This is a genomic window from Pectobacterium sp. IFB5596, from assembly GCF_021432585.1.
Taxonomy (GTDB): Bacteria; Pseudomonadota; Gammaproteobacteria; order Enterobacterales; family Enterobacteriaceae; genus Pectobacterium; species Pectobacterium punjabense.
Genome location: NZ_LXFY01000008.1, coordinates 1 through 57481, shown reverse-complemented (window position 1 = coordinate 57481; position 57481 = coordinate 1). Strand labels below are relative to the sequence as shown.

Here is a 57481-nt window from a genome sequence, read left to right as displayed (position 1 = left end):
GTATTCAGGGCAAAGGTGGGTGCTTTGTCCGGTCGCTTAACGGAAGCTATTACGCGGTGGTTGGACTACCGTTGGTAGAAACTCACGAACTATTCAGTAATTTTGCTGCGTTGCGGAGTGCAAGAGGAAAACATGACTGCTGAGTTACTGGTAAACGTTACACCGTCAGAAACGCGCGTTGCCTATATCGACGGCGGCATTCTGCAAGAAATTCACATTGAGCGTGATGCGAAACGCGGCATTGTCGGTAACATTTATAAAGGCCGCGTGAGCCGCGTTCTGCCAGGCATGCAGGCAGCGTTTGTGGATATCGGTCTGGATAAAGCGGCATTCCTGCACGCGTCCGATATTATGCCGCACACCGAATGCGTTGCTGGTGACGAACAGAAGAATTTTCACGTCCGTGATATCGCCGAACTGGTGCGTCAGGGACAGGATCTTATGGTTCAGGTGGTTAAAGATCCGCTGGGAACCAAAGGTGCGCGTCTGACGACCGATATCACGCTGCCATCGCGCTATCTGGTGTTTATGCCCGGAGCCTCGCACGTTGGTGTTTCACAGCGTATTGAGAGCGAAGCGGAACGCGAGCGCTTAAAGAAAACGGTCGCTGAGTATTGTGATGATGACGGCGGTTTTATCATTCGCACCGCTGCGGAAGGGATCGGTGAAGAAGAACTTTCGCAGGATGCCGCGTTCCTGAAGCGTCTGTGGGGCAAGGTCATGGAGCGCAAAAAACGCAACCAGACCAAATGTAAACTCTACGGCGAAGTGGCGCTCGCGCAGCGAATTTTGCGTGATTTCGCCGGTGCGGCGTTGGATCGTATTCGGATTGACTCCCGACTGACGTATGAAGCGCTGCTGGAATTTACTTCCGAATATATCCCGGAGATGACCCGCAAACTTGAACATTATGCGGGCAAACAGCCGATTTTTGACCTGTTTGATGTGGAAAATGAGATTCAGCGTTCACTGGACAGAAAGGTTGAATTGAAGTCCGGTGGCTACTTGATCATCGACCAGACAGAAGCGATGACGACCGTTGACATCAACACGGGAGCATTCGTTGGTCACCGCAATCTGGATGAAACCATTTTCAATACCAATACGGAAGCGACGCAGGCGATTGCACGACAACTGCGACTGCGTAACCTCGGCGGCATCATCATTATCGATTTCATCGATATGAATAACGAAGATCATCGTCGGCGGGTGCTGCATTCACTGGAGCAGGCGCTGAGTAAAGATCGGGTCAAAACCAGTATTAACGGCTTCTCTCAACTAGGATTAGTTGAGATGACGCGCAAACGCACGCGTGAGAGTATCGAACACGTGTTGTGTCACGAATGCCCGACCTGTCATGGTCGTGGTACGGTGAAGACGGTAGAAAGCGTCTGCTATGAAATCATGCGTGAAATCGTGCGCGTCCACCACGCTTATGACACCGACCGTTTCCTCGTCTATGCCTCACCCGCTGTCGGGGAGGCGCTAAGAAGTGAAGAATCGCACGCGTTAGCTGAGGTTGAAATTTTCGTCGGCAAACAGGTTAAAGTACAAATCGAACCCCTGTATAGCCAGGAGCAGTTTGACGTCGTAATGATGTAAATTCGTGCGCTCGTCGTCGGCGACGAAAGAAGGAGAAATTAGTGAGGCGACTGCCCGGAATACTCGTCATCACGGGTGCCACGCTTGTCGTGATGGTTGCGCTGTTAGTCAGCGGCTTAAGACTAGTGCTGCCACAGCTCGATCATTTTCGGCCACAGCTGGTGACCTGGGCGCAGTCTGCTGCTGGCGTCCCGCTCGAAATCGGCTCAATGACGGGGCGTTGGGAATCCTTCGGCCCCACGTTGGAAATTGAAAAATTTCGCACGTCGCTGCCGGAATCAGACTGGCGGGTTGAGCGCATTACGCTGGCACTGGATGTGTGGCAGTCACTGTTGCACGGGCGCTGGCAGTTTCGCGATCTCACGTTTCATCAGTTAAAGCTCGATCTTAATAGCCAATTTAACGGGCAAAAGCAGGATAGCAAACTGATGGAGTCAGGGAAGGTCAGCGATCTTTTCCTGCGCCAGTTTGACCACTTTGACCTGCGCGATAGCCAGATTACCTTTCTTACCCCTTCCGGTTCCCGAGCGGAGCTGAGTATTCCTCAACTGACCTGGTTGAACTCCGACAAACGGCATCGTGCAGAAGGTTTGATCAGCCTGTCGAGTTTTAACGGCCAGCACGGCGTGGTGCAGATGCGCATGGATTTGCACGATGAACGGGGGTTGCTTGGCAACGGCACGTTCTATCTGCAAGCGGACAATATCGATATGAAGCCGTGGCTCAGCCGCTGGATGAAAAGCAATACCGGGCTGGAAAGTGCTGATTTTAGTCTGGCGGCGTGGCTCAATGTCCGTGATGGTGGTATCCACAGTGGTGATGTGCTCCTCAATCAGGGGACGGCAAGCTGGGGCGAAGGTAGCGATGCACATCGCCTGAATGTCGATGACATGACGCTGCATGTTAGTCGTCAGGAAAACGGCTGGCAGGTGGAGGTTCCTGAGTTGAATCTGGCAACGGATGGCATCGCCTGGCCGAAAGGCCGGCTCTCCGCACTCTGGCTGCCAAAAAATGAACACATGCTGGGGCCCGATCGGCAGGAAGAGCTACGCATTCGAGCCAGTAATCTGGCGCTGGAGCGGGTAAGCACGCTGCTTCCACTGTTGTCCGGTACGACGCCAGCTTTGAAAGCGCACTGGGATGAACTGCAACCGAAGGGCACATTGAATGCCGTTGCCGTCGATATCCCTCTGCAACAGCCAGAGAGAAGCCGCTTTCACGCCAATTGGCAGGATGTAAGCTGGAAGCAGTGGAAACTGCTGCCAGGAGTCGATCACTTTTCCGGTTCTGCGCGCGGTAGCGCCGAACGTGGTCAGGTTAGCATCGCGTTAAAACAGAGCACGTTGCCCTATGTGGATATGTTCCGCGCGCCGCTCGAAATCAAGCAGGCCAGCGGCACGATAGACTGGCGTGACGACGAGCAGGGGCTGGCGCTCTGGAGCCATGGTCTGGATGTGCAGGCGAAATCACTGTGGGCTAACGGTGATTTCCGCTATGAACAGCCTACCAAGCAAGAACCGAAGCTGGATATTCTGGCTGGCATCCGGCTGACCGATGCGGCGGATGCCTGGCGCTATTATCCCGAGCTGTTTATGGGCACCGAACTGGTGGATTATCTGAGTGGTGCGCTGAAGGGGGGTCGTGTCGATAACGCGACGCTAATTTTTGCCGGTAATCCGCAGCATTTCCCGTTTATGCACAACGAAGGCCAGTTTGAAGTCTGGGTGCCGGTGAAAGAGGCCACCTTTGAGTTTCAGCCTGGCTGGCCTGCGCTGACGCCGCTGGATATCAATCTGGATTTTGCCAACAACGGTCTGTGGATGTTTGCGCCGCAAACCTGGCTAGGTAAGGTGGCAGGCAAAAATATTAGTGCAGTCATTCCCGATTATGAAAAAGAGATGCTGCTTATTGATGGTGAACTGGATGGTTCAGGGCCTGAAGTGGGCAACTATTTTCATCAGACGCCGCTGAAATCCTCGCTGGGTACGGCACTGGATGAGCTGAAAATTGGCGGGCCGGTAAAAGGCACACTGCATCTGGATATTCCGCTTGTTGGTGATGATGTCCGCGCCAGTGGCGACATTACGCTAAACAATAACAGTCTGTACATCAAACCGTTGGATACCACGATTAAGAATCTCACGGGTAAGTTCCGCTATGAAAACGGCAATTTACGCAGTGAAACGCTACAGGCAAATTGGCTGAATCAGCCGATGGCAGTCAACTTCACAACAGAAGAGCAAGCGAAGGCTTTTTTGGTGAATGTAGGATTGCAGGGTGAGTGGCAACCCGCGCTATTGCCCGGTTTACCGGCATCGGCAAGCAAAGCGCTGTCCGGCACGGCAGGCTGGAAGAGTACGGTTGCTGTCAACCTGCCGCACTCGGGTAAAACCACCTACGATGTTGATGTACAGGCTGATTTAAACAAAGTAAGCAGTCACTTACCTAACCCGCTAACTAAGACAACTGGCGAGAGTTTGCCTCTAGAGGTAAAAGCCAGCGGTGACTTAAATGGTTTTACTATGCAGGGACGGCTGGGTAAGGACAACCACTTCAATAGCCAATGGCTGTTGAAAGGCGATAACGTGACGCTGGCACGGGCAAGCTGGCAAAATGCGGCAACGGCAGCGCCTGCATTGCCAGCAGATGCCGCGCTGGTGCTCGATCTTCCGCCATTGGATGCTGAAAGCTGGCTGGGGCTTTTGCCATCTCTGCGTACCTCGGCGTCAGTGGAAGGGAAAAAAGCGCGGAGTTCTTTTCGTTTCCCTGAAGTGGTGACGCTGCGGACGTCCGAGCTGCAACTGTTGGGACAGCAGTGGCACGATCTGGAAATTACGCGCAAAAATACGCTTGGCGGCAGTGAAGTGCAGGCGAAAGGACGCGAAATTGACGGAACGGTGGCGATACCTAATCGTGGGATGTGGCGCAGCGACATCAATTATCTCTACTACAATCCTCAATGGAAAGGGAATGAAGCGACCAATCCGGTGGCTCTGGCGGAGAAAAAATCGCCGCTGAACGATCCGAGCATCAGCTTTGAAGACTGGCCGTCGCTGGCAGTGAACTGCCGCCAGTGCTGGATTATCGGGCAGAATATGGGGCGTATTCAGGGAACGCTACTACCAGAAAAGGAAAAACTAACGCTGACGGACGGCCTCATTGATACAGGTAAGGCTCGCCTGACGGTCAACGGTACCTGGCAGGAAAACGCAGAAGGCGTACGGACCGCGCTAAAAGGCCGTCTGACGGGGGAGAGTCTGGAGCAGAATGCTAACTGGTTTGGTGTCGATTCACCGCTGAAGGCCGGTTCTTTCGATGTGGATTACGATCTGTATTGGCGTGGTACACCTTGGGCGCCGGATATTGCTAGCCTGAGTGGGATATTGCACACACGCATTGGCAAAGGTGAAATTGCCGAAGTGGGCGCCGGTCAGGCAGGGCAACTGCTGCGTTTATTGAGCTTCGATGCGCTGATGCGTAAGCTGCGGTTTGATTTTAGCGATACGTTTGGTCGGGGGTTCTATTTCGACTCGATTCGCAGTACTGCATGGATTAAAGACGGCGTGCTGCATACTGATGATATGCTGATCGACGGGCTGGAGGCGGATATCGCGATGAAAGGCGATCTCGACCTCGCTAAGCGACAGGTCAATATGGAAGCAGTTATCGCCCCGGAAATTTCTGCGACGGTGGGTGTGGCGACCGCATTTGCTGTCAATCCGGTTATAGGGGCCGCGGTGTTTGCTGCCAGCAAAGTGCTGGCACCGCTATGGAACAAGATTTCGCTGATTCGCTACCAGATTTCCGGTAGCCTCGATCAGCCAAAGATTCAGGAAGTGTTGCGTGAGCCGAACAAGAAGAAAGGCGAATAATGCCGTTAGGGCAGCGCAGTATACTCAGCCGATTATCTGATAAAGAGTGAAAAACTATGAGCCTTTCGTTTGTCAGTGAGCAGTTACTCACCGCCAATAAATTGAATCTTGACGATCTCGCCGCTGTGCTGGGGTCGCTTAATGAGCGTCGTCTGGACTATGCCGATCTCTATTTCCAGTCCAGCTACCATGAATCCTGGGTACTGGAAGATCGCATCATTAAAGACGGGTCTTACAATATCGATCAGGGCGTGGGTATCCGGGCGATTGACGGTGAAAAGACCGGGTTTGCGTATGCCGATCAGATCACGTTGAATGCATTACATCAGAGTGCGCAGGCAGCACGCAGTATTGTACGGGAACAGGGTACTGGAACGGCGCATACGTTGGGTGAAGTGTCACATCGTGCGCTCTATCCAACGTTGAATCCGCTGGATAGTCTGACGCGTGAGGATAAAATTGCACTGTTGCAACGTGCGGATACAGTTGCTCGTGCTGCGGATACGCGGGTGCAGGAAGTGTCAGCGAGCCTGACTGGCGTGTATGAACTGGTGCTGGTGGCTGCGACCGATGGCACGCTGGCGGCGGATGTGCGTCCACTGGTGCGTCTGTCAATCAGCGTGCTGGTTGAAGCTGAAGGTAAACGTGAGCGCGGTAGCAGCGGCGGCGGCACGCGTGGCGGCTATGCGTATTTCTGGGAAGTGACGGACGGCGAACCGCGCGTCGATGCGTGGGCGAAAGAAGCTGTGCGCATGGCGCTGGTTAACCTGTCGGCGGTGGCCGCACCCGCAGGGCCGATGCCTGTAGTGCTAGGCGCAGGTTGGCCGGGCGTGTTGCTGCATGAAGCGGTGGGTCACGGCTTGGAAGGTGATTTTAACCGTCGCGGTACGTCAGTGTTCAGCGGGCAGATGGGTAAACTCGTCGCGTCAGAGCTGTGTACGGTGGTGGATGATGGCACGTTGAGCGGACGTCGCGGCTCTCTCTCAATGGACGATGAAGGCGTTCCAGGGCAGTACAATGTCCTGATTGAAAACGGTATTCTTAAAGGCTACATGCAAGATAAGCTGAATGCTCGCCTGATGGGCGTTGCGCCGACGGGCAATGGTCGCCGCGAATCTTATGCGCATCTGCCGATGCCGCGTATGACCAACACCTATATGCTGGCTGGCAAATCCACGCCGGAGGAGATTATCTCCAGCGTCGAATACGGTCTGTATGCGCCAAACTTTGGCGGGGGTCAGGTGGATATCACTTCTGGCAAGTTCGTCTTCTCGACGTCCGAAGCGTACCTGATCGAAAAAGGTCGTATCACCACGCCAGTCAAAGGTGCGACGCTGATTGGCTCTGGCATTGAAGCGATGCAACAGATCTCTATGGTCGGCAACGATCTGGCGTTGGATAAAGGCGTCGGTGTGTGTGGTAAAGAAGGGCAAAGCCTGCCAGTCGGCGTGGGTCAGCCTACGCTGAAGCTGGAAAGCCTGACCGTTGGCGGCACGGCGTAGTTTGCTCTGATCCTCCTTTAAAACCGCGCTTTATGAGCGCGGTTTTTTTCTTGGGTTGTGAGGTAATGGAGTAAAAAATCAGGAAACCGCGGCAATAATCGACTTGAGCTGCTGGATGTGTATTTCATCTCGCTGTACCAAGACGTCTTCCTTAATTTTGAGAACAATGCCTTTTAACAGGTCTGTTGTGCTGGAGATGTTTGTCGCGGCTTTTAGTTCGTCGATGTCTGCCGCGACATGTCTGCCTTTAAGAGAAAGACGTTTCTCGGATTTTCCTTTTGCCAAATCACTTTGCAGAAAACGCGGGATATCTTGTGCTGCTATGCGGTCGGCCGCTAGTGTATGAAGATAGTATTTCATCAGAGTGGGAATAAAATCGGGCTCGCCACCTAATTCGCAACTTGCCAGATTCAGGATGTCTATCATGTGCGCAGGGACTCTGCTTTCCAGCGCCTTACGCTGTACATCCAGCGCTTTCTTAATCATGGGCGTAGACTGATGGGGAATGGTGGCAACATTCCCGCAGCGATTGCAAACGCCAACCAAAACCTGTCTCACCACGCCACTGTTGTCGCTGAATGGGACGTCTTTAAGCTGAAATGTCGCAGTTTCAAGTGACTGGCATGTGTTACAGATAATGGACTGTGTATCGCCGACTTTGAAAATTTTCATGTCATCGCCTCAATGGTGGACGCTAATAAAGACACAATCCGGCTCGGTAAAGTACCATTTGATATACCACGGTATTCCCCGATGGCGGCAACGGATGATATGAACATCAATATGCGCTGCAAAATGATGGGGTGAAGACGCGTAGGATGTCCCCGCAGATTGATAAATAATATCAATGAGTTCTGTTATTGATGCTTGCCCAGTTGCCAGCAAGTTCTTCGTACTGATGTTCCCTCTGGCTTCATGTAGCACATTCCCCGACTGCAAACAGATGATAAGTTGCTTTTTGGCATCCTTAAATCCCATCCCTTCACCCATATTGTACGAATTTATTCGTACGTCATCCATGTGATTTTTACTTTCTTGAACGAAAGAAAGAGGTATAACGCACGAATGGTGGTATGGGGATGTGTTTTGTATGAAAGAGGGAAACGCCTCGCATTTTCCTCTTTGCACAACCTATTTTTTTTCCTCTCCATGGTCTTGCCGATAGCCTTGATACGTCAGGGCGACGTTTTTGAAGTATTCCGTCATGTAGTTAATGCAGACCTGTACTTTTAGCGGCAGGTTGTCTTTGCGAGTGTAGAGCGCGTAGACCGGGCGCGGGTCGGAGTGGTAGCGATTGAACAGAATCTCGATTTCGCCGCGCTTGATCTCGTCCACGATCCACATCAGCGGAACGTACGCGATGCCCGCTCCGGCCTTGAGCCAGCGTACCAGCGTTTGTGGGTCGTTAGTAACAAAACGCCCTTGTGGCGTGACGCGGGTCGAAATGCCTTCCGGTGCGATTAGTTCAAATTCGCTGTCGGGCCGTACGCTGTATTCCAACCAGGAAAAGTTCACCATATCTGCCGGCTTATCCGGTGTGCCGTGCTGCGCCAGATAGCTTTTCGCGGCGCAAACTACCATCGGCATCGAACCTAAGCGTTTCGAAAACAGGCTGGAATCCTGTAGCGCACCGACGCGAATGACGATATCCAATCCGTCGGCAATCAGGTCGGGAGCGGGAATCCCGGTGACCAGATTGACGGACAAACCGGGATATTCCTTCAACATCTCCGCAGTCATAGTGGACAACACATTCTGTGCCATGGTGGACGAGCTACCAATGCGCAGCGTGCCGATCGGCGTGTTGTTGAAGGCATAAAGCTGTTCATGAACCTCATGTGCTTCATGCAGCATGCGACGGCAGCCGTGATAGTAAATCTTTCCCGCCTCCGTCAGCCCAATACTGCGCGTACTGCGGTTAAGCAGCTTAATTTGTAGTTCATCTTCAAGCTTGGTGACGGTCTGGCTGACGGCGGATACGCTCATCTGCAACTGGCGAGCGGCGGCGGTAAAAGAACCAAATTCCACCACGCGGGCAAATACCGACATACTCTTTAGTCTTTCCATTATTCACTCTGGCTTAAAAGTGATTTAGATCACACTATGTAGATAAGGTGATAATAAGCAGCCATAATATAGCCTATCCGGTGGTGCCGGGTGGAACATTGTCTGCTCAGGGTCCTCAATGATTATAATTATTTACTCAATATAAGTAATACGCTGATTTCCCATCGTTAGTCATCGCTACTCATCAGTTTAACGCTATCTCATTCGCTGGCAGCCAGCCTGCGGGATGAAGCGCTTTTGTCTATGCTGAACGTCAGTATCAGACAACATAATTTACCATCCGGTAGCGAACCTGCGCGCTACCGCTACCTAATAGAAAAAAGGAAAAGAGGATGAGTTCACTCCCGGTTATGGTGCTGTTCGGGCTGTCATTTCCCCCCGTATTTTTTGTGTTGCTGGTGTCATTGACCCTATTTTTTGTCGTGAACCGCTTGCTGCAACCAACGGGGATCTATGACTTTGTCTGGCATCCGGCGCTGTTTAACAGCGCGCTGTTCTGCTGCTTGTTCTATTTACTGTTCCGTTACGGCCTGTGAGGCATCTGTGAAAAATTTCTTTTTAACCTTGTTTAGGCAGCAGGCCGTGCTGATAAAAAAACTGAGCCGTGTTGTCATCACGCTGGTGGTTGTGCTGTGTGCGATTGTGGCCATTTTCCGTGTTTGGGCGTTTTATACCGAATCGCCCTGGACGCGTGACGCCAAATTTACTGCGAATGTGGTGGCAATCGCGCCGGATGTCAGCGGCTTATTGAGCGATGTTCGCGTGACGGACAATCAACTGGTGAACCAAGGCGATGTGCTGTTTGTCATCGATCAGCCGCGTTACCACCAGGCTGTTGCGCAGGCGGAAGCCGATGTTGCTTACTATCAGGCGCTGGTAACCGAAAAACGTCGGGAGTCAGGACGTCGTGCGCGGCTGGGCGTCAGCGCGATGTCACAGGAAAATATCGATCAGTCCAGCAATGCGCTAGAAACCGCAACACACCAGCTTGCTAAAGCGCAGGCGGTATTGTCGCTGGCGAAACTGGAGTTGGAGCGCACCGTGGTACGCGCCCCTGCCGACGGTTGGGTGACCAACCTGCATGTGCAGAGCGGTGAATTTATCGAACGTGGTAATACGGCAGTGGCGCTGGTGAAGAAGGATTCGTTTTACCTGCTGGCGTATATGGAAGAGACCAAACTTGAAGGTGTCCGCCGCGGCTATCGTGCGGAAATCACGCCGCTGGGTAGCGAAAAAATATTTTACGGTACGGTCGATAGCGTGGCGGCTGGGGTAAATAACAGCAGCAATAGTGCGAATACGAAAGGCCTGGCTAACGTAGATTCCAATCTGGAGTGGGTGCGTTTGGCACAGCGCGTGCCGGTAAAAATTCGTCTCGATCGGCAAATGGGTGACCTCTATCCGGCTGGCACCACGGCGACCGTGGTGATTACCGGCGAGCAGGTCAACAATGATAAAAAACCGTCACCGCTCATTCGCCTGCTTTATCGCCTGCGTGAGTTTGGCTAAGTGAGGCGATGATGAAAACTGCGTCGTTGACCCGCCCCATGTTCTTTACGACACCGAAATTTGCACGCCTTCGCTTCGCTTTCAAACTGAGTTTTGCGATTGTGTTGTCCCTGTTTCTGGGGTTCCATCTCCAGTTAGAAACCCCACGTTGGTCGGTGCTGACGGCGGCAATTGTCGCTGCTGGCCCGGCATTTGCCGCAGGCGGTGAACCGTTCTCCGGTGCGATTCGCCATCGTGGCATGCTGCGTATTGTTGGGACTTTTATCGGCTGTATTGGCGCACTTGTCATCATTATTGCCACCGTTCGTGCTCCTGTGGTAATGCTGATGCTGTGCTGTATTTGGGCTGGCTTCTGCACCTGGGTATCCTCGCTGGTTAAAGTCGAAAACGCCTATGTGTTCGGGCTGGCAGGCTATACCGCACTGATTATTATTGTGTCGACGCAGGGGGCGCCGCTGTTGACGCCGCAGTTCGCTGTGGAGCGCTGTAGCGAGATTGTGCTGGGCATCGTCTGCGCCATTCTGGCTGATTTACTGTTCTCTCCCCGTTCGATCAAGCAGGATGTTGACCGCAGTATCGGCGAATTATTAGTGGATCAGTATCGGTTACTGCAACTCAGCATGAGCGAGACGGAGAAAGAAGCGATAGATGCGGCATGGCACGCGCTGGTGCGCAAAACGACTGCGCTAAACGGCATGCACAGCAGCCTGATGCTGGAGTCTTCGCGCTGGCAGAATAGCAATCGCCGCTTAACGTCGCTGCATACGCAATCGCTCACGATGATTACACAGGCGTGTGAGACCTACCTGATTTTGCAGGACGTACCGACTCCCGTAAAAAGTAGCCTGAAACGGGTGTTAGATCAGCCCGTTGAGTCATTCCGTGATGTGCATTGCCGTGTGAAAGCCTTGCGCCATCTGATCGCGCTTGACAGCCGTGACGTGCCGCCTACGCTGGTCAGTTGGGTAGGGGCTGCAACGCGCTATCTGCTATTGGCGAAAGGGGTGCAGACCAACGGGCGTATCACGGCGATTGAAGCTGACGTGCTGAACAGCGATGTTGAAGTTAAAGCGCCATCAGCCGAAACCCATCATGCCATGATCAACGGCTTACGTACCGGCGTGGCGACGGCGCTGGGTTGCCTGTTTTGGCTCAGTACCGGCTGGACCTCGGGTAGCGTGTGTATGGTGATGATTGCGGTGGTGACGTCGCTTGCCATGCGGTTGCCGAATCCACAGATGATGGCGAAAGATTTTCTGTTTGGGACGATCTACGCGCTGCCGCTGGGTGCGCTGATGTTTATGTTTATCATGCCATCAACGCAGCAAAGTATGCTGCTGCTGTGCCTAAGCTTGGGGGCGATGGCTTTCTTTCTTGGTCTTGAAGTACAAAAGCGTCGGCTGGGCTCGCTGGGGGCATTGGCCAGTACAATCAATATTCTGGTACTGGATAACCCGATGACATTCAACATTAGTCAGTTTCTGGACAGCGCGATCGGCCAGATCATCGGTTGTTTTCTGGCGTTGATGGTGATCCTGCTGATCCGGGATAACACCAAAGCACACACGGGGAGAACACTACTGAACCGCTTTGTGTATGGCGCGGTTTCGGCGCTGACGACTAACACGACGCGGCGTAAGGAAAATCACTTGCCAGCGCTATACCAGCAGCTGTTCCTACTGCTGAGCCGCTTCCCTGATGACATTGCCAAGTATCGCCTCGCGCTGTGGCTGATCATCATGCACCAGCGTCTGAGAACGCTGGATATTCCGCAAAATACAGCACTGTCTGCCTTTCATCGTCAAATTCGTGCGACGGCGGAGCAGGTGATTTCAGCCCGACGCGATAGCACACGTAGTCGCTATTTCACGCAGCTGTTGGATGAGCTTGAACGCTATCAGCAGATGCTGACAGAACAACAGCTTCCCACGAGTGTGACTGCGCCAGTAGGGCGATTAACTGGGATTTTACGTGATTATCAGCATGCGCTAAGTAACTAACATTGGGGGAGACGGTACGATCAGGGCGCTATTTATGTGATGAGTTTCATTCAATAGTGAATGTTATTTATTGAATTAAAAGCCTTTTGAATAGATGAGTCCTGAAGTCCCTTCTGGTGTTGATAAACAGATGAATCAGAACGATGTTGTCGTCAAATTCGTACACCACTCTTGTTTGTCTGACCAGTATGTATTTGACATTTGTGACGCCAAGTTCTTTCAGCTCGTCAATATCGCTGCCACTTTGAGGTGTTTGCTTAATGCGCTGGATGGCCACTTTGTATTCTGCATTGATCGTGTTCCATACAGAATCGCCAAATTTTGCTCTGACATATTGCTTAATGTCTTTGAGTTCTTCCTTGGCACTGTCAAGAATGACAATGTTTCTCATCGCTATCAGTCGTCCATTTCATCCAAAAAAGATTCAGCATCGGAATATTTACCTTCCATAAACGCTTTTCGCCCCAATGCTAACAGCTTCAGCAAAGCAAATGTTTCTTGTTGTTTTTCATATTCCGTGATGTCCATCACCACCATTTTAGCTTCACCATTTTGGGTGATAATAATGGGCTCAGGGTTGACCGCGAATTCCTTGACGATCTCCGCCGCATTGGATTTTAGGTAGGTGATAGGTTTGATTTGCTCTGCAAGGGACATGATAATTCCTTGGTTTCTTTTTGTACATAATACGACTTTTGGACAGAATACGAACCGAATTCTACCCTGTCAAGAAATTACCCGATGGTGCAAGAAAGCCGAAATATCTCTCATAGCGAGTATTGATAAAGCGTGGGATGAGTGAGCCATGCTCTCATCCCGCGATTGTCGTTAGTCTTTGGTTTCAGCCAGTTCACGCAGATATTGGAAGATCTGACGGGCGGATTTCGGCGGCTTGTTTGCCGCTTTCTCTTTCTGCGCATTGCGCACCAGAGAACGCAACTGCTGACGGTCAGCATGTGGGTACAGTGCCAGGATCTCTGGAACCACATCGTCCCCTTCGGTAATCAGGCGGTCGCGCAGCTGTTCCAGTTTGTGGAACAAGGCTACCTGCTGATTGTGACGATTATTTAGCTTATCCAGCGCGGTTTGGATCGGTTCTGGATCGCGGGCGCGTAGTAGCTTACCAATGAGCTGTAGCTGACGACGACGGCCTTCTCTCTTGATCCGCTGTGCCAATTCCACCGCTGCACGCAGATCGTCGTCCAACGGAATCTTCTCCAGGGCGTTTTTTCCCAGCTCAACCAGCTCCGCGCCGAGATCTTTCAGTGCTTCAGCATCGCGCTTTATTTCGCTTTTGCTGACCCAGATAATTTCATCATCTTCGTCGTCTTCTTGATTATCCGGGACGTCATTCAGCCAGTCTTCGGGTTTTTGTTTCATGGTTGGCTCCTAAAAAGTGTCCAGGAGCAATGCTTAACGCGATGCGTAGCGGCTCCGGGATGGTGAACAGCGCGCCCACCAGAAAAAAAGAGGCTGATACTAACAGGTTTGGGCTTTGTGCGAAATTGTCCGTAGATCCTGTTAGACTAGAAAGCATTATGCTACACCATTTTATGCTCGTCATACTTCACGTTGCCTATGCGTTGGCTGCGCGAAGTATAGAGAGTATACGCCCCTTTTGTGCTCGTTGCGGGGATGATGATGGTGAGCTTTCTTCCACTCATTATGGCAGAACAATGACGATAACTACTCAGGTTGCAGGGCAGCGTAAAGCGCTGGAACTCGCGGTTGCTCAGGCACTGGAACTGGCGCGTGCCGGTTCTGATGCGGCAGAGGTCGCGGTGTCAAAAACGACGGGCATTAGCGTCAGTACCCGTTATGGTGACGTTGAAAATGTTGAATTCAACAGCGATGGTGCGTTGGGCATTACGGTTTATCACCAACAGCGTAAAGGCAGCGCATCGTCTACCGATCTTAGCCCGGATGCGATAGCCCGTACTGTGCAGGCCGCGCTGGATATCGCGCGTTATACCTCAGTCGATCCTTTCGCTGGCTCTGCGGATCGCGATCTTCTGGCGTTTGATGCGCCAGATCTGGATCTGTTCCATCCAACTGAGTTGGATGCGGATCGCGGCATTGAATTAGCCGCTCGTGCGGAGCAGGCTGCATTACAGGCTGACAAGCGTATCACTAACACTGAAGGCGGCAGCTTTAACAGTCACTACGGCGTTAAGGTGTTTGGCAATAGCCATGGCTTGCTAAAAAGCTACTGCTCCAGCCGTCATTCCATGTCCAGCTGCGTGATTGCCGAAGTGAATGGTGATATGGAGCGGGATTATGCCTATACCGTTGGCCGTGCGCTGGATGATTTGCTGAGCCCTGAATGGGTGGGCGAAGAATGCGCACGCCGGACGTTATCCCGTCTGTCACCGCGTAAACTGCCGACCATGCAGGCACCAGTGATGTTTTCTGCGGAAGTGGCGACAGGTTTGTTTGGTCACCTAGTCGGTGCCATCAGCGGCGGCAGCGTTTATCGTAAATCTACCTTCCTGCTGGATAAACTGGGTCAGCAGATTCTGCCGGAGTGGCTGACGATTGAGGAACTGCCGCACTTGCTAAAAGGGCTGGCTTCTACGCCATTCGACAGCGAAGGTGTGCGGACGCAGGCGCGTGAAATTGTGAAAGCAGGCGTGTTGCAGACGTGGCTGATGACGAGCTACTCCGCACGTAAGTTGGGGATGCAGAGCACCGGCCATGCGGGCGGCATCCACAATTGGCGGATTGCCGGACAAGGTTTAGATTTCAACGGCATGTTGAAACAGATGGGTAAAGGCCTACTGGTGACCGAACTGATGGGGCAAGGTGTGAGCGGTGTGACGGGAGATTATTCTCGTGGGGCATCTGGCTTCTGGGTCGAAAACGGTGAAATTCAGTATCCGGTCAGCGAGATTACGATTGCGGGCAACCTGAAAGATATGTTGCGCAATATTGTGACGGTGGGGAACGATATCGAAACCCGGAGCAACATCCAGTGTGGTTCCGTGTTGCTGCCTGAAATGAAGATCGCAGGGGAATAAGCTTACTCTGCGCGAGTAACCGTCGCCGTCGGCAGTGTCCGACGGCTGTTACTCTATGCCTTTATCAGCATGCATTTATGGCAGAGTAGCACCTTGCTGATTTAGCGGTGGTACTCGCCTGCGGCTTCTGGCTGATAGAGTAGTTCTACTACTTCAATTCGCGTTTCTTCACCGTTTGGCAATTTCCAGGCGATCGTGTTTCCCACATGCATTCCCAATAGTGCTGCGCCCAGCGGAGCCATCACCGACAGCGGTTCTTGACTGTCCTTCACCGCGGCTGGATACACCAGTGTGCGGATATGCTCTTCATTGGTATTCAGATCGCGGAAACGCACCCGACTATTCATGGTGACGACATGTGAGGGAATCGATGCTGAAGGCAAAATTTCTGCCCGATCCAGTTCCTCATTCAACGCCTGTGCGATATCGCTGTCCGCAAAGGCGGGCTGCTCCAATAACTTATCCAGACGTTCTGCATCCAATTCACTGATTGTCAGGTTAGGTTTCGTCATACTCCTCTCCAGTTGGTATTTTCAGATGATATAAAAATAACCCCCCGCGCCCAGAGGAGCAGGGGGTATAAGAAAATATTATGATTTATAGAGGTAGATAGTAGGAGGTTCTGAGAGGAAAGTGAAGCACTAAGGCTGGCAGATACCCGTCATACTTCAAGCTGCTTGTGCGTTGGCAATACTCGGCTCAGTTCTGAGCCTCGCCCTGAAGGGCCGCCGCAAGCGGCGTTCAAATCGGCTAAGCCGATTTGTCCTTACTCACCCCAGTCACTTACTTGTGTAAGCTCCTGGGGATTCGCGCGATTGCCGCGTTACAAGGCCATAAATTGGCCTTGCCCTAAAGGGTCAACGCATAGCGTTGTTCAAAACGCTCACGTTTTGTCACGCAACTCGAATTATTTAGGGTATAGCCAGCTAAGGGAATCGCTAGTCTTCGTCGAACCCAGCTTCAAATAGCTTGATGACGGCAGCAAGCGCCTGTTCTTCATCTGGGCCAGTCGCTTCTACCTCAATGAGACGCCCTTTCGCCGAGTCCAGCATCAACATGGCAATCACGCTGCTGGCTTCGGCTTCGGTGCCGCTGTCATTACGTAGTATCACTTCCGCATCAAAGCTCTGCACCAATTCGAACAACTTCATCGCTGGACGAGCGTGCATACCGAGCTTGTTTTTGATTTCAACCGTTTGCCGGACTGTCATGGGTTACCTGGCTGTACTGGTTTGCCGACTATCACGAGGGTTTACGTTTTTCCAGCGTACGGTGGCGTGACTGTACGTTTTTACCGCGTGAGCGGAAATAGTCTGCCAACTGTTCAGCGACGTAAACTGAACGGTGCTTACCGCCAGTACAGCCAATGGCGACGGTCAGGTAGCTACGGTTATTGGTTTCCAGCATCGGCAGCCACAGTTCGAGATAGCTACGAGTCTGGTAGATAAAGTTGTGCACTTCGGTATGTCGGTCGAGGAAGGACGCAACGGGCTTGTCCAGACCGGTCATCGGACGCAGTTTCGGGTCCCAGTGCGGGTTCGGCAGGAAACGTACGTCAAAGACGTAATCCGCATCGATAGGAATACCGTGCTTAAAGCCGAACGATTCGAACACCATCGTAAGCTCGCGTTCCCGCTTGCCGAGCAGCCGTGTACGCAGCATTTCGGCCAGTTCGTGCACCGACATCTCTGAGGTGTCGATAATCAGATCGGCGCGCGAACGCAGCGGTTCCAGCAGGTCGCTTTCTTCATCAATCGCGCTTTCCAACGACAGATTCTTGCTGGACAGTGGGTGCAGGCGGCGGGTATCGCTATAGCGACGGATCAGCGTGTTTCGATCGGCGTCCAGAAACAGCAACTGAGGCGAGAAGCTTGATGGCAGTTGCTCCATGGCATGCTCGAAGATCTCTGGAGATTCCGGCATATTGCGCACGTCAATGCTGACTGCGGCAGAAATATTACGAGCCGCAAGCGTATTTGCCAGTTCTGGCAGCAGAACCACTGGTAGATTATCTACGCAGTAGAACCCCATATCTTCCAATGCGCGCAGGGCGACAGATTTTCCTGAACCTGAGCGACCGCTGACAATCATCAGTACCATCTGACGACTCCCCTCTGGCAACGTGATGGCGAATTTTCATTGCCATGATTTTTATGATGTATCGCTAAAAAATGACGGCTTAGCGCACGGATTGCAAGCATTCTCTCGTTCTACTGCGAATAGCCCGTCATCGTGAGTATGACGATCGTCTGGTTTAACCCGCTTCCGTCATAATCTGGTACAGCTCTTCATCGCTTTGCGCCGCGCGTAGGCGTCGGCAAACCGTTTTATCCGCCAGTCGTTTGGCAACAAGCGACAGGGTATGCAAATGGGTTTTACATTGTTCCGCTGGAACCAGCAAGGCAAAAAGCAGATCAACAGCCTGATTATCAATAGCATCGAAAGCGATCGGTTGCTCTAACTGGATGAAAACACCGATGGCACCCAGCGCATTATCGTCTTCCAGCTTACCGTGAGGAATGGCAATGCCGCCGCCGATTCCCGTGCTGCCCATCCGCTCCCGGGTCAGGATGGCATCAAAGATAATCTGCGAGGGAATGTTAAGCTGCCTGGCGGCCAGCTCGCTGATAATTTCCAATGCCCGTTTTTTACTCTGGCAGTGGACGGTGCTTCGGGTGCACTCAGGACGTAAGACGGTGCTGAGTTGCAATACGGGATCGTGGCTCATTTTATTTTCACTTAACGACGCTTTCACTTCTGGTGATCCCACGCCATCCGTCGGATAGCGTGGGTTTGTTCCTTTACCAAATGGCAAAGGAGAAAATTAGTGCTGCTTGAGCTTATCTTTATGCTTATTGAGCTGTCTTGCCAGCTTATCAATCAATAAATCTATCGCGGCGTACATATCTGCCGCCTCGGAGGTTGCATGCAGCTCCCCACCATTAACATGGAGCGTGGCCTCGGCAATTTGCTGAACTTTTTCCACTCTCAATACCACATTGACCTGATTAATCCGGTCAAAATACTGCTCTAATTTGGCAAATTTGCCATTTACAAAATCACGCAGTGGTTCAGTGATCTCGATGTGGTGTCCGGTAATGTTGAGCTGCATAGTGTCTTCCTTCTCTGTTGAGATCAAATCAGTTGTTTACGCTGATTCGATGGTGGGATAGATAAAGACTCTCGGTATTTTGCGACGGTACGGCGTGCCACGATGATGCCCTGATCGGAGAGCAGTGTGGTGAGCTTGCTGTCGCTCAATGGCTTCGCAGGGTTTTCCGCCGCAATAAGCTTTTTCACTAGCGCGCGGATTGCCGTTGACGAGGCTTCTCCGCCGCTATCGGTATTAACGTGGCTGGAGAAGAAATATTTTAGCTCAAAAATGCCGCGCGGGCTGTGCAGGAACTTCTGTGTCGTCACGCGTGAGATAGTGGATTCATGCATATCCACCGCTTGGGCGATGTCTGCCAGTACCATAGGCTTCATGAATTCTTCGCCCTGCTCGAAGAAATCCTGCTGCTGTTCGACGATGCAGCGGGTCACTTTCAGCAGCGTGTCATTGCGGCTTTCCAGACTTTTGATGAGCCAGCGCGCTTCTTGCAGGTTACTGCGAATAAATTGCCCGTCGCTGTCGTTGCGCGCGCTGTTCCCCAGCGCCGCATATTGCTGATTAATCTGCAAACGGGGAACGCTGTCGGTGTTGAGTTCGACGGCCCAGATCCCCTGAACTTTACGTACCAGCACGTCAGGAATCACGTATTCAGATTCACCGGTGTTGATCGATTGTCCCGGACGGGGATCGAGCGATTGGATCAGCGCCAGCGCTTCTTTCAGCACCTCTTCTTTTAGACGAGTCACGCGGATCAGGCTGCGGAAATCATGGTTGGCTAACAGATCGAGATGATCGCTGACGATCAGGCGAGCTTCGAGCAAGCGCGGCGTGCTGTTGTCAAATTGGGAAAGTTGTACCAGCAGACAATCGCGCAGGTCTCGAGCAGCAACGCCTACAGGATCGAAGCGTTGCACGCGCTTAAGTACGGCTTCGACTTCTTCCAGCGTCACGTCGTCGTCACCGATGCTGTCAAGGATGTCTTCCAGCGGCACCGTCAGGTAGCCCGTGTTGTCCACGGCATCGACAATCGAGGTCGCGATGGCGGCATCGGTATCTGAAAACGGCGTCAGCTCAACCTGCCACATCAGGTAATCCTGAAGCGTTTGCGTGGTTTCACCTTGATAAATTGGCAGTTCTTCGTCGCGATAATCGGTGCCAGTGCCCGACGGCGTGCCCGCGGAATAAATCTCATCCCAGGTGGCATCGAGCGGTAATTCTTCCGGCATGTCCCGTTGCTCGAGGGCTTCACCGGTATCCAGTGAATCGCTGTCTGCCTTTTCGAATGACTCGATTTCGTCGTGCTGATCCGTTTGTTCAAGCAACGGATTGCTTTCCAGCGCCAGTTGAATCTCCTGTTGCAATTCAAGCGTGGACAGTTGCAACAGCCGAATTGCCTGTTGGAGCTGTGGAGTCATGGCCAGTTGCTGGCTAAGCCTGAGTTGCAAACCTTGCTTCATAAATCGCGCTAACGTCCCATAAGTACTGCAAAAAGAAAATATTACCCTATCAGAGTCGGAAGCCTTCGCCCAGATAGACGCGTTTTACCTGTTCATCGGCCAGAATATCGGTCGGTGAACCGTGGGCGATCAGGTTGCCCTGACTCACGATGTAGGCTCGTTCACAGACATCCAGCGTCTCGCGGACGTTATGATCGGTAATCAACACGCCCAGTCCGCTGTCACGCAGATGCTCAATAATTTTTTTAATATCCAGTACGGAGATCGGGTCTACGCCCGCAAACGGTTCATCCAGCAGGATAAATTTTGGGTTTGCCGCTAGCGCACGCGCAATCTCCACGCGGCGTCTTTCCCCACCCGACAGAGATTGTCCCAGACTATCGCTCAAATGAGTAATATTGAATTCTTCCATCAGCTCGTTGGCACGATCTTCCTGCTGCTCGGTCGTCAAATCTTTACGGATCTGTAACACCGCCATCAGGTTGTCGTAGACGCTTAAGCGACGAAAAATCGAGGCTTCCTGCGGCAGGTAGCCGATGCCGCGTAAGGCGCGCTCGTGCAGAGGAAGCAGGCTGATGTCGTCGTCGTCAATGGCGATGCGTCCTTCATCACGTGGGACGATACCCACGACCATGTAGAATGTTGTGGTCTTTCCAGCACCGTTCGGCCCGAGCAGGCCGACGATTTCACCGGAGTTGACGGTGAGGCTGACGTTCTCCACGACCTTACGGCCTTTGTACGCCTTAGCCAGATTTTCTGCGGTTAATGTTGCCATAACTTATTCAGTGACCCGTGGTTGCGGTTGTTGAGAACGAGAAGGCTGGCTTTTGTTCTCTTTCTCCTGAAGCTGAGAGGGGACTAACACCGTCGTCACGCGTTTTCCTTTATCGCTGGTCGCTTCCATCTGCTGTTGTTTCACCAAATAGGTGATGCGATCGCCTTTGACATTGCTGTCCTGCTGTTCCAGATAGGCATTGCCTGTCAGTACCAGCAGGTCTTTGGCCAGCTCATAGCGGATTTTTTGCGCGTGGCCTTTTACCGGCTTGCCGTTATCCTGCATCTGGTAGAACGTCACGGGGTTACCGTAACCTTCCACCACTTCGCTGCCTTGTGCACCCTGTGGACGTGTCACAACGACCTTATCGGCCTTCACTTCAATCGTTCCTTGTTTCACGACAACATTGCCGGTGAACGTCACGGTGTTGCCCTGCATGTCCAGAGATTGCTGGGCTGAATCGATGTGAATAGGCTGGTTGCTATCGCCAGTCACGGCAAAGGCGGAAACGCTGACGGCGAACAGCGAGCTGGCGATCAGGGTGTTACGCATCAGGTTATTGGTTTTGGATTTCATAAGAGGTTTTTACCTTTTCGATCAACTCGGCCGTTTTATTACGCAGATTTCCGCGCATTTTCATTCCGCTTGAGGTAAAGCTGGCGCCGTACAGGGTGACTTCATCATCGGAAGCGACGTCCTGCGTGACCAGGTTCACCTGGGCATTATTCGTTGTGATGCGCTGAAGCTGAGTGTCCTTTGTCAGGCTATTCACCTCGACGTGGCCATACAGATAGAGCATCTTGTCTTTTGTCAGCTTGGCGCGATCGGCGCGTACTGACCAGGTTGCAATGCCTTGTTCATTGAACAGCGTGGCAACGGGGGTCGTAAACCAACTCAACTGCTCATCGTTGAAATACTCCGCTTTTTCCGAAATCAGTCTGTAGCTTAGTTTACCCGCAGGGCTGTATACCTGAGTGTTGGTCTTTTCGCTGGTGTAGACTGGCACAGTAGGGTCATTTGCATCCGGTGTCGATACGGTGTCGTCATCCGCAATATTCCAGCCGATGAGGATCAATACCAACAGGGCGAGAAAAGCGGTCAGCCAACGCTTGGTTTTACTCATATCGACAACCCTTTGGCATGCTCCAGCTTGTCCTGCGAGAACAGAATCAAATCACACAGCTCACGAACTGCGCCACGGCCACCCGCAATACGGGTGACATAATCCGCGCGCGGTAACAGCAGCGGGTGGGCGTCCGCTACGGCAACGCTCAGACCAACCTGTGCCATCACTGGCCAGTCGATCATGTCGTCGCCGATATAGGCCACTTGATTTGCTGTGACCGACAGTTTATCCAACAGATCGTTGAAGGCCAAAACCTTATCCGATTGCCCTTGATAAAGGTGGTTAATGCCCAGTGTTTTACAGCGATCTTCCAGCAATTTTGCGGAACGCCCGGTAATGATGGCAACCTCAAGGCCAGACGTCAGCAAGCAGCGAATACCATAGCCATCACGGACGTTAAACGCTTTCAGCTCTTCGCCGTGGTTACCCATGTAAATCAGACCATCGGACATCACGCCGTCAACGTCGCAGATTAACAGGCGAACTTCACGGGCTTTATCCAGTACCTGTTGATCGACAGGCCCATAACAGGTATCGGTTTGCGCCCTGGTTTCACTCATTCACAATTATCCTTTCTTTTTAAACCACGCCAGCCCGCAGCATATCGTGCATATGGACAATGCCGACCAGGCGATCGTTCTCTGCCACCAGCACTGAGGTAATGTGGCGCGACTGCATCAGATTAAGTGCGTCCACCGCCAGCGTTTGCGGTGCAACTCGGATGCCGCCCGCGGTCATCACATCAGCAATGCGCGCGCTGTTCAAGTCAATATTCATGTCGAAGATACGGCGCAGGTCACCATCGGTAAAGATACCCTGAATTTTCATATCCGCTTCGCAGATTACCGTCATACCCAGATTTTTGCGCGTAATTTCCACCAGTGCATCACGCAGCGAGGCATCGTGTGGGACATGGGGAATCTCGTCGCCAGAATGCATGATATCGCTGATACGCAGTAAAAGTTTGCGGCCAAGTGCGCCACCGGGGTGAGAGAGGGCGAAATCTTCGGCAGTAAAACCGCGCGCCTGTAGCAACGCCACGGCGAGCGCATCGCCCATCACCAGCGTCGCAGTCGTGCTGGTGGTAGGAGCCAAACCGAGCGGGCAGGCTTCCTGAGGAACGTGGACGCACAGGTGTATATCCGCCGCTTTACCCATCGTACTTTCTGGTGCGCTGGTCATGCAGATCAGGAACACTTTCTGTCGTTTCAGAACAGGGATCAGCGACAGGATTTCATGGGATTCGCCAGAGTTGGAAATTGCGATCACGATATCGTGCGGCGTTACCATGCCAAGGTCGCCGTGGCTGGCTTCGCCTGGATGGACAAAAAAAGCGGGCGTACCGGTGCTGGCGAAGGTTGCGGCAATCTTACAGCCGATGTGGCCGGACTTGCCCATTCCCATCACTACTACTTTGCCCTGACAGTGAAAGATCTTTTTACAGGCGAGCGTAAAATTGTCGTCAATATACTGATCTAATTGCGCAAGCCCATCGCGCTCGATGCTCAGTACCTGCTTGCCTGCCTGCTGGAAATCGAAGTTTGCTGGCAGTTCAGGCCCCTTCTGTTGCGTATGATCGGATTGTCGTTCGTGATCGGCTTGTGTTGCATGATCGGATAGTGCACGGTCAGACTGCTGTTTTAGATGAGCATCGTGTTCAAACTGTGACATACCAATAGTCCTGATTATGGTGAAAAACGGAACCGCGTAGTTACGAAAACAGGTTCTTATGAAAAACAGAACAACACCGTAAGGTAGGCGATAAACGCGCAGCATAATAATGCGCCTGCGCCCTGTCCTATATGGCGTTTTTTGCTGAGACATAGTGCGGTTAACAACACGCTCGCCGCCAGCATGACCCAATAGTCGCGCTGAAAAACCTGAGGATTCAGTGCGCCTGGCGAGAGTAGTGCGGGCACGCCCAGCACAATCGCAATATTAAAGATGTTCGAGCCAATCAGGTTACCCAGTGCAATATCATCTTCTTTCTTCAACGTCCCGACGATGGCCGTAGCAAGCTCAGGCAGGCTGGTGCCGATCGCCAATATGGTCAGCCCGATGGTCAATTCGCTGACATCGAAGTAACGCGCAATGACGGTCGCGTTATCCACCACCATCCGGGCGGCCATGGGTAAAATAATCATACCGAGAATCAGCCACAGCACGGCAGCCATCTGATTGCTGTCGTCCTGCGGCAGTTCTGCCAACTGTTCACGAGTCAGGCTGTCGCCGCCTTCCCGCTGTGCCTGTTGTGCCATACGCAGTATCAAGACCAGACACAGACTGGCGGCGAAGAGCAGCATCATGCCGTCGGCGCGACTCAGGTAGCTATCATGCAGCAAAACGCCACACAATAAAGTGACGGACAACATGAGCGGCAGCTCTCGGCGCAGCAGAGTCGAATGTACGGTGAGTGGGCGAATGAGTGCCGCGCTGCCGAGAATGAGTAAAATATTGGTGATATTGGAGCCGATAACATTGCCGACGGCCATATCGTTTTGATCGTTTAAGGCCGCAGTAACAGAAACGATCAGCTCAGGTAGTGAGGTGCCGAAGCCGACAATAGTGATGCCGATGATAAAAGGCGGTAAGCCGAGAGAACGCGCAAGCACGGCGGCACCGTAGACAAGACGATCGGCACCGTAAACCAGTAATAGCAAACCAACGAACAAGAGTAGTGTTGCAAAAAGCATGCAGCGTCCTTTAATAGGATATATACCCGTCATACTTCAAGCCGCAGGTGCGTTGGCAATACTCGGCTCATTTCTGAGCCTCGCCTTGGCAGGCCGTCTTCCTGCAACTCGAATTATTTAGTGTATAATCACTGGCTTGTTGTCGAATAAGTCAGTATTTCTGGACGAATTTCGCACAAAAAGCCCTTTTCTGTGATGAGTGCTAATTCTGACGGCGCTTGGCGAAAAAGTAAAACCTGTCGCGATAAGTAAAATCAGGTAACGGTTTATGCCGCAACTTTGGACAAGAACTTACGGTAAGTTTTTGTAAAACTCTCACTCTAATGAAAGTCAGCCGTTAGGCTGGAGTGAAAGATGTTCTATAAGCGTACTGATTGGTAAGGAATGGAAATAATGAACCATGAGGCAACTAATCTGGTCGAGATCCGTGGTCTTAGCTTTCGGCGCGGAGAGCGAGAGATTTTCACAGATATCACGCTGAATGTTCCTAAAGGCAAGGTCACTGCGATCATGGGGCCTTCCGGTATCGGTAAAACCACGTTGTTACGCCTGATTGGCGGGCAACTACAGCCAGACAGTGGTGAAATCTGGTTTGATGGCGAGAATATCCCGGCGCTGTCACGCAGGGAACTGTACAGCGCGCGCAAGAAAATGAGCATGTTGTTTCAGTCCGGCGCGTTATTCACCGATTTGAATGTGTTTGACAATGTCGCCTGGCCGTTGCGCGAACATACCCAACTGCCAGAATCGTTACTGCGTAGCATCGTCATGATGAAGCTGGAAGCGGTGGGGTTGCGTGGGGCTGCTGAGCTGATGCCTGCTGAACTTTCCGGCGGTATGGCGAGGCGGACGGCGTTAGCGAGAGCCATTGCGCTTGACCCGCAACTCATTATGTTCGACGAACCTTTTGTCGGGCAGGACCCGATCACGTTAGGCACGCTGGTGAAGCTGATCGATGAGCTTAATCACGCATTGGGCGTGACCTGCATTGTGGTTTCTCATGATGTACCGGAGGTGATGAGCATCGCCGATTACGCGTATATCGTGGCCGACAAGCGAGTGGTGGCGGAAGGAACGGCAGATCAACTTAGGGCGAATGATGACCCGCAGGTTCGTCAGTTCCTGGATGGCATCGCCGATGGGCCCGTGCCTTTCCGTTTTCCTGCGGGTGACTATAAAGCGTCGCTGCTAGGTTCAGAGGGGTAACGCAGCCATGTTATTACGGACGTTGGCGTCGCTAGGACGTCAGGGAATCTCTACCAGTGCCACGTTTGGGCGCGCTGGGCTGATGCTGTTTAATGCGTTGGTAGGTAAACCCGAATTTAAAAAACAGTGGCCGCTGTTGGTGAAACAACTTTACAGCGTTGGCGTGCAGTCTCTGCTTATCATCATGGTTTCTGGCCTGTTTATCGGCATGGTGTTGGGGCTACAGGGCTATATCATCCTGACAACGTACAGCGCCGAGGCTAGCCTGGGCATGATGGTGGCGCTGTCGCTGCTGCGTGAACTTGGCCCGGTGGTGACGGCACTGTTGTTCGCCGGACGTGCGGGCTCTGCGTTGACGGCGGAGATTGGGCTGATGAAGGCAACTGAGCAGCTCTCCAGCATGGAGATGATGGCGGTCGATCCACTGCGCCGCGTTGTCGCGCCGCGCTTCTGGGCGGGGCTAATCAGCATGCCGCTGCTGGCGGTGATTTTTGTCGCTGTGGGGATCTGGGGAGGCGGGCTGGTCGGTGTGGACTGGAAAGGTATCGACAGTGGGTTCTTCTGGTCTGCCATGCAGGGCGCGGTTGACTGGCGTCAGGATGTGCTGAACTGCGTGATTAAAAGTATCGTATTTGCGATTACCGTGACCTGGATTGCACTGTTTAACGGCTATGACGCGATCCCGACGTCTGAGGGGATCAGCCGTGCAACGACACGAACCGTCGTGCACTCGTCGTTAGCAGTACTGGGATTGGATTTTGTGCTGACAGCACTGATGTTTGGGAACTGAGTCGATGCAAACAAAGAAAACTGAAGTCTGGGTTGGTGTGTTTATGTTGATCGCGCTGGCTGCCATTCTTTTTTTATGCCTAAAAGTGGCCGATCTAAAATCGATCGGCAGTGAGCCAACGTACCGCTTGTACGCGACGTTTGACAACATTGGCGGGTTAAAAGCGCGTTCTCCGATCAGAATTGGCGGTGTGGTCATCGGTCGCGTAGCGGATATCTCTCTGGATGAGAAAACGTATCTGCCACGCGTGGCGATGGATATTCAGCAGCGTTACGATCATATTCCCGATACCAGCTCTCTGGCTATTCGTACCTCTGGCTTGCTGGGTGAACAGTATCTGGCATTGAACATGGGCTTTGAAGATGAAGAGATGGGCACGACGATTTTGAAGGACGGTGGTGTGATTCAGGACACCAAGTCCGCCATGGTGCTTGAAGATCTCATCGGTCAATTCCTATATAAGAGCGGCAGCAATAGCGAGGATAATGCTAGTCAATCGGGTACGGCGACGGGTGCTGATCCTACGGCAACGCCTGAGCACAGCAACGAACCTGTTCCTTCACATCCATAAGAGGATATCTGCATGTTTAAACGTTTACTGATGGTGGCTTTACTGGTGGTCGCGCCATTAGCCAACGCGGCGGATCAAACGAACCCTTATCGTTTAATGAATGAAGCGGCGGAAAAAACCTTTGATCGTTTAAAGAACGAGCAGCCAAAAATCAAGCAAAGCCCTGATTATTTACGTACTGTCGTGCGTGAAGAGCTGCTGCCGTATGTACAGGTGAGATACGCCGGTGCGCTGGTTCTTGGCCGTTACTACAAAGACGCGACGCCAGCACAGCGTGATGCCTATTTCAAAGCGTTTGAAGCCTATCTTGAGCAGGCTTACGGCCAGGCTCTGGCGATGTATAACGGGCAGAGCTATCAAATCGCCCCTGAACAGCCGCTGGGCAATGCTGATATCGTTTCCATTCGCGTCACGATTGTTGATAACGGTGGCCGCCCGCCGATACGCCTGGATTTCCAATGGCGTAAGAACAGTAAAACCGGTAACTGGCAGGCGTATGACATGATTGCTGAAGGTGTCAGCATGATCACCACTAAGCAGAACGAATGGGCGTCAATACTGCGTCAGAAAGGCGTTGATGGTCTGACTCAACAGCTGGAATCCTCGGCGAAGCAGACAATTACGTTGGATCAGAAAAAGTAATTTGGGTACGAACATGGCGAACGCATTGAACTGGCAGGCGCAGGAATCAACGCTGGCATTAACGGGCGATCTCGATCGTGAAACGCTGTTACCGTTCTGGCAACAGCGTGAATCGCTGCTAGCGGGTAAAACCACGCTGGATGTGTCAGGATTAAACCGTGTTGATTCTGCCGGGTTGGCATTGCTGATGCACGTTTATCAACAGCCGTCGTCGAGCGGAGAGATAACGATTGTTGGTGCCAGCGATCGGTTAAAAACGCTCATTGCGCTCTATAACCTGAATGAAATCATTCCGGTGTCTTAAGCGGTAACGCCGGCTACCGGATTCGCCCCTTTAGGCATCGTCTGAAGGGGTGTATTCTTTGTTTAAGATAGCGTCATATTCATCTAAGATACCCCCCTGTAAATCATCTCCCCCTGACATAGAAATCGAGAGCGATGGAAAATAACGAAATTAAAGACGTGCTGATGAACGCATTAGCGCTGGAAGAAGCCCATGTTTCTGGTGATGGTAGCCATTTTCAAGTCATCGCGGTGGGCGGACTTTTTGCTGGAATGAGCCGAGTCAAAAAACAGCAGGCTGTTTATGCGCCGCTGATGGAGTACATCGCGGATAACCGTATTCATGCATTGTCGATCAAGGCTTATACGCCGGAAGAGTGGCAGCGCGACCGTAAACTGAACGGTTTCTAAGGGTTCCCCGTACGAGTGGGGATAAACTGCCGGTATCAGTGTGACGAAATATTGAATTAAGACATTGAGATACAAAGACTATGGATAAATTTCGTGTTCAGGGGCCAACTCGCTTAGCGGGGGAAGTGACCATTTCCGGCGCCAAGAACGCTGCGTTGCCAATCCTATTCGCTGCGTTACTTGCAGAAGAACCGGTCGAAATTCAGAACGTACCGAAACTGCGTGACATCGACACGACTATGAAGTTACTCGGTCAGTTGGGGGCGCGTGTTACACGCAATGGTTCCGTTCACGTGGATGCCAGCGAGGTGAACGTGTTCTGCGCGCCGTACGATCTGGTGAAAACCATGCGCGCCTCTATCTGGGCGTTGGGGCCGCTGGTGGCGCGTTTCGGGCAGGGACAGGTCTCGCTGCCCGGCGGCTGTGCAATTGGCGCACGCCCGGTAGATTTGCATATTTACGGCCTTGAACAGCTTGGGGCGCAGATCGTTCTGGAAGAAGGCTATGTGAAAGCCACGGTTGATGGCCGCCTGAAAGGCGCGCACATCGTGATGGACAAAGTGAGCGTCGGCGCCACGGTCACTATCATGAGTGCAGCAACGCTGGCCGAAGGCACCACGATTATTGAAAACGCGGCGCGTGAGCCAGAGATTGTTGATACGGCAAACTTCCTGAATACGCTGGGTGCGAAAATTAGCGGTGCAGGCAGCGATAAAATCACTATTGAAGGCGTCGCACGCTTGGGCGGCGGTGTGTATCGCGTTGTGCCCGACCGTATTGAAACCGGGACATTTCTGGTCGCGGCTGCGGTATCTCGCGGTCAGATTATCTGCCGTAATACCCGTCCTGATACGCTGGATGCGGTATTGGCGAAGCTGCGTGAAGCAGGCGCGGAGATTGAAATCGGCGAAGACTGGATTAGCCTGGATATGCACGGTAAGCGTCCGAAAGCGGTTACCGTTCGCACGTCACCGCATCCTGGGTTCCCGACCGATATGCAGGCGCAGTTCAGCCTGCTGAACCTGGTCGCAGAAGGAACGGGTGTGATTACCGAAACTATCTTTGAGAACCGCTTCATGCATGTGCCTGAGCTTATCCGTATGGGCGCACAGGCGGAGATCGAGAGCAATACCGTGATTTGCCACGGCGTTGATAAGCTGTCGGGAGCACAGGTGATGGCGACCGACTTACGGGCGTCGGCCAGTCTGGTATTAGCGGGTTGTATTGCGGAAGGCGTGACGACGGTGGATCGTATTTATCATATCGATCGTGGCTATGACCGTATCGAAGATAAGCTGCGTGGCTTAGGTGCGAACATCGAGCGTGTTAAAGAACACGAATAAGCGCTTCACCCGTTTTCTCTTCAAATGATCTCCATCAGCCGGGTGGTTTCCCACCCGGTTTCTTATTTACCTGCTGATACTGTTTTATCAAGTAGCCTTGGATGCCGCTATTGGGTAGGGAATTCCTGAATCGTCATTTGTAGCGTGATTTGTTTGTTATCGCGCTCAATCGTGACGGGAATAACGGTGCCGGGAGGTATTTCCGAAACCTGTTCCATGGTTTCGATAATCGAGCGCGCGGGCTTATTGTTGACGCTAACAATGACGTCTTCAATGCGGATACCCGCTTTATCCGCCGGACCGCCGGGATCGATGGTCTGGACGAGAATGCCGGTCAATCGACCCTGAGCTCCGCGATTGTTGGCTAACGTGCTGTTCTCAATATTTTCGAGCTGTACACCGTTGATGCCAATATAGCCGCGAACCACACGGCCATCGCGAATCAGTTTACCCATCACTTTGGTAGCCAATGCGACGGGGATCGCGAAGCTAATGCCTTCCGGCGTTTCGCCATTGCTGCTTTTATCAAAAGAGAGGGTATTAATACCAATCAATTCACCGAGCGTATTGACCAGCGCCCCGCCAGAGTTTCCGTGGTTAATTGACGCATCAGTTTGCAGCAGATTTTGGCGTCCTACCTGGCTTCTTTGTTGGCCGTAAGTGCTGAGGCTGACGCGGCCAGTGGCGCTAATAACGCCCTGTGTGACGGTTTGCCCTAGGTTATAAGGGTTACCGATCGCCATGACGACATCACCAACGTGCGGGATACGGTCTGGATTCATGGGGATGACGGGCAGATTGACGCCATCAATTTGCAACACAGCCAGGTCTGTCAGGGTATCGGAACCGATCACGCGGGCTTCGTACAGCCGGCCATCTGACAGCTCGATCTGGATTTGTTGCACGTTATTAATCACATGCTTATTGGTTAAAATATACCCTTTGTCATTCATGATGACGCCAGAACCCAGAGGATGAATGGCGACTTCATTGGGTTTTTCCGCATTGGCAACCCGATTATAAATATTAACCACAGCAGGAGCCGCACGGTTGACGCCTTGATGGTAGCTTACGGGCGAGCCATCAGTGTTTCTGTCATTGCTTTTCAGAAACGACGTGCCAGATCCGATAAACGGCAGTACGGCCAGAATAATTCCGGCGACAAGGGCACCAAATAGTGCTGAACGTAATAATTTAGCAAGCATGGCCGTGAGTTACTGTGGAAAGGGAGATAAGGGGAGGATATCACGAGAAGTTCGGACACCGCATGACTCGGTGTCCGATTTTTTATGGCGTGTCATCTCTGGCCGGTTAGGCTGTCGTAAAAACGACGAACGATTAACGTAGCAGCAGATAGATTGTTTCTTCACCTCGGACGATATTCAGCGCCAGAACGGACGGTTTCGCTTCCAGCAGCTTGCGCAACTGCGTGATGTTTTCAATACGCTCGCGGTTTACGCCGATGATGATATCGCCTTTTTGCAGGCCAACCTGCGCTGCTGGCGTGTCCTTGGTGACGTTATCAATCTGTACGCCTTTGCTGCCGTCTTTCAGTTGACCATTCGTCAGGGAAGCGCCCTGTAATGACGGTGAAAGCGTTTCGGCGCTGGTTGATTCCGATGTGCTGTTATCCAGCACGACGGAAACTTCCTGTGGTTTCCCATCACGCAGCAGGCCGATTTTCACGGTCTTGCCCGGCGCAGTGGTGCCAACTTTGGCCCGCAGTTCAGCAAAGCTGCTGATGGGTTTGCCATCCATCGTTGTCAATACGTCGCCTGCCTTGATTCCGGCTTTGGCCGCGGCGGATTTCGGTAAAACTTCGCTGACGAAAGCACCGCGCTGGGCATCGACGTTGAACGCTTTCGCCATTTCGGACGTCATCTCGCTGCCTTTAATACCCAGCAGCCCGCGCTTAACTTCGCCAAATTCAACCAACTGCTGCGCCAGATTCTGGGCCATGTTGCTAGGGATGGCAAAACCGATGCCGATATTTCCGCCGCCCGGTGCCAGAATCGCGGTATTGATACCGATCAGTTCGCCGTTGAGGTTAACCAGCGCACCACCGGAGTTACCACGGTTAATGGAAGCATCGGTCTGGATGAAGTTTTCCAGCCCTTCAAGATTCAGGCCGCTACGCCCCAGTGCAGAGATAATGCCGGAGGTCGCCGTCTGGCCGAGGCCAAATGGGTTACCAACGGCAACGGCAAAGTCACCGACGCGCAACTGATCGGAATCCGCCATTTTCACGGAGACCAGATTTTTGGCGTCATTCAACTGGAGCAGGGCGATATCGGTTTGCTCGTCACGACCGATCAACTTAGCATCGTATTCACGGCCATCATTAAGCTGGACGCGGATTTTATCGGCGTTATTGATAACGTGATTGTTGGTGAGCACATAGCCTTTTGCTGCATCAATAATCACGCCGGAGCCCAGCCCTTCAAACGGACGAGAATTTTGTTTGTCCGTTGGGAAGTTTGGGCCAAAGAAGAACTTGAACTCTTCTGGTACGCGCTGACGCTGTACCTGTGTACCTTCAACATGCACGCTGACGACGGCTGGTAAGACTTTTTCCAGCATCGGGGCCAGACTTGGCGTTTGTTGTCCTTGAACCACGGCAGGCAGCGCAGCATTCGCTGCGGGAAGCGTGGACAGGGTCAAACCTATACTCATTGCCAGTGCACTAAATAATAATGACGTTTTTTTCATTGTTATTAACTCTCTCACGGCCTGCGGATGAATAAAACGATGATATATAAACTTAAAGACACGGTGAAGAGTCAGACTGACGATCAATGTGTAAAGTTCACTGCTGTTTCGTCAGCAGATTGTAACTATCGCTGTTTGTGGAGCGTGCTCGGGTGATGGCAGCCTGCGGTGTACGTCTTAATAAGCGTAGAACAAGAGAAGGGAAAGCGTGAGGCCAGAAAGCCTCACGCTATACCCGTCATACTTCAAGCTGTATGTATGTTGGCTGTGTTTAAATACTCGGCCCGTCGTGGGCCTCGCCCTAAAGGGCCGCTGCTGGCAGCGTTCAAATCTGCTCCCGGCAGATTTGTCACCCGAATCACTTACTTGTGTAAGCTCATCGGGATGAAATGAGAGACATCCTGTCTCTCACCGGAGGCCAGCCGTTGGCTGGTCAAATTCGTTCCCGACGAATTTGTCCTTCTCTTGCCGCCTTCATGCAACTCGAATTATTTAGGGTATAATTAGTTGATATTATTTGCGAATCGGGCGCTCGCCGCGAAGCAAACCTGACGCACCATCGGAATAATCGCGTGGTGGCATGTTCACCGGTGCCTGATCGTTATCCGCTTCTGACTCGGTCAGACGGTATTTAAACGGATTATCCTGGCCGGGAACGTTAGGTAACAGGTTATTGGAGCTTTTCGCCATGTGTTGATAAAGCTGACGATAGTCATCCGCCATGTTGTCCAACAGCTCCGCGCTGCGGGCGAAGTGTCCAACTAATTCCTGACGATAGTCTTCCAGTTCGGTTTTGCTTTTCTCCAGCTCATTTTGCAGGACCTGCTGTTGCCGCAGCTTACGGTTACCAAAGCGCATGGCGACAGCACCAATAATAATACCGACAACTAAACCTATCAGCGCATACTCCCAAGTCATAATAGCTCCTATTTTGACGTCGTTGTCCCGTAGGGTTTTTCACTTAATAATAGTCACTATAACCGTTAACCTTGCCCGAGTGGAATCCTGATGCTCGATGACTGAGGGGAATGTTGACCTATCGCAGACATCAAGGTTGTTAACTGCGACGATTACGGCTTAAATCGACGGCAACACACAGCAAAACACGACTAACTTTTTTCTCAGGGATTGCGATGGCTACTCCACAGAGCATTCGGCAGCAAAAAACACGGCAGCAAACCACCCCCTTGGCGCTTTACCAGCAGGCGCTTGCTGCCGGTGAATATCAACCGGATGAGGTACAACAGCAAACGGTTGTGCGCCTGGATACGATACATCAGGCGCTCTGTGAGCGTGCGACGGATGACGGTACGGGGACATCCGGTCGTGCAGGGAAATGGCGTCGCTGGCTGGGGCTGAGTGATAAACGTGAGTCTGCCCCAGTTCAAGGACTGTACATGTGGGGCGGTGTTGGGCGTGGTAAAACCTGGCTAATGGATATGTTTTTTCATAGCTTGCCCGCCGAGCGCAAGATGCGCCTGCATTTCCATCGCTTTATGCTACGTGTGCATGAAGAACTGAACCAGTTTCAAGGGCAGGAAAATCCGCTGGAAAAAGTGGCCGACGGTTTTAAAGCGGAAACCGACGTGTTGTGTTTCGATGAATTCTTCGTCTCTGATATCACCGATGCAATGCTGCTGGCCGAACTGCTGCGCGCGCTGTTTGCCCGCGGCATTGCGCTGGTGGCGACATCAAATATTCCGCCAGACGATCTCTACCGCAATGGATTACAACGCGCCCGTTTTCTTCCTGCTATTGCGCTGATTAAACAGCACTGTGAAGTACGTAATGTCGATGCGGGTATCGATTATCGCCTGCGTACGCTGACACAGGCGCACCTTTATCTCTCGCCGCTGAATGAGGAAACGAGTGCGGCAATGCAGCTGATGTTTACGCGGTTGACCGGGAAGCCATGGCAGACGCCGGGGCCGGTGTTGGAGATCAATCATCGTCCATTAACGACACTTGGTGTAAGTGACGGCGTGCTGGCCGTTGATTTCCACACGCTGTGTACCGAGGCGCGGAGCCAGAACGATTACATCGCGCTGTCGCGCCTCTACCACACGATGCTGTTGCACAATGTGACGGTGATGGAAACGAAGGAAGAGAACACCGCCCGCCGTTTTCTGGCATTGGTGGATGAATGCTACGATCGGCGTATTAAGCTCATTATCTCTGCACAGGCACCGATGTTTGATATCTATCAGGGAGAGCACCTGAAATTTGAATATCAGCGCTGTTTATCCCGTTTGCAGGAAATGCAAAGCGAAGAGTACCTACGGCAGCCGCATTTGGCGTAACACCGGCTACGGTTTTTCGTCATTTGCGTGTGAAAAAAGGTCGATTTTTGAGAATCACTTCTCTATAATCTTGCGACCCCACGTTACAACAAAGTTTTTTTCCCAAAAACTTTATAGTGCCGGCAATGGCTATTCGAAGGGGTAGGTTTGCTGGACTTGATGGTCGTGTGAGCCTCAACTGTTTTCGAGCGTTTGGGTGTTCACCAACGTGTAACTAATTATTGGGTAAGCTTTTAATGAAAACTTTTACAGCTAAACCAGAGACCGTAAAACGTGACTGGTACGTTGTTGATGCGAACGGTAAAACTTTAGGCCGTCTCGCTACTGAACTGGCTCGTCGTCTGCGCGGCAAGCATAAAGCGGAATACACCCCGCACGTTGATACGGGTGATTACATCATCGTTCTGAACGCTGACAAAGTTGCTGTAACTGGCAACAAGCGTACTGACAAGATTTATTATCATCACACCGGTCACATCGGTGGTATTAAACAAGCGACCTTTGAAGAGATGATTGCCCGCCGTCCTGAGCGTGTGATTGAAATCGCGGTTAAAGGCATGCTGCCGAAGGGCCCGTTGGGTCGTGCTATGTTCCGTAAACTGAAAGTTTACGCGGGCACCGAGCACAATCACGCGGCACAGCAACCGCAAGTTCTGGACATTTAATCGGGATTATAGGCAATGGCTGAAAATCAATACTACGGCACTGGTCGCCGCAAAAGCTCCGCCGCTCGCGTGTTCATCAAACCGGGCAACGGTAACATCGTTATCAACCAGCGTAGTCTGGAACAGTACTTCGGTCGCGAAACTGCCCGCATGGTAGTTCGTCAGCCGCTTGAACTGGTCGACATGGTTGGGAAATTAGATCTGTACATCACCGTTAAAGGTGGTGGTATCTCTGGTCAGGCTGGTGCGATCCGTCACGGTATCACCCGCGCTCTGATGGAGTATGATGAGTCTCTGCGTGGCGAACTGCGTAAAGCAGGTTTCGTTACCCGTGATGCTCGTCAGGTTGAACGTAAGAAAGTCGGCCTGCGTAAAGCACGTCGTCGTCCTCAGTTCTCCAAGCGTTAATTTCTGGCTGCTTTGCAGCGAAATCAATGCGAAAAACCCGGTGCTTGTCACCGGGTTTTTTATGCCTAAAAATAAATTTCCTCGAAATATACGCTTTACTTTCCGTATGTTAACGATGAAATTGTGCTTATACCCCCACAAAACGAACAAAATCTGATAAGCTATTCGCCGATTTTATGCCCGTGTGCCAACTGTCGTCGCTGTTTGAAACGACGTATTTTTTCAGGTGATGTTTACACATTGGCGAGCAAAATTTCGAATAGCGGTTTGCAGATTCCCCATTGCACGGCTATTCGCCGTATTTTCTCGATAAACTTGGAGGTTTTCATGGCTGTCGCTGCCAACAAACGTTCGGTAATGACGCTGTTTTCTGGTCCATCCGACATTTTTAGCCATCAGGTCCGCATCGTATTGGCGGAAAAGGGTGTGAGTGTCGAGATTGAACAGGTGGACATGGATAATCTGCCTCAGGATCTTATTGACCTCAATCCTTATGGTTCTGTGCCGACGTTGGTCGATCGCGAACTGACGCTCTATGAATCACGTATTATCATGGAGTATCTGGATGAACGTTTTCCTCATCCGCCGTTAATGCCTGTCTATCCGGTTGCGCGCGGTAACAGCCGCCTGATGATGCACCGCATTGAGAGCGACTGGTATTCTTTGCTGAAGAAAATTACGCATGGCAGCGCTCAGGAAGCGGATGCGGCACGTAAGCAATTGCGTGAAGAGCTGCTGGCTATTGCCCCGGTGTTTAATGAAGCGCCTTATTTCATGAGCGAAGAGTTCAGCCTGGTGGATTGCTATCTGGCTCCACTGCTGTGGCGTCTGCCGCAGTTAGGTATTGAACTGAGTGGTTCGGGCGCGAAAGAGCTGAAGGGCTACATGACACGCGTCTTTGAGCGTGATGCGTTCCTGGCTTCCCTGACGGAAGTGGAACGTGAAATGCGTTTGCAAACCCGAGGTTAAACTGTATGGCGTTGTCTCAACTGTCTCCGCGTCGTCCGTATTTATTACGCGCCTTTTATGATTGGTTGCTGGATAACCAATTAACGCCTCATCTGGTAGTCGATGTTACTCTGCCAGATGTTATGGTGCCGATGGAGTTCGCCCGTGACGGCCAGATTGTGCTGAATATCGCACCACGTGCTGTTGGCGGCCTTGAGTTAGCTGATGACAGCGTTCGTTTCAATGCTCGTTTTGGCGGCGTACCGCGCCAGGTTTATGTGCCGATGGCGGCCGTAATGGCGATTTATGCCCGTGAGAATGGGGCTGGAACGATGTTTGAGTCCGAGCCTGCTTACGAAGCCGCAGGCGAGTATGAGGACTTTCAGGAAGGTGCACCTTCTTCAGGGACAGTCATGTCGATTGTCGATAGCTCGCCTGATTCTGAAGCACCTGAGGATGGCTCGGGTTCTGATGACGAACCGCCACAGCCGCCTAAAGGTGGTAGACCCTCGCTACGGGTCGTGAAGTAATCTGTTTCTAAGGGCACCGCAGAGGTGCCCTTTTCTATACCTGTCTTACTGCACGCTACAGTTAGTCAGTTGTGTTAATTGAACACCATTCCGCCATCAATGAGTAACGACTGTCCTGTCATATAGTCAGAATCGTGGCTGGCCAGATAGGAGACGCATGCGGCGACATCTTCCGGCTCGGACAGGCGACCCAGTGTGATGCGTTTGGCAAACTCTTCCGTTGCATATCCACGCGGTTTCCCTGCTGACTCAGAGATCTTCCGATCGATTTCATCCCACATCGGCGTTTTTACGATACCCGGACAGTAGCCATTGACCGTGATGCCCAGTGGCGCTAAATCGCGTGCGGCAGTTTGCGTTAATCCCCGAACCGCGAATTTACTCGAACTGTAGACGGCGAGTTCAGGATTGCCCACGTGTCCAGCCTGTGAACAGGCATTGATGATTTTGCCTCCGTGCCCCAGAGATTTGAAGGCATCGAGCGCCGCCTGAATACCCCAGATAACGCCTTTGACGTTGATGTTGTAAACGCGATCGATGACTTCTGGCGTGATATCTTCAATCAGAGTTGAGGGAGCAACACCGGCGTTATTGACGATGACGTTAAAGTCACCAAAGCGTTTTTTGGTTTCTGCGACGGCAGTGAACACTGCCTCACGATCTGCGACGTCGGCCTGTAATGCGATGGCTTGTCCGCCGGATTTTTCGATTTCCTGCGCCACACTACGCGCAGTTTCTTGGTTATAGTCCACAATGGCGACGGCAAACCCGTCCTTCGCCAATCTGAGAGCAATCGCGCGGCCAATTCCCTGACCAGCCCCTGTTACAAGTGCCACTTCGGTTGTCATATTTACTCCTTAATGAAATCCAATCTCAATAAAGACAAGTAAATGCCGGAGACAAGTGTACGCTTTTATCGTGATGCTGAAGGATTTATTACGAAAAGTTCTTTAAAACTAAGTGGAAAGTTAAAGTTTTTATTGGACTTTCTGGTGTTATCTTTCGAATGGAGTGGGGCGGTTGCCATTGGCTGATATAGCGCAGCTTACTTCCGCGTCTGAACACGACGTTTAGGGAAAGGTAGCGTGAAAATGGGGCACTGTCCGACTTCCTGAAAATAAGGGAAAGCGCGTAGATAACCTATGCTATAACCGAAACTGGCGGTGATATCCCTTGTTAGGATATTGCGATTTGAGCGCACAGAAAATCAGGAGAGGATCTATGCATCAAGGTCGTTGTTTATGTGGCGGCGTAACGATTTCCACGACGCATTCGGTCAGTGACGTTGCTGCCTGCCATTGTGGAATGTGCCAGACGTGGGGCGGTGGGCCGCTCATGGCAGTTGAATGTACCGATCCGGCGATTGAGATAGAAGGCGAGGAGAACATTACGGTCTGGCAGTCATCGGAATGGGCTGAGCGCGGTTTTTGCCGCATATGTGGAACACATCTGTTCTACCGACTGCGCGGTGGTGATGCCTACCATATTCCGGCAGGTTTTTTTGCTGATGAGACGGATAAAACGCTGATATCGCAGATTTATATTGATAAGAAACCGGGCTATTACTCATTTGTCGAGAAGACGCCAACGCTGACTGAGCAGGATATTATCGCGCTTTATGCAGGTAAAGATTGAATACTGAGATTACGTCGGAAAAAAGAAAAGGGCAGCTAGCGCTGCCCTTAAGAGGAGTGGGTCGTTCTTACACTTCCAGATAGTTCATGATGCCGTCAGCGGCTTTACGGCCTTCTGCGATGGCAGTAACCACCAGATCGGAACCGCGTACTGCATCGCCGCCCGCAAAAATTTTCGGGTTGCTGGTCTGGAAGGCGTTATCGCAGCTTTCCGGTGCGACAATGCGACCTTGATCGTCCAGCTTGACGTCATGTTCTGCCAGCCACGCCATTTTGTGTGGACGGAAGCCGAACGCCATGATGACCGCATCGGCTTCCAGTACGTGCTCGGAACCCTCTACGATTTCAGGACGACGACGTCCATTGGCATCCGGCGCACCCAGTGCGGTACGCGCCATTTTCACACCGCACACTTTGCCAGCGCCGTTGATCTCGACGCTTAACGGTTGCAGGTTGAATTTGAACTCGACGCCTTCTTCACGCGCGTTTTTCACTTCGCGTTTGGAACCCGGCATGTTCTCTTCATCGCGACGATAAGCACAGGTAACGTGCGTTGAACCCTGACGAATCGAGGTACGCACGCAGTCCATTGCGGTGTCACCACCTCCCAGCACCACAACGCGTTTACCTTGCATGCTGACGTAAGGTTCGTCTACTGCGGCTTCAAAGCCCATCAGCTGCTTGGTATTGGCGATCAGGAATGGCAGAGCATCGTAGACACCCTGAGCGTCTTCATTGTCCAATCCGCCACGCATAGACTGATAGGTGCCGACGCCGAGGAAGACGGCATCGTACTCGTCCAGCAGCGCTTTCATCTGCACGTCTTTGCCGACTTCGGTGTTCAGGCGGAATTCGATGCCCATCTCGGTGAAAATCTCACGACGTTTCACCATTACCTCTTTTTCCAGCTTGAAAGAGGGGATACCGAAGGTCAGCAGGCCACCGATCTCAGGGTGACGATCGAAAACCACGGCCTGTACGCCACTGCGTGCTAGCACATCGGCACAGGCCAGCCCAGCAGGGCCAGCGCCGATGATGGCGACGCGTTTACCGGTCGGTTTGACGTTGGCAACGCTCGGCTTCCAGCCCATTTCGATCGCTTTATCATTGATATAACGTTCGATGTTGCCGATGGTGACCGCGCCGAACTCATCATTCAGCGTACAAGACCCTTCACACAGACGATCCTGAGGGCATACGCGGCCGCAGACTTCCGGCAGACTGTTAGTCTGGTGCGATAACTCAGCCGCTTCGATAATGCGGCCTTCGTTCGCCAGCTTCAGCCAGTTCGGGATGTAGTTGTGTACCGGACATTTCCATTCACAGTAAGGGTTTCCGCATGACAGGCAGCGATCTGCCTGTGCTTTGGACTGGCTTTCTGAGAACGGCTCGTAGATTTCAACAAATTCAATTTTACGAATCTTCAGCGGTTTCTTGGGCGGATCAACGCGCTGTAAGTCGATAAACTGGTAAACATTCTGACTCATGATGACCTCTTACTGCGCCTGAACCCGCAGCTCGGCTGCGGAACGACTACGGTGACCCAACAATGCCTTCACATCACTTGACTTCGGTTTCACCAGAGCAAATTTCGGTGCCCAGGTCGGCCAGTTAGCGAGGATCTCTTCTCCGCGGTGTGAACCGGTATTCTGCACGTGCTCGGTGATCAGGCCACGCAGGTGTTCTTCATGAATAGCCAGTTCTTCGACATCCAGCACTTCCACCAGTTCCGGGTTAACGCGTTTGCGGAATTCACCGTCTTCATCCAGCACGTAGGCGAATCCACCCGTCATACCTGCGCCAAAGTTCACGCCAGTACGACCCAGTACGCAGACGATCCCGCCTGTCATGTATTCACAGCCGTTATCACCGATGCCTTCTACTACGGTGATACAGCCGGAGTTACGTACGGCAAAACGCTCACCAGCACGGCCTGCGGCAAACAGCTTACCGCCGGTAGCGCCGTAGAGGCAGGTGTTACCGATGATGCTGGCTTCGTGGCTGCGGAAGGCAGAACCGACCGGAGGACGCACGGAGATACTGCCGCCCGCCATGCCTTTGCCCACGTAGTCGTTGGCATCGCCAGTTAGTTTCAGCTCAAGACCGCCAGCGTTCCAGACGCCAAAGCTCTGTCCTGCTGTACCGGAGAAGTAAGCTTTGATCGGATCGCCTGCCAGCCCTTGATCGCCATGTTTCTCTGCAATCGCACCAGACAGCGTCGCGCCGACAGAACGATCGGTGTTGCGGATATCGAAATAGAGCGCTTTGCCCTGTTTCGCATCGATGTGCGGCTGTGCCTGTGCCAGCAGCTCTTTGTTCAGCAAGCCTTTATCGAACGACAGATTGCTTTCCGTGCAGTACAGCGCTTTGCCTGGCTGAGGCTGTGCGGCGTGCAGCAGCGGCGACAGATCCAGCTTGTTCTGTTTCGCGCTGAAACCGTCCAGTTCAACCAGCAAATCAGTACGGCCAATCAGATCCACCAGACGGCTGACCCCCAGCTCTGCCATCAGCACGCGGGTTTCATGCGCGATGAAGTGGAAGTAGTTGGTTACACGCTCAGGCAGACCGTGGTAGTGATCGCGGCGCAGCTTCTCATCCTGCGTTGCAACACCGGTTGCACAGTTATTCAGGTGACAGATACGCAGGTATTTACAGCCCAGCGCAACCATTGGTCCGGTGCCGAAGCCGAAGCTTTCTGCACCCAGAATCGCCGCTTTGACGATATCCAGACCGGTTTTCAAGCCACCGTCCACCTGAAGGCGGATTTTGTGACGCAGACCGTTGGACACTAGTGCCTGCTGCGTTTCAACCAGACCGAGTTCCCATGGGCAGCCCGCGTATTTCACGGAGGACAGTGGGCTGGCACCTGTGCCGCCATCGTAGCCAGCGATGGTGATCAGGTCGGCATAAGCCTTGGCAACGCCCGTGGCGATAGTACCGACGCCCGGTTCGGACACCAGTTTTACCGAAATCATCGCTTTCGGGTTGACCTGCTTCAGATCGAAAATCAGCTGCGCCAGATCTTCGATAGAGTAAATATCGTGGTGCGGCGGTGGTGAAATCAGCGTTACACCCGGCACGGAATAGCGTAGACGAGCAATGTACGGCGTGACTTTATCACCCGGTAACTGGCCGCCCTCGCCCGGCTTCGCACCTTGTGCCACTTTAATCTGAATCACATCGGCGTTAACCAGATAGGCTGGTGTCACACCAAAGCGGCCAGAGGCAACCTGCTTGATACGGGACACTTTATTCGTGCCGTAACGCGCGGGATCTTCACCACCCTCACCGGAGTTGGAGAAACCGCCCAGCCCGTTCATCGCTTCTGCCAGCGATTCATGCGCTTCAGGGCTGAGTGCACCGATAGACATCGCGGCGGTATCGAAACGTTTGAACATTTCAGAAGCCGGTTCAACGCTGTCGATAGCGATGGCTGCGCCTTCTTGCGGTTTCAGTGCCAGCAGGTCGCGTAAGGTCGCGGCTGGACGCTCGTTAACCAGTTTGGCGTATTGCTCGTAATCGCTGTACTCCCCGGTTTTCACCGCGGTTTGCAGCGTGGTGACGACATCAGGGTTGTAGGCATGATATTCGCCGCCGTGAACAAACTTCAGCAGACCGCCCTGTTCCAGCGTTTTGCGCTTCAGCCAGGCACGCTTAGACAGGTTCAGCAGATCCTGCTCGAAGTCGCTATAGTTTGCCCCGCCGATGCGGCTGACGACGCCCAGGAAGCATTGCGTCGACACGTCTTTATGCAGGCCCACAGCTTCAAACAGCTTGGAACAGCGATAAGACGCAATCGTCGAGATGCCCATTTTGGACATAATCTTGTACAGGCCTTTATTGATGCCGTTACGGTAGTTCAGCATCACAGCACGATAAGGTTTGTCGATGGTGTGGTTATCCACCATCCGCGCCAGCGTTTCGTAAGCGAGGTAAGGATAAATAGCCGTCGCACCAAAGCCTAACAGTACTGCAAAGTGGTGCGGGTCGCGTGCACTGGCAGTTTCCACAATGATGTTGGCATCACAGCGCAGGCTCTTTTCCACCAGACGGCGCTGAACGGCACCGACGGCCATTGGCGCAGGGACTGGCAGGCGAGATTCGCTAATGCCACGGTCGGACAGCACCAGCAGAACAGCACCGTCTCTGACTTTGCTTTCTGCTTCGTCACACAGTTTTTCGATGGTCTGTTGCAGCGTTTGCTGCGACGGATCAAACGTCAGATCCAGCGTGTCGGCGCGATAGTGCAATTCATCCTGCGATGTCAACTGTGTGAAGTCGGAGTAAAGCAGGATCGGCGATTTAAAGCTCAGACGGTGAGCCTGACCTTCCGCTTCACAGAAGACGTTCATTTCACGACCAATGCTGGTCGCCAGCGACATCACATGTGCTTCGCGTAGCGGATCGATCGGCGGGTTGGTGACCTGCGCGAACTGCTGACGGAAGTAGTCATAAATAATGCGTGGACGGCTCGACAGCACGGCGAACGGCGTGTCGTCACCCATGGAACCGGTCGCTTCCTGACCATTTTCACCCAGCACGCGGATAACCTGATCCAGCTCTTCGCTGCTGTAGCCGTACTGTTTCTGGTAGGTTTCCAGCAGCTCGTTGTCGAATTCACGGCTACCAACCTGATCGTCTGGCAACTCTTCAAACGGCACCAGACGCTTAACGTTTTTCTCCATCCACTCTTTATAAGGATGGCGGCTTTTCAGATCGTTATCGGTTTCGGCAGAGTGCAGAATGCGGCCGCTGCGAGTGTCGATCACCATCAGTTCGCCCGGACCAACGCGTCCTTTTTCAACCACCTCATCCGGCTGATAATCCCAGATACCCACTTCAGACGCGCAGGTGATCAGCTTGTCTTTGGTGATGACATAGCGTGCGGGACGCAGGCCATTACGATCCAGGTTACAGGCGGCATAGCGCCCGTCGGACATCACGATACCGGCTGGGCCATCCCACGGTTCCATGTGCATAGAGTTAAAGTCGAAGAATGAGCGCAGCTCAGGGTCCATGTCCGGGTTGTTCTGCCAGGCTGGTGGAACCAGCAGGCGCATGGCGCGGATGATATCCATCCCGCCGCTCAGGAACAGTTCTAGCATGTTGTCCAGCGAGCTGGAGTCGGAGCCGGTTTCGTTAACGAACGGCGCGGCATCCTGCAAATCTGGAATCAACGGGGTTTTGAATTTGTAAGCACGTGCGCGCGCCCATTGACGGTTACCGGCGATGGTGTTGATCTCACCGTTGTGCGCCAGATAGCGGAATGGCTGCGCCAGCGGCCAGCGCGGCACGGTGTTGGTTGAGAAGCGCTGGTGGAACAGGCAAATTGCTGATTCCATACGCAGATCGGCCAGATCGAGGTAGAAGCGTGGCAGATCTGCTGGCATGCACAGACCTTTATAGATCGTCACCAGATTGGAGAAACTACAAACGTAGAACTCTTTGTCTTCGATACGCTTTTCGATACGGCGACGCGCCATGAACAGGCGGCGTTCCATATCACGTTGACGCCAACCTGCCGGGGCGTTAACAAAAATTTGCTCAATACGTGGCATGGATGACAGGGCTATTTCACCCAGGACATCCGGGTTGGTCGGAACTTCACGCCAGCCCAGTACCGACAGCGTTTCGTTCTGCAACTCTTCTTCTACAATCCGACGTGTGGCACGAGCCAGATCTTCGTCTTGATTGAGAAACATCATGCCAACGGCGTAGTTTTTGGCTAAACGCCAGCCGTGCTCTTCTGCCACCAGGCGAAAGAAACGATCGGGCTTCTGAAGTAACAAACCGCAGCCGTCGCCAGTCTTGCCGTCAGCAAGGATTGCGCCACGGTGCTGCATGCGTGCAAGTGCGTGAATAGCGGTACGCACTACTTTATGGCTCGGCTCACCTTCTATATGGGCGATTAGTCCGAAACCACAGTTATCTCTCTCTTGGGATGCATCGTACAACATATTAGTGAACCTCCCCAGGCTCTGTGTGACTCTCACAACCTACTGCGAGAAAGCACCGTGGCGTTGAGCGGCTAGTATTACGCTCTCTTCTTCGGCCTCTCGTGACGGTCTCACAAGTGGTAAATGACTTGTTTTTAGAGGGAGTCTTCATTTACTGCATAAATATGACGAATCATGGACCCGTCAGGAAAGCTTCCAGCGGATTCCCAAATTAGCGAGAAACCCTGTTCAGGTCAAATACCAGTGCAAAATGTGCTGATAAGCGATAATTTTTAGTTATACGTATGAAACATAATGATTTTTTTAGAAAAACTATCGCGGGAAATGAATATGGGATTTAATTGAAGTGTGAGCTGTATCACTATACAAAAGCGTAAGAACCCTTATCCATGCTACGTTATTTCTGCGTTGTAGAATATTCTTCTGTATATGGCTACTTTTAGATTTAATGAAACTATTTTTAAGTATTGCTTCATCTTTTCATCAGGCATGCCTACGAGATAAGAAAAATTAATTGGCACAGACGTGAGTTTATTTTCACTAAAAGCGAATAAAAATGCATTTCATTGGCATGTGTGTGATTGATCGCGGTCATCGCGAAGGGGGCAAGAGAAAGGTAGTCTGCTGTTCCTCAAGGGAGCAGGTTAGAATATGCAATTGCAAAAATTAATCAATATGTTTGGCGGAAATCTTCAACGCCGCTATGGCGAGAAGATCCACAAGCTGACACTGCACGGCGGGTTTAACTGTCCCAACCGTGATGGCACGCTGGGGCGGGGCGGTTGTACGTTCTGTAATGTCGCTTCGTTTGCCGATGAGCAGATGCAACAACGCAGTATTGCGCAGCAGCTGGAAGCACAGGCGGGAAAGGTGAATCGAGCCAAGCGCTATCTGGCCTATTTTCAGGCGTATACCAGTACTTATGCCGAAGTTCAGGTACTGGAGAGTATGTATCAGGAAGCGTTGAAGCAGGCTGAGATGGTGGGGCTTTGCGTGGGGACGCGCCCCGACTGTGTGCCAGATGCCGTACTGGATTTATTGTCCCGCTATCACGACCAGGGTTATGAAGTTTGGCTGGAACTCGGGTTGCAAAGTGCCTGTGACAAAACGCTACACCGTATTAATCGTGGGCATGACTTTGCCTGCTATCAGGAAACCACCCGCCGCGCGCGTGAGCGCGGCTTGAAGGTGTGTAGTCATCTGATTGTCGGTTTACCGGGAGAAGACGCCCAGTGCTGTCTATCGACGCTGGAGCAGGTCGTTGAGACCGGGGTGGAAGGGATTAAGCTTCATCCTCTCCATATCGTAGAAGGCAGCACGATGGCGAAGGCCTGGCGCGCCGGAAGGCTGCCCGAATTAGCCTTGGATCGCTACGTGGAAACGGCAGGAGAGATGATTCGCCATACGCCGCCTGACGTGATCTATCACCGCATTTCCGCCAGCGCCCGACGCCCGACCCTGCTGGCTCCGCTCTGGTGTGAAAATCGCTGGACGGGCATGGTAGAGCTGGATCGCTATCTGCAAACACACGGTGTACAGGGTTCCGCATTGGGCGCACCTTACCAGTACGATGGCGTCTGATGCGTCAAAAGAGACGGGCAGTAGAAGCCGGTATTTCATGTTGTGAATCTACGAGGCAGCGCCGTATAAACCGCTATTTTACGTTATGATGCGCGGGTGGGTGTCTAAGGGAAATCGCTATGAAGCAAATTCGTCTGTTGGCTCAGTACTATGTTGATTTAATGGTAAAACTGGGGCTTGTCCGTTTTTCACTGCTGCTGGCCTCGGTATTGGTGCTGCTGGCGATGGTGGTACAAATGGCGGTCACCCTGCTGCTCAGTGGGGAAGTCGAAAATATCGACGTTGTCCGCTCTATTTTCTTCGGGCTGCTGATTACGCCCTGGGCCGTTTATTTTCTCTCTGTGGTGGTGGAACAGCTTGAAGAGTCGCGTCAGCGGCTATCGAAGCTGGTCGCGAAGCTGGAAGAGATGCGCCATCGCGATCTGGAACTGAATGTGCAGCTTCAGGAGAACATCGCACAGCTCAATCAGGAAATCGCCGATCGTATCAAAGCGGAAGAGGCTCGTGTGCTGGTGATGAGCCGCCTCAAAGAAGAGATGTCCCGCCGTGAACAGGCGCAAATTGAGCTGGAGCAGCAGTCTGCGCTGCTGCGTTCGTTCCTCGATGCCTCGCCGGATCTGGTTTACTACCGTAACGAAGATAAAGAATTCTCCGGCTGCAACCGCGCGATGGAGCTACTGGTAGGTAAAAGCCAGAAGCAGCTCATTGGCCTGACGCCGCAAGATGTTTACGCCCCCGACATTGCCGAGAAAGTCATGGAGACGGACGAGAAAGTGTTCCGCCATAACGTTTCTCTGACCTATGAACAGTGGCTGGTTTATCCCGATGGGCGTAAAGCCTGTTTTGAGCTGCGCAAAGTGCCGTTTTATGACCGGATGGGCAAACGCCACGGGCTGATGGGATTTGGACGCGATATAACGGAGCGTAAGCGTTACCAGGACGCGTTAGAGAACGCCAGTAGGGAGAAGACCACTTTTATCTCAACTATCAGCCACGAGCTTCGTACGCCGCTTAATGGCATTGTCGGGTTAAGTCGTATCCTGCTGGATACGCAACTTGACCCTGAGCAGCAAAAATACCTGAAAACTATCCACGTCAGCGCGATTACGCTGGGCAATATCTTTAACGACGTGATTGAGATGGATAAACAGGAGCGCCGCAAGGTGCAACTGGATAATCAACCGATCGATTTCACTGGCTTTTTGGTGGATCTGGAAAACCTCGGCGGCCTGCTGGCGGAGCCGAAAGGCCTGAAGCTGATTATGGATCAGCACCAGCCTCTGCCGCAGAAAGTGATTACTGACGGCACGCGCCTGCGGCAGATTCTGTGGAATCTGCTCAGTAACGCGGTGAAATTCACGCCGAAGGGTGAGAACGGCGAAAAGGGCGAAATTGTGGTGCGCGTCTGGCATGAAAAGGGCGATCGCCTGCGCTTCGAGGTTGAAGATTCAGGGATGGGCATCCCGGCCGATGAATTGGAAAAAATCTTCGCCATGTATTATCAGGTCAAAGACCAGCACGGCGGGAAACCTGCAACGGGGTCGGGAATTGGTCTGGCGGTGTCGAAGCGTCTGGCACAGAACATGGGGGGCGATATTCATGTTTCCAGTACGCAAGGTAAGGGCTCCTGCTTTACCCTGACCGTCATTGCGCCGAGCGTTGATGAGGCGGGAAGCAACCTTGAAGACGATGATGACATGCCGCTACCCGCGCTGCATGTTCTGTTGGTGGAGGATATCGAGCTGAATGTGGTGGTGGCGCGTTCGGTGCTGGAGAAACTGGGTAATAGCGTGGATGTCGCGATGACCGGGCAAGACGCGCTAGATATGTTCGATCCCGATGAGTTCGATCTGGTATTGCTTGATATTCAACTGCCGGATATGACCGGGCTCGACGTGGCGCGTCAGCTACGTTCGCGTTATGCCAACCGCAACATGCCGCCGCTGGTGGCGCTGACGGCGAATGTGCTGAAAGATAAACGCGAATATCTGGATGCGGGTATGGATGACGTGCTCAGCAAACCGCTGTCGGTGCCTGCGCTGACGGCCGTCATCAAACAATTTTGGGATAACCACACGGTGTGGACGGAAAACCCCGTAGCTGAGGAAGGTGATGAAATGGAAAAAGCAAAAGAAGACCTGCTGGATATTCCGATGTTGGAACAGTATCTGGATTTGGTGGGGCCGAAATTAATTCATCAGAGTCTGGAGATGTTTGAACAGATGATGCCGGGCTATCTGGCGATTCTGGATTCCAACATGACGGCGCGCGACCAGAAAGGTATTACGGAAGAAGGACACAAAATTAAAGGGGCGGCGGGTTCCGTTGGGTTACGGCACCTGCAACAGATTGCCCAGCAGATTCAGACTTCATCGCTACCGGCATGGTGGGATAACGTGCAGGAATGGGTCGATGAGCTTAAGCATGACTGGCGTCATGACGTTCAGGTACTGCGTGATTGGGTAGCAAAAGCAGAAAAAGAGTCCTGATTCAGTTTGCTGCGGCCACAAGGATGTGGCGAGTAACGCGGTTAGAAATTTTTTCGTGTTACAGGATATCATGCGAAAAATGCAGGGCGACGTTAGATTGAGTGGTGTTTACGATTGAAGAGGGATGGAGAATGCGGGGCTTTGCACGTTTTCATACGGTAGAAAAAAATGACCCCGACCGAAGCCGGGGTGCGCGAATTATGCGCCAACACCAGGGAAAACATGCACCTGCATTTAGATCTCAGGGTTTGTAAACTCGCAAGTGCGGATATTCGTGTCTTTAACGTATCTTAACTACAACAACTTACAACAGTAACTGAAGAACTTACAACAACAAGTAAACCCCAAGTACTGTACATCTTCATCAAGCAACAAAATAGCAAATGTGGAAATCTTTGTTACAAGAATCATTAAAATGTGTGATGTAGATTAGTGTTTGTCAATTAAAAAATCAATTAGTTGATGTAATGAAATGAAGGAAAAGATGATGAAACGAGTCGGCATTGTCCTTAGTGGCTGTGGTGTTTATGACGGTTCCGAGATTCATGAAGCCGTGTTGACGTTACTTGCACTGGATCGCGCGGGTGCACAGGCAGTTTGCTTTGCGCCAGATAAGCCGCAATTACAGGTGGTTAATCATCTGACCGGTGACGTAACTGGTGAGAATCGCAACGTTTTAGCAGAATCAGCACGGATCGCCAGAGGAAAAATCCAGCCGCTTTCTACCGCGAATGCACAAGATTTAGATGCGTTGATTGTGCCGGGAGGTTTTGGCGCGGCAAAAAATTTAAGCGACTTTGCCACGCAGGGATCGGCCTGCCAGATCGATGAAACGCTGCAACTGCTCACACGGGAAATTTATAAGCAAAGTAAACCAATTGGTTTTATTTGCATCTCACCTGCGTTGTTGCCGACGATCTTGGGTGTACCCGTTCGTGTAACTGTTGGTAACGATATCGATACCGCTGAAGCTGTCGAAGAAATGGGTGGCATCCACGTTGTTTGTCCAGTCGATGATATCGTAGTGGATGAGGAGCATAAAATCGTGACGACACCAGCCTATATGCTGGCTAACTCCATCAGCGAAGCGGCGCAAGGTATTGATAAGCTTGTTGCTCGCGTATTGGCTCTCACCGAATGAGGTGGAACCGAAAACGTGGAGGCTTGCTCGCGTGGCTTAAGCGTCTGATTGTTCGGAGTGTATTAGCTGTCGTCGGGGCGTGGCTCGCTGGCATCCTGCTGTTCTCTTTCCTGCCAGTGCCGTTCTCCGCAGTGATGGTCGACAGGCAGCTCAGCGCATGGCTGAAAGGCGAATTCTCCTATGTTGCCCATTCGGATTGGGTTGCTATGGACGATATCGCACCGGAAATGGCGCTGGCGGTGATGGCGGCAGAAGACCAAAAATTTCCTCAGCATTGGGGTTTCGATGTTGATGCGATTGGTCAGGCATTGAAACACAACGAACGCAACACGCAGCGGATTCGCGGGGCGTCTACGTTATCGCAGCAGATGGTGAAGAATCTGTTTCTGTGGGATGGGCGTAGCTGGGTGCGTAAGGGCCTTGAAGCGGGTATTACCACCGGGGTGGAGCTGGTCTGGACAAAACGGCGGATTCTTACGGTTTACCTGAATATCGCCGAGTTTGGTCCTGGGATTTTTGGCGTGGAGGCCGCTGCCAGACGTTATTTCAATAAGCCTGCCAGCAGTCTGACTGCAAGTGAATCTGCCTTGCTGGCGGCGGTGCTGCCGAACCCCATTCGCTTTCGTGCGAATGCGCCCTCCAGCTATGTCATTCAACGCCAGCAGTGGATTTTGCGCCAGATGCGACAGATGGGCGGTGATGCGTTTTTGCGAGATAACAATCTGAATTAATCAGGCTTACACGTTTAGTATACCGAGAATTTTTTGCGCTAACGTTCGTGTTTTCGACATCAGGAGAAAGTATGCGGTTACGTTATTGGTCAGGTTTACTGGTTGCATTGTGTTGTGTGGTTTCCGTTGCCCGTGCGGACGCGGAGCCTAAAGCGTCACCCCCCGATAATCCCTACGCCTTCTTGCAGCAGCCCCAGCTATCCGTAGTAAAACAGCAACTTCAGCAGAAAACGGAAAAGCCGCAGACGCGAATGGCGTACGAGCAGCTTATTTCGGAAGCCGATCGCGCGTTGAAAATAAATAACCCCAGCGTGACGGAAAAGAAATCCACGCCACCCAGTGGTTCAAAGCATGATTATTTGAGCCTCAGCGCCTACTGGTGGCCCGATCCCGACAAAGCTGATGGTTTGCCTTGGATTCGTCGTGATGGGCAGGTAAACCCAGCCAGCAAGGATGAGGAGACCGATGGGGTAAGGCTGGCAAAATTTACTGCCCAAACGCAGGCGTTGACGCTGGCGTGGTACTTCTCGGGCAAACAGGCGTATGCCGATAAAGCCATATCGATGATCCGTAGCTGGTTTATCGACCCTGCTACGCGTATGAACCCTAATCTCGATTTCGCGCAAGGCGTGCCGGGTATCGCGCCGGGTAGAGGGTCGGGCGTGTTGGACGGACGCTATTTTTCCACCCGGATCGTCGATTCGCTGATTATGCTGCGTCAGGCACCGGGCTGGACGACGCAGGATGAGCAGCAGATGCAGAAATGGATGAACGATTATCTGCACTGGTTGCAAACCAGTAAGCTGGGGAAAAAAGAGGCAACGGCCAAGAATAATCACGGTAGCTGGTATACCGTACAGGTCGCAGGCATCGCGTGGTATCTGGGCAAAATCGACGTGGTGAAATCCATGGCGCAATTGCAGCGGGAAAAGTTGGATCACCAACTGCAACCAGATGGTGCTCAGCCGGAAGAATTGGCGCGTACCCGTTCCTTCCATTACAGCTACTTCAACCTTCAGGCGATAACGGATATGGCTACTCTGGCTTCCCGTGTCGGGGAGAATATTTGGCAATATCAAACGCCGAAGGGAAGCAGTGTGATAAAGGCGCTGGATTTTATGGCACCGTATTTGGATGAAAACAAAGCGTGGCCGCGCAAGACAATGGACAGGCAAAGCAGTCGCCTTATCCCGCTGCTATTGCAGGCAGAACGTGGTTTGAAAACGCCGCGTTACCAGATGCAAATCAAGCAAGCGGGTTTTGCTGAATTGCTCACGGGTGAGGCTGACGCGCGGGATAAAGAACAGGGCCATATCAGTGTTGAAACCCGCCGTGCGCTCTGGCTGCTGAATCCTGTAATACCTTGATCCTATTAACTCCTGATTCTATCGGGGGAAAATATACCGCCATCGCACAGAAATAAAAAAACCGCTGATGAGTACATCAGCGGTTTTTGTTCGTAGAAGCGTCGCGTTATTGCAGGTAGGTAAAGGCGGTCGTGACGTGTTTAACACCACTAACCTTACTGGCAATTTCTGCGGCGGAGGTGCCTTCACGCGGTGTCACCAAACCTAACAGGAAGACTTCGCTGTTTTCCGTGGTGACTTTTACGTTAGAGGATTTAACCGTGTCACTAGCCAAAATTTGTGAGCGAACTTTGGTGGTGATCCAGGTATCCAGAGAGGCGGTTCCCATTGAAACCGGGGTGCCTTGACGTATTTCGTTATAGACTTCGGCTGCACCTTCCACGCCGAGGGCGATTTGCTTAGCCCGGCTCGCCATCTCTGTGCTTGGAGCCTGCCCGGTTAACAGTACTTTCCCTTGATAAGCCGTCGCAACGATACGAGCCTCTTTTTTCAACTGCTCGTCTTTGCTGATTGCATTCGTCACGCGGACTTCCAGTGTGCCATCGTCAACCTGCGTGCCGACGGTACGCGGGTCAGTGGCCGTCTTGGTCGCCACGGCACTGCCCACTGCGACAACCCCGACACAGCCTTGTAGCAGCAGGGCGATAGACAGCACGGCAAATGCAGAACTTATCCTCATGTAGTGCTCCTTCAATCGTTCTGGTGTGGAAAAAGTGTGTTATCAATCAAATCGCACAGGCAATTTACTGTCAACATGTGCATTTCCTGAATACGGGCGCTGCGGTGTGACGGGATGCGAATCTCCACATCCTGCGGCCCGAGCAACCCGGCCAGTTCTCCGCCATCGTACCCGGTCAAAGCGACAATCGTCATGTCGCGGGTAACGGCAGACTCTACGGCTTTCACAATATCGCGGCTGTTGCCACGGGTTGAAATTGCCAGTAGTACGTCGCCAGCCTGACCTAATGCTCTGACTTGTTTGGCATAGACCTCTTCATGTAAGCGGTCATTCGCTATCGCAGTTAAGACCACATTATCTGCATTTAGTGCGATGGCGGGTAAGCTGGGGCGCTCTGCTTCAAAGCGGTTAATCATGCTGGCGGCAAAATGTTGCGAATTGGCTGCCGATGTTCCGTTACCGCAGCACAGAATTTTGTTACCGTTTAGCAGAGATTGCACCATCGCAATCGCACCTCGGGAAATGGCGTCAGGCAAGGCTTCTGCCGCTGCAATCTGCGTTTGAATACTCTCAGTAAAACAAACTTTTATTCTATCCAGCACGTTGAGTTAACCTACGTAAATTGAAATCCATCAAGGATGTATTATCCCTGTGCAGCAAAGGCATTGGGGAGCCAGTTGAACTCTTTGCCCGTAATGGCCAGCACGTCAAAACGGCAATCTACCGTGTCAAAGCTGGCTCCTTGCTGCGCCAACCACACGGCGGCGGCATGCAGTAACCGCTGCTGTTTGTGGCGAGTGACGCTGGCTGCTGCATCGCCAAAATGCGCGTTGCGCCGATAGCGTACTTCGACAAACACCCAGATATGGCGATCGCGCATGATCAAATCCAGCTCGCCGCCGCGTAGCGTAACATTCGCGGCGGTGAAGGTTAGGCCCGCGCGTTCAAGATAGCGCCGAGCCTGTTGTTCGTAAACTGCGCCAGCCGCTCGTTGATTCAGAGAACAGGTACCAACTGACCCTGACGGTATTGTTGCCAAGTGAGCTGCCGGTTGATAGTGCAATCCGGTCCTGCGCTTAACATACCTGTTGCACCGGGGATCTGGTGGCCCGGAATCTGGCGCATTTCGCCAAAGTGGCTGGCGAGCGTCCAGGCATCCATCCCCATGGCATACAGGCGGACTAACGAGTAATCGTTTTTAAACTGGCTACTGACCTGCTGCATCAATGCCGGGTTCGCGCCTGCGAGCAGTGGAATATCGCTGAACTGCAAACCTTCCATTTCGAGGCGGAAGTCAGGGCCTAACCCTGCCTGGAAGCTACGTGAGCTGGCATAGAGCGCAGGGCGAGCGCGTGATGTCGTGCGCATGTCGATCATTGGCTTAATCAGCGCCAGCTCGTCTGGCGTGGCGATGATATAGACCGCATCAATATTACCACTGACGGAGGAACTGACCGTTGGTTGAACCTGTGATGGGATGGTCAGGCCGCCAATGGTCGTGCCCGTTTGTGTTTGTTGCTGAGAAACGTTAACGGGTTGGCCGCTCAGGCTTAAGCCCGCGCCGCTATTGATAGCCTGTTTTAACTCCGCCGTGTTGCCAAAACGCTGTTGCAAAGAACTGGTGCCGCTTTGTTGGTTCCAGGCCTGAGCGAAGGCATTGACGATACGGTCACCCAGCGCGCCGCGAGGGGCTAAGACCAACGGCTGCTGTTTACCCTGCTGATGGATAAACTTAGCTGCGTCTCTGGCTTCATCTTCTGGGGAGAGCGCGAAATAGCAAATATTAGGGCTATTTTCGACGTGTTCCGGCTGGTTCAACGCCAAAATATTCAGCGGCGACTGGCTGCTTGCCAACTGATCCACTTCATTTTTCAGCAGTGGGCCGATAACCAGCGATGCACCATCCTGCTGTGCTTGAGTGAGAATATTAGCCAGCGGTTGTGAAGAGGTGTCATACACTTTGACCGGAAGCGAACCGGACAACCCCGCGCTTGTCGGTTGTGCTTCGGGCGCAGGTGTCGTTGATGCGACCGCCTGATCGCTGTATGGCGCAGGTGATTGAGCCCCCTGTCCATCAGATGATGGCGTTACCTGTCCGTCTTGCGTGGTACCTGTTGCCGGTGCGGCAGGCGTAGATACGGGGGCAGTGGCTATCTGGCCATTTTTTGCTGCGTTAAAACCTTGCTGGATCGCATTGGCAAAAACCTGCGCCTGGCCGTTAAGCGGTAACAGCAGCGCGATGCTGTTGACAGACGACGGCTGATAATTGATGACCTGATTTAACTGCGTAGGTAGCGTTTTCGCAGCAGGGTGATGCGGATAACGCGTCTGCCAATCCTGAATGGCGCTCTGTAACTGGTCAGGGGACTCGCGGTTGTTCTGATAATTACTTAGCAAATCCACCCAGCCCTGAAGCACGTTTTCATTTGCGTTAATCAGCAGCGCTCCAGACTCCTGCGGTGACATTTGCGTCAGCGTCAGCCAGGTTTGATCGAGATTCATCTGATGCTCGTCGCCTTTCAGCAACGGCTCCTGTGCGATATAGGCCCGCAGTAGCTCAATGGAAGGACGCCCTTGCGCTGTTTTGATTTGTATCTGGTAATAACGCTGTTTCTGCTGATCGGAAAGTGCACCGATATCAAGCTGGCTCAGCGCTGCCTTGGCCACCTCCATATTATTCTGGGTGACGGACAGTTCCGCACTGAGCAGTTGCTGTTCTTGTTTTTGCGCTGCACTCAGTTTTTCTGGTAGCGCGTTGAACTGCTGGCTTGCCTGAGGGGCTTTCCCTTCCTGTAGCAGAGAACGAATAGCAAGTAATTGCCAGTCAGCCTTGTTATTATCGCTACTTTGCTGCATCTGTTGCAGATAATAATCAGATGATGCGTCGGCTTTGCCCTGAACCTCGGGTGGTGGGCTCTGCGGTGCGTGACTTGGACAGCCTGCGAGAAACAGTGCCGCTAACAAAACAGGGATAACACGCCCTGCCTGGGTACGGACGAAATGAAAAGGAAGCATACTGTATCCAGTGATTTTTTTTGAAGATGCTCAATATTAAATCGGCAACCCGGATGAAACAATGAATCAAGACCAACAAGCAGATATTTCTGCATCTACCCTTTACATTGTCCCCACGCCAATCGGTAATCTGGGCGACATCACGCAGCGTGCGCTAGCGGTATTGGCGAGCGTTGATCTGATCGCCGCAGAGGATACCCGCCATACCGGCCTGCTGTTACAACATTTTGCGATTAATGCGCGGCTGTTCGCATTACACGATCACAACGAACAACAAAAAGCGGATGTGCTACTGGCTAAATTGCAGTCAGGGCAAAGCATCGCGCTGGTTTCAGATGCGGGCACGCCGCTGATTAACGACCCCGGTTACCATTTGGTTCGACGCTGCCGTGAAGCAGGCGTTCGCGTGGTGCCACTGCCGGGTGCCTGCGCGGCGATAACGGCGCTCTCTGCGTCCGGCCTGGCGTCTGATCGCTTTTGCTATGAAGGTTTTCTGCCCGCCAAAACTAAAGGGCGCAAAGATAAGCTGCGTGAGCTAGAGGAAGAAACCCGCACGCTGATTTTCTACGAATCCACACATCGTCTTTTGGACAGCTTGCAGGATATCAGCGAGGTGCTGGGGACTGAGCGTTATGTGGTGCTCGCGCGTGAAATCACCAAAACCTGGGAATCGATTCACGGCGCACCTGTAGGTGAATTGCTGGCTTGGGTAAAAGAAGACGAGAATCGCCGCAAAGGGGAAATGGTGCTTATTGTGGAAGGGCATCAGATTGATGACAGTGCACTCTCTTCTGAAGCACTGCGCACGCTAGCGCTATTGCGTGCTGAATTGCCGCTGAAGAAAGCGGCGGCGCTGGCGGCTGAAATTCACGGCGTGAAGAAAAACGCACTTTACCGCTATGGGCTGGAGCAAGAAGGCGATAGTGGTGAATCTGGGGATGACAAATAGGGTAATTTCCCCTATTATCCGCGCCGGAGTTGACCAGACAGTCGCCGCTTCACTGCCGTCCCTTTCGGGGGAGACAGGTGGAGGGGAGGAAAGTCCGGGCTCCATAGGGCAGGGTGCCAGGTAACGCCTGGGAGGCGCAAGCCTACGACTAGTGCAACAGAGAGCAAACCGCCGATGGCCCACGCAAGTGGGATCAGGTAAGGGTGAAAGGGTGCGGTAAGAGCGCACCGCGCGACTGGCAACAGTTCGTGGCACGGTAAACTCCACCCGGAGCAAGGCCAAATAGGGGTTCACATGGTACGGCCCGTACTGAACCCGGGTAGGCTGCTTGAGCCAGTGAGTGATTGCTGGCCTAGATGAATGACTGTCCACGACAGAACCCGGCTTAACGGTCAACTTCC

The 57481-nt window shown here is 52.4% G+C and carries 55 protein-coding genes and 1 other RNA gene (1 of these 56 cut by a window edge); 28 read left to right on the top strand and 28 right to left on the bottom strand.

The window, feature by feature from the left end; all coding sequences use genetic code 11:
* The 4 genes in view from A6301_RS08470 to tldD are tightly spaced (at most 56 nt apart) and all read left to right on the top strand, a layout consistent with a single transcriptional unit that may run on beyond the window.
* A protein-coding gene (locus A6301_RS08470) for a nucleoside triphosphate pyrophosphatase (protein ID WP_215483751.1) crosses the window boundary here: on the top strand, positions 1–143 show its final stretch. It extends 451 nt beyond the left edge of the window; the window shows 143 of its 594 coding nt (coding positions 452–594); its start codon lies beyond the left edge, outside the window; the stop codon is at positions 141–143.
* Positions 133–1602, top strand: coding sequence for a ribonuclease G (gene rng / locus A6301_RS08465; protein WP_005975412.1), 1470 nt, complete (start codon positions 133–135; stop codon positions 1600–1602). Before A6301_RS08470 ends, rng begins: the two co-directional genes overlap by 11 nt.
* 41 nt (positions 1603–1643) lie before the next feature.
* Complete coding sequence (yhdP, locus tag A6301_RS08460; RefSeq protein ID WP_234257538.1) at positions 1644–5474, top strand: AsmA2 domain-containing protein YhdP; 3831 nt, start codon at positions 1644–1646, stop codon at positions 5472–5474.
* A 56-nt stretch (positions 5475–5530) separates the two neighbouring features.
* Complete coding sequence (tldD, locus tag A6301_RS08455) at positions 5531–6976, top strand: metalloprotease TldD (RefSeq protein WP_205540762.1); 1446 nt, start codon at positions 5531–5533, stop codon at positions 6974–6976.
* Positions 6977–7054: 78 nt separating this feature from the next.
* Here the strand turns inward: tldD and A6301_RS08450 are convergent, their stop codons facing one another.
* The 3 genes from A6301_RS08450 to aaeR all read right to left on the bottom strand — a co-directional run bounded on the left by A6301_RS08450 (position 7055) and on the right by aaeR (position 9043).
* Positions 7055–7648: a hypothetical protein gene (locus A6301_RS08450; protein ID WP_107170723.1), complete on the bottom strand. Its 594-nt coding sequence runs from the start codon at positions 7646–7648 to the stop codon at positions 7055–7057.
* Between the two features lie 9 nt (positions 7649–7657).
* Positions 7658–7996: a hypothetical protein gene (locus tag A6301_RS08445; RefSeq protein WP_234257537.1), complete on the bottom strand. Its 339-nt coding sequence runs from the start codon at positions 7994–7996 to the stop codon at positions 7658–7660.
* Between the two features lie 111 nt (positions 7997–8107).
* The gene (gene aaeR, locus A6301_RS08440; protein WP_107170725.1) at positions 8108–9043 is read right to left on the bottom strand and encodes an HTH-type transcriptional activator AaeR; all 936 of its coding nucleotides are present in this window, start codon (positions 9041–9043) and stop codon (positions 8108–8110) included.
* Positions 9044–9375: 332 nt separating this feature from the next.
* Between aaeR and aaeX the strand changes: the two genes are divergently transcribed.
* Genes aaeX through aaeB form a run of 3 tightly spaced genes read left to right on the top strand, consistent with a single transcriptional unit; the run spans position 9376 to position 12552 of the window.
* Positions 9376–9579: a p-hydroxybenzoic acid efflux pump operon protein AaeX gene (gene aaeX, locus A6301_RS08435; protein ID WP_005975424.1), complete on the top strand. Its 204-nt coding sequence runs from the start codon at positions 9376–9378 to the stop codon at positions 9577–9579.
* A gap of 7 nt (positions 9580–9586) precedes the next feature.
* Positions 9587–10552, top strand: a complete 966-nt coding sequence (gene aaeA, locus A6301_RS08430) for a p-hydroxybenzoic acid efflux pump subunit AaeA (RefSeq protein ID WP_234257536.1) — start codon at positions 9587–9589, stop codon at positions 10550–10552.
* An 11-nt stretch (positions 10553–10563) separates the two neighbouring features.
* Entirely contained in the window at positions 10564–12552 is a 1989-nt protein-coding gene (gene aaeB, locus A6301_RS08425) for a p-hydroxybenzoic acid efflux pump subunit AaeB (protein ID WP_234257580.1), read from the top strand.
* 67 nt (positions 12553–12619) lie between these two features.
* Here the strand turns inward: aaeB and A6301_RS08420 are convergent, their stop codons facing one another.
* From A6301_RS08420 to yjgA, 3 genes are all read right to left on the bottom strand, one after another.
* A complete protein-coding gene (locus A6301_RS08420) occupies positions 12620–12943 on the bottom strand; it encodes a type II toxin-antitoxin system RelE/ParE family toxin (protein ID WP_107170728.1) in 324 nt (107 codons plus the stop codon).
* A 5-nt stretch (positions 12944–12948) separates the two neighbouring features.
* Entirely contained in the window at positions 12949–13209 is a 261-nt protein-coding gene (locus tag A6301_RS08415; protein ID WP_107170729.1) for a type II toxin-antitoxin system Phd/YefM family antitoxin, read from the bottom strand.
* Positions 13210–13380: 171 nt separating this feature from the next.
* Positions 13381–13932 carry a ribosome biogenesis factor YjgA gene (yjgA, locus tag A6301_RS08410; RefSeq protein WP_107170730.1) on the bottom strand — a complete coding sequence of 184 codons (552 nt, stop codon included), beginning with the start codon at positions 13930–13932 and terminating at the stop codon, positions 13381–13383.
* Positions 13933–14228: 296 nt separating this feature from the next.
* On the opposite strand from yjgA, the gene pmbA reads away from it, so the two are divergent.
* Positions 14229–15569 (top strand): metalloprotease PmbA, encoded by a 1341-nt coding sequence (gene pmbA, locus A6301_RS08405; protein WP_234257535.1) that lies wholly within the window; start codon positions 14229–14231, stop codon positions 15567–15569.
* Positions 15570–15670: 101 nt separating this feature from the next.
* Here the strand turns inward: pmbA and rnk are convergent, their stop codons facing one another.
* The 12 genes from rnk to A6301_RS08345 all read right to left on the bottom strand — a co-directional run bounded on the left by rnk (position 15671) and on the right by A6301_RS08345 (position 24732).
* Positions 15671–16081: a nucleoside diphosphate kinase regulator gene (gene rnk / locus A6301_RS08400; RefSeq protein ID WP_107170732.1), complete on the bottom strand. Its 411-nt coding sequence runs from the start codon at positions 16079–16081 to the stop codon at positions 15671–15673.
* Positions 16082–16507: 426 nt separating this feature from the next.
* Positions 16508–16780, bottom strand: a complete 273-nt coding sequence (gene npr / locus A6301_RS08395) for a PTS phosphocarrier protein NPr (RefSeq protein ID WP_039547824.1) — start codon at positions 16778–16780, stop codon at positions 16508–16510.
* A 31-nt stretch (positions 16781–16811) separates the two neighbouring features.
* Positions 16812–17669 (bottom strand): RNase adapter RapZ, encoded by an 858-nt coding sequence (gene rapZ / locus A6301_RS08390; protein ID WP_012822088.1) that lies wholly within the window; start codon positions 17667–17669, stop codon positions 16812–16814.
* A gap of 154 nt (positions 17670–17823) precedes the next feature.
* Complete coding sequence (gene ptsN / locus A6301_RS08385; protein ID WP_107170762.1) at positions 17824–18297, bottom strand: PTS IIA-like nitrogen regulatory protein PtsN; 474 nt, start codon at positions 18295–18297, stop codon at positions 17824–17826.
* 96 nt (positions 18298–18393) lie between these two features.
* Positions 18394–18681: a ribosome hibernation promoting factor gene (hpf, locus tag A6301_RS08380; RefSeq protein WP_005975449.1), complete on the bottom strand. Its 288-nt coding sequence runs from the start codon at positions 18679–18681 to the stop codon at positions 18394–18396.
* A gap of 23 nt (positions 18682–18704) precedes the next feature.
* Complete coding sequence (gene rpoN, locus A6301_RS08375; RefSeq protein ID WP_234257534.1) at positions 18705–20138, bottom strand: RNA polymerase factor sigma-54; 1434 nt, start codon at positions 20136–20138, stop codon at positions 18705–18707.
* A gap of 49 nt (positions 20139–20187) precedes the next feature.
* Entirely contained in the window at positions 20188–20913 is a 726-nt protein-coding gene (lptB, locus tag A6301_RS08370; protein ID WP_025920074.1) for an LPS export ABC transporter ATP-binding protein, read from the bottom strand.
* A 3-nt stretch (positions 20914–20916) separates the two neighbouring features.
* Positions 20917–21489 (bottom strand): lipopolysaccharide ABC transporter substrate-binding protein LptA, encoded by a 573-nt coding sequence (lptA, locus tag A6301_RS08365; protein WP_107170736.1) that lies wholly within the window; start codon positions 21487–21489, stop codon positions 20917–20919.
* The gene (gene lptC / locus A6301_RS08360) at positions 21470–22036 is read right to left on the bottom strand and encodes an LPS export ABC transporter periplasmic protein LptC (protein ID WP_205540767.1); all 567 of its coding nucleotides are present in this window, start codon (positions 22034–22036) and stop codon (positions 21470–21472) included. The genes lptA and lptC overlap by 20 nt, the downstream gene beginning before the upstream one ends.
* Positions 22033–22599, bottom strand: coding sequence for a 3-deoxy-manno-octulosonate-8-phosphatase KdsC (gene kdsC / locus A6301_RS08355; protein WP_107170738.1), 567 nt, complete (start codon positions 22597–22599; stop codon positions 22033–22035). The genes lptC and kdsC overlap by 4 nt, the downstream gene beginning before the upstream one ends.
* A gap of 19 nt (positions 22600–22618) precedes the next feature.
* Entirely contained in the window at positions 22619–23710 is a 1092-nt protein-coding gene (kdsD, locus tag A6301_RS08350) for an arabinose-5-phosphate isomerase KdsD (protein ID WP_233671863.1), read from the bottom strand.
* 56 nt (positions 23711–23766) lie between these two features.
* Entirely contained in the window at positions 23767–24732 is a 966-nt protein-coding gene (locus tag A6301_RS08345; RefSeq protein ID WP_107170739.1) for a calcium/sodium antiporter, read from the bottom strand.
* 393 nt (positions 24733–25125) lie between these two features.
* Here A6301_RS08345 and mlaF point away from each other — a divergent pair, with 393 nt between their 5' ends.
* The 7 genes from mlaF to murA all read left to right on the top strand — a co-directional run bounded on the left by mlaF (position 25126) and on the right by murA (position 29977).
* A complete protein-coding gene (gene mlaF / locus A6301_RS08340) occupies positions 25126–25938 on the top strand; it encodes a phospholipid ABC transporter ATP-binding protein MlaF (RefSeq protein WP_137740617.1) in 813 nt (270 codons plus the stop codon).
* A 7-nt stretch (positions 25939–25945) separates the two neighbouring features.
* On the top strand, positions 25946–26728 hold the full coding sequence (gene mlaE / locus A6301_RS08335) for a lipid asymmetry maintenance ABC transporter permease subunit MlaE (protein WP_107170741.1): 783 nt from the start codon (positions 25946–25948) through the stop codon (positions 26726–26728).
* Between the two features lie 4 nt (positions 26729–26732).
* Positions 26733–27299 (top strand): outer membrane lipid asymmetry maintenance protein MlaD, encoded by a 567-nt coding sequence (gene mlaD / locus A6301_RS08330; RefSeq protein ID WP_205540768.1) that lies wholly within the window; start codon positions 26733–26735, stop codon positions 27297–27299.
* A 12-nt stretch (positions 27300–27311) separates the two neighbouring features.
* Positions 27312–27941 carry a phospholipid-binding protein MlaC gene (gene mlaC / locus A6301_RS08325; RefSeq protein ID WP_107170743.1) on the top strand — a complete coding sequence of 210 codons (630 nt, stop codon included), beginning with the start codon at positions 27312–27314 and terminating at the stop codon, positions 27939–27941.
* Positions 27942–27954: 13 nt separating this feature from the next.
* Positions 27955–28245 (top strand): lipid asymmetry maintenance protein MlaB, encoded by a 291-nt coding sequence (mlaB, locus tag A6301_RS08320; RefSeq protein WP_104212728.1) that lies wholly within the window; start codon positions 27955–27957, stop codon positions 28243–28245.
* Positions 28246–28379: 134 nt separating this feature from the next.
* The gene (gene ibaG, locus A6301_RS08315) at positions 28380–28634 is read left to right on the top strand and encodes a BolA family iron metabolism protein IbaG (RefSeq protein WP_039304057.1); all 255 of its coding nucleotides are present in this window, start codon (positions 28380–28382) and stop codon (positions 28632–28634) included.
* Positions 28635–28714: 80 nt separating this feature from the next.
* Positions 28715–29977, top strand: a complete 1263-nt coding sequence (murA, locus tag A6301_RS08310) for a UDP-N-acetylglucosamine 1-carboxyvinyltransferase (protein WP_107170744.1) — start codon at positions 28715–28717, stop codon at positions 29975–29977.
* 107 nt (positions 29978–30084) lie between these two features.
* Here the strand turns inward: murA and degS are convergent, their stop codons facing one another.
* The 3 genes from degS to zapG all read right to left on the bottom strand — a co-directional run bounded on the left by degS (position 30085) and on the right by zapG (position 33604).
* Positions 30085–31182, bottom strand: a complete 1098-nt coding sequence (degS, locus tag A6301_RS08305) for an outer membrane-stress sensor serine endopeptidase DegS (RefSeq protein ID WP_107170745.1) — start codon at positions 31180–31182, stop codon at positions 30085–30087.
* A 133-nt stretch (positions 31183–31315) separates the two neighbouring features.
* Positions 31316–32686, bottom strand: a complete 1371-nt coding sequence (degQ, locus tag A6301_RS08300) for a serine endoprotease DegQ (RefSeq protein ID WP_107170746.1) — start codon at positions 32684–32686, stop codon at positions 31316–31318.
* 513 nt (positions 32687–33199) lie between these two features.
* Positions 33200–33604, bottom strand: coding sequence for a Z-ring associated protein ZapG (zapG, locus tag A6301_RS08295; RefSeq protein WP_005975485.1), 405 nt, complete (start codon positions 33602–33604; stop codon positions 33200–33202).
* A 215-nt stretch (positions 33605–33819) separates the two neighbouring features.
* Between zapG and zapE the strand changes: the two genes are divergently transcribed.
* From zapE to sspB, 5 genes are all read left to right on the top strand, one after another.
* Complete coding sequence (gene zapE, locus A6301_RS08290) at positions 33820–34986, top strand: cell division protein ZapE (RefSeq protein WP_107170747.1); 1167 nt, start codon at positions 33820–33822, stop codon at positions 34984–34986.
* Between the two features lie 236 nt (positions 34987–35222).
* Positions 35223–35651 carry a 50S ribosomal protein L13 gene (gene rplM, locus A6301_RS08285; RefSeq protein ID WP_005975488.1) on the top strand — a complete coding sequence of 143 codons (429 nt, stop codon included), beginning with the start codon at positions 35223–35225 and terminating at the stop codon, positions 35649–35651.
* 15 nt (positions 35652–35666) lie between these two features.
* Entirely contained in the window at positions 35667–36059 is a 393-nt protein-coding gene (gene rpsI, locus A6301_RS08280; protein ID WP_107170748.1) for a 30S ribosomal protein S9, read from the top strand.
* 327 nt (positions 36060–36386) lie between these two features.
* Complete coding sequence (gene sspA / locus A6301_RS08275; protein ID WP_005975503.1) at positions 36387–37028, top strand: stringent starvation protein SspA; 642 nt, start codon at positions 36387–36389, stop codon at positions 37026–37028.
* Positions 37029–37033: 5 nt separating this feature from the next.
* Positions 37034–37537 carry a ClpXP protease specificity-enhancing factor gene (sspB, locus tag A6301_RS08270; RefSeq protein ID WP_205540772.1) on the top strand — a complete coding sequence of 168 codons (504 nt, stop codon included), beginning with the start codon at positions 37034–37036 and terminating at the stop codon, positions 37535–37537.
* A gap of 74 nt (positions 37538–37611) precedes the next feature.
* On the opposite strand, the gene A6301_RS08265 is transcribed toward sspB, so the two are convergent.
* A complete protein-coding gene (locus tag A6301_RS08265; protein ID WP_012822108.1) occupies positions 37612–38385 on the bottom strand; it encodes a (S)-acetoin forming diacetyl reductase in 774 nt (257 codons plus the stop codon).
* Between the two features lie 373 nt (positions 38386–38758).
* Between A6301_RS08265 and A6301_RS08260 the strand changes: the two genes are divergently transcribed.
* A complete protein-coding gene (locus A6301_RS08260; RefSeq protein ID WP_215483759.1) occupies positions 38759–39172 on the top strand; it encodes a GFA family protein in 414 nt (137 codons plus the stop codon).
* 67 nt (positions 39173–39239) lie between these two features.
* On the opposite strand, the gene A6301_RS08255 is transcribed toward A6301_RS08260, so the two are convergent.
* Both A6301_RS08255 and gltB read right to left on the bottom strand, forming a co-directional pair.
* The gene (locus tag A6301_RS08255; RefSeq protein WP_234257533.1) at positions 39240–40658 is read right to left on the bottom strand and encodes a glutamate synthase small subunit; all 1419 of its coding nucleotides are present in this window, start codon (positions 40656–40658) and stop codon (positions 39240–39242) included.
* Positions 40659–40667: 9 nt separating this feature from the next.
* A complete protein-coding gene (gltB, locus tag A6301_RS08250; protein WP_205540777.1) occupies positions 40668–45128 on the bottom strand; it encodes a glutamate synthase large subunit in 4461 nt (1486 codons plus the stop codon).
* A 651-nt stretch (positions 45129–45779) separates the two neighbouring features.
* Here gltB and A6301_RS08245 point away from each other — a divergent pair.
* The 5 genes from A6301_RS08245 to A6301_RS08225 all read left to right on the top strand — a co-directional run bounded on the left by A6301_RS08245 (position 45780) and on the right by A6301_RS08225 (position 52437).
* On the top strand, positions 45780–46709 hold the full coding sequence (locus A6301_RS08245; RefSeq protein ID WP_234257532.1) for a TIGR01212 family radical SAM protein: 930 nt from the start codon (positions 45780–45782) through the stop codon (positions 46707–46709).
* Positions 46710–46828: 119 nt separating this feature from the next.
* Positions 46829–49198, top strand: coding sequence for an aerobic respiration two-component sensor histidine kinase ArcB (gene arcB / locus A6301_RS08240; RefSeq protein ID WP_107170754.1), 2370 nt, complete (start codon positions 46829–46831; stop codon positions 49196–49198).
* Between the two features lie 487 nt (positions 49199–49685).
* On the top strand, positions 49686–50339 hold the full coding sequence (gene elbB, locus A6301_RS08235; RefSeq protein WP_205543242.1) for an isoprenoid biosynthesis glyoxalase ElbB: 654 nt from the start codon (positions 49686–49688) through the stop codon (positions 50337–50339).
* Positions 50336–51070, top strand: coding sequence for a monofunctional biosynthetic peptidoglycan transglycosylase (gene mtgA, locus A6301_RS08230; protein ID WP_234257531.1), 735 nt, complete (start codon positions 50336–50338; stop codon positions 51068–51070). Before elbB ends, mtgA begins: the two co-directional genes overlap by 4 nt.
* Before the next feature lie 71 nt (positions 51071–51141).
* Positions 51142–52437, top strand: coding sequence for an alginate lyase family protein (locus A6301_RS08225; protein WP_234257530.1), 1296 nt, complete (start codon positions 51142–51144; stop codon positions 52435–52437).
* A 106-nt stretch (positions 52438–52543) separates the two neighbouring features.
* On the opposite strand, the gene dolP is transcribed toward A6301_RS08225, so the two are convergent.
* The 4 genes from dolP to A6301_RS08205 are packed head-to-tail and all read right to left on the bottom strand — an operon-like array spanning position 52544 to position 56131.
* Positions 52544–53116 (bottom strand): division/outer membrane stress-associated lipid-binding lipoprotein, encoded by a 573-nt coding sequence (gene dolP, locus A6301_RS08220; protein WP_107170758.1) that lies wholly within the window; start codon positions 53114–53116, stop codon positions 52544–52546.
* Positions 53117–53127: 11 nt separating this feature from the next.
* Positions 53128–53718 (bottom strand): DnaA initiator-associating protein DiaA, encoded by a 591-nt coding sequence (diaA, locus tag A6301_RS08215; RefSeq protein WP_005975525.1) that lies wholly within the window; start codon positions 53716–53718, stop codon positions 53128–53130.
* 41 nt (positions 53719–53759) lie between these two features.
* A complete protein-coding gene (locus tag A6301_RS08210) occupies positions 53760–54116 on the bottom strand; it encodes a YraN family protein (RefSeq protein ID WP_205543243.1) in 357 nt (118 codons plus the stop codon).
* Positions 54113–56131 (bottom strand): penicillin-binding protein activator, encoded by a 2019-nt coding sequence (locus tag A6301_RS08205; protein WP_234257529.1) that lies wholly within the window; start codon positions 56129–56131, stop codon positions 54113–54115. Before A6301_RS08205 ends, A6301_RS08210 begins: the two co-directional genes overlap by 4 nt.
* A 61-nt stretch (positions 56132–56192) precedes the next feature.
* On the opposite strand from A6301_RS08205, the gene rsmI reads away from it, so the two are divergent.
* Positions 56193–57080: a 16S rRNA (cytidine(1402)-2'-O)-methyltransferase gene (gene rsmI, locus A6301_RS08200; RefSeq protein ID WP_107170761.1), complete on the top strand. Its 888-nt coding sequence runs from the start codon at positions 56193–56195 to the stop codon at positions 57078–57080.
* 25 nt (positions 57081–57105) lie between these two features.
* Positions 57106–57480, top strand: an RNA gene (rnpB, locus tag A6301_RS08195) — RNase P RNA component class A.
* Position 57481 lies beyond the last annotated feature (1 nt).

Bases quoted from the DNA above. Each gene is read 5' to 3' on its own strand.
- rng (WP_005975412.1), top strand. From the start codon at position 133: ATGACTGCTGAGTTACTGGTAAACGTTACACCGTCAGAAACGCGCGTT.
- tldD (WP_205540762.1), top strand. From the start codon at position 5,531: ATGAGCCTTTCGTTTGTCAGTGAGCAGTTACTCACCGCCAATAAATTG.
- A6301_RS08450 (WP_107170723.1), bottom strand. From the start codon at position 7,648: ATGAAAATTTTCAAAGTCGGCGATACACAGTCCATTATCTGTAACACA.
- A6301_RS08445 (WP_234257537.1), bottom strand. From the start codon at position 7,996: ATGGATGACGTACGAATAAATTCGTACAATATGGGTGAAGGGATGGGA.
- aaeR (WP_107170725.1), bottom strand. From the start codon at position 9,043: ATGGAAAGACTAAAGAGTATGTCGGTATTTGCCCGCGTGGTGGAATTT.
- aaeX (WP_005975424.1), top strand. From the start codon at position 9,376: ATGAGTTCACTCCCGGTTATGGTGCTGTTCGGGCTGTCATTTCCCCCC.
- aaeB (WP_234257580.1), top strand. From the start codon at position 10,564: ATGAAAACTGCGTCGTTGACCCGCCCCATGTTCTTTACGACACCGAAA.
- A6301_RS08420 (WP_107170728.1), bottom strand. From the start codon at position 12,943: ATGAGAAACATTGTCATTCTTGACAGTGCCAAGGAAGAACTCAAAGAC.
- A6301_RS08415 (WP_107170729.1), bottom strand. From the start codon at position 13,209: ATGTCCCTTGCAGAGCAAATCAAACCTATCACCTACCTAAAATCCAAT.
- yjgA (WP_107170730.1), bottom strand. From the start codon at position 13,932: ATGAAACAAAAACCCGAAGACTGGCTGAATGACGTCCCGGATAATCAA.
- pmbA (WP_234257535.1), top strand. From the start codon at position 14,229: ATGACGATAACTACTCAGGTTGCAGGGCAGCGTAAAGCGCTGGAACTC.
- rnk (WP_107170732.1), bottom strand. From the start codon at position 16,081: ATGACGAAACCTAACCTGACAATCAGTGAATTGGATGCAGAACGTCTG.
- npr (WP_039547824.1), bottom strand. From the start codon at position 16,780: ATGACAGTCCGGCAAACGGTTGAAATCAAAAACAAGCTCGGTATGCAC.
- rapZ (WP_012822088.1), bottom strand. From the start codon at position 17,669: ATGGTACTGATGATTGTCAGCGGTCGCTCAGGTTCAGGAAAATCTGTC.
- ptsN (WP_107170762.1), bottom strand. From the start codon at position 18,297: ATGAGCCACGATCCCGTATTGCAACTCAGCACCGTCTTACGTCCTGAG.
- hpf (WP_005975449.1), bottom strand. From the start codon at position 18,681: ATGCAGCTCAACATTACCGGACACCACATCGAGATCACTGAACCACTG.
- rpoN (WP_234257534.1), bottom strand. From the start codon at position 20,138: ATGAAGCAAGGTTTGCAACTCAGGCTTAGCCAGCAACTGGCCATGACT.
- lptB (WP_025920074.1), bottom strand. From the start codon at position 20,913: ATGGCAACATTAACCGCAGAAAATCTGGCTAAGGCGTACAAAGGCCGT.
- lptA (WP_107170736.1), bottom strand. From the start codon at position 21,489: ATGAAATCCAAAACCAATAACCTGATGCGTAACACCCTGATCGCCAGC.
- lptC (WP_205540767.1), bottom strand. From the start codon at position 22,036: ATGAGTAAAACCAAGCGTTGGCTGACCGCTTTTCTCGCCCTGTTGGTA.
- kdsC (WP_107170738.1), bottom strand. From the start codon at position 22,599: ATGAGTGAAACCAGGGCGCAAACCGATACCTGTTATGGGCCTGTCGAT.
- kdsD (WP_233671863.1), bottom strand. From the start codon at position 23,710: ATGTCACAGTTTGAACACGATGCTCATCTAAAACAGCAGTCTGACCGT.
- A6301_RS08345 (WP_107170739.1), bottom strand. From the start codon at position 24,732: ATGCTTTTTGCAACACTACTCTTGTTCGTTGGTTTGCTATTACTGGTT.
- mlaF (WP_137740617.1), top strand. From the start codon at position 25,126: ATGAACCATGAGGCAACTAATCTGGTCGAGATCCGTGGTCTTAGCTTT.
- mlaE (WP_107170741.1), top strand. From the start codon at position 25,946: ATGTTATTACGGACGTTGGCGTCGCTAGGACGTCAGGGAATCTCTACC.
- mlaD (WP_205540768.1), top strand. From the start codon at position 26,733: ATGCAAACAAAGAAAACTGAAGTCTGGGTTGGTGTGTTTATGTTGATC.
- mlaC (WP_107170743.1), top strand. From the start codon at position 27,312: ATGTTTAAACGTTTACTGATGGTGGCTTTACTGGTGGTCGCGCCATTA.
- mlaB (WP_104212728.1), top strand. From the start codon at position 27,955: ATGGCGAACGCATTGAACTGGCAGGCGCAGGAATCAACGCTGGCATTA.
- ibaG (WP_039304057.1), top strand. From the start codon at position 28,380: ATGGAAAATAACGAAATTAAAGACGTGCTGATGAACGCATTAGCGCTG.
- murA (WP_107170744.1), top strand. From the start codon at position 28,715: ATGGATAAATTTCGTGTTCAGGGGCCAACTCGCTTAGCGGGGGAAGTG.
- degS (WP_107170745.1), bottom strand. From the start codon at position 31,182: ATGCTTGCTAAATTATTACGTTCAGCACTATTTGGTGCCCTTGTCGCC.
- degQ (WP_107170746.1), bottom strand. From the start codon at position 32,686: ATGAAAAAAACGTCATTATTATTTAGTGCACTGGCAATGAGTATAGGT.
- zapG (WP_005975485.1), bottom strand. From the start codon at position 33,604: ATGACTTGGGAGTATGCGCTGATAGGTTTAGTTGTCGGTATTATTATT.
- zapE (WP_107170747.1), top strand. From the start codon at position 33,820: ATGGCTACTCCACAGAGCATTCGGCAGCAAAAAACACGGCAGCAAACC.
- rplM (WP_005975488.1), top strand. From the start codon at position 35,223: ATGAAAACTTTTACAGCTAAACCAGAGACCGTAAAACGTGACTGGTAC.
- rpsI (WP_107170748.1), top strand. From the start codon at position 35,667: ATGGCTGAAAATCAATACTACGGCACTGGTCGCCGCAAAAGCTCCGCC.
- sspA (WP_005975503.1), top strand. From the start codon at position 36,387: ATGGCTGTCGCTGCCAACAAACGTTCGGTAATGACGCTGTTTTCTGGT.
- sspB (WP_205540772.1), top strand. From the start codon at position 37,034: ATGGCGTTGTCTCAACTGTCTCCGCGTCGTCCGTATTTATTACGCGCC.
- A6301_RS08265 (WP_012822108.1), bottom strand. From the start codon at position 38,385: ATGACAACCGAAGTGGCACTTGTAACAGGGGCTGGTCAGGGAATTGGC.
- A6301_RS08260 (WP_215483759.1), top strand. From the start codon at position 38,759: ATGCATCAAGGTCGTTGTTTATGTGGCGGCGTAACGATTTCCACGACG.
- A6301_RS08255 (WP_234257533.1), bottom strand. From the start codon at position 40,658: ATGAGTCAGAATGTTTACCAGTTTATCGACTTACAGCGCGTTGATCCG.
- gltB (WP_205540777.1), bottom strand. From the start codon at position 45,128: ATGTTGTACGATGCATCCCAAGAGAGAGATAACTGTGGTTTCGGACTA.
- A6301_RS08245 (WP_234257532.1), top strand. From the start codon at position 45,780: ATGCAATTGCAAAAATTAATCAATATGTTTGGCGGAAATCTTCAACGC.
- arcB (WP_107170754.1), top strand. From the start codon at position 46,829: ATGAAGCAAATTCGTCTGTTGGCTCAGTACTATGTTGATTTAATGGTA.
- elbB (WP_205543242.1), top strand. From the start codon at position 49,686: ATGAAACGAGTCGGCATTGTCCTTAGTGGCTGTGGTGTTTATGACGGT.
- mtgA (WP_234257531.1), top strand. From the start codon at position 50,336: ATGAGGTGGAACCGAAAACGTGGAGGCTTGCTCGCGTGGCTTAAGCGT.
- A6301_RS08225 (WP_234257530.1), top strand. From the start codon at position 51,142: ATGCGGTTACGTTATTGGTCAGGTTTACTGGTTGCATTGTGTTGTGTG.
- dolP (WP_107170758.1), bottom strand. From the start codon at position 53,116: ATGAGGATAAGTTCTGCATTTGCCGTGCTGTCTATCGCCCTGCTGCTA.
- A6301_RS08205 (WP_234257529.1), bottom strand. From the start codon at position 56,131: ATGCTTCCTTTTCATTTCGTCCGTACCCAGGCAGGGCGTGTTATCCCT.
- rsmI (WP_107170761.1), top strand. From the start codon at position 56,193: ATGAATCAAGACCAACAAGCAGATATTTCTGCATCTACCCTTTACATT.